The sequence below is a fragment of the Paraburkholderia silviterrae genome (assembly GCF_004353915.1).
Lineage (GTDB): Bacteria > Pseudomonadota > Gammaproteobacteria > Burkholderiales > Burkholderiaceae > Paraburkholderia > Paraburkholderia silviterrae.
In genome coordinates this window covers 1-56,792 of record NZ_SMRP01000033.1, presented here as the reverse complement: position 1 = coordinate 56,792, position 56,792 = coordinate 1, and the positions used below count along the sequence as shown (strand labels likewise).

Below are 56,792 nucleotides of genomic sequence, written 5' to 3'. Positions count from 1 at the left end.
GGCGCTCCGTACGAATCGATGCCGGACGCGTACTGGTAGACGCCGATCACATACAGTGTGGTCCGCTTCGAAAGGTAGTACTGCGCGCCCAGGTTGACCTGCTGATACTTCGCGCGCGGCGCGTCGGTGTACGTGTAGCCAAGACCCACATTGAACGCCGGCGTGAACTGATACTGAACGTTCGCCTCGTAGTTGTCGAAGACCGCCTGACCGAGATATGGCGTATTGAGCGTCTGTGCGACGTCCTCGAATCTGGACGGCCTTGCCGCCACCCTCGTTGCTCACATAGTTCACGCCGTCGTCGATCGTGCCGTACAGCGTGACGGAACTCTGTGCATGCGCACTCATGTAAAATGCCGTCATCAGGCCAGATACGACCGCAAATCTGAATTTCATCACGTCTCCAAATTTGAAATTATTCTCGTCACGCTGTGTTGGTGCGTAACTTTTTTAGCTTCGTCAACACAATTTCGCACCGGGTTATTAATATGAATTCCTAACTAAATAGAAAACATTCGTAACCCGTTGCGCGCTGCTTCCAACTCGTGGCTCGGTGCCTTCTGCTCCAGTCAGGCGATCGCGAGCCCCGTAAGCGCCTGCACCAACGCCACCCGTGTTTGCGCCCAGACCGCCCCCTTCCATTCGTCGTGGTCGCAATAGAACGCGTCGCGAATCTGGCGAAGGATGGCGTGCCGCTGCGCGGCCGGCGCATCCGGATGCCGGACCAGCCAGTGCCGTGCACGCAGGCGGTAGATCATCTCGTCGAAGGGCAAGGTTCCGAATTCGAGCGCGATCAGGCCGAGTGCCGTGTCCGTGCACTCGTCATAGGCGATCGAGGCGACCGGTCCCGATACAACCGGCGACTCCGATTCGTCATCGAACGGCGCAAACACGTCTGCGCCCCACCATGAGCGGGCGCGTGCGAGATCGGCGCTCACGTTGCGGCCCGCGTAGATCTTCTCGCCGTGGCCGCGCGGCCCAAGGCCCGTATGCGCGTCGATCCATGCGACATGTTTCATGCGGGCCGCGTGCGGGCGCAGGATCGTGCGCACTGTGCGGTTGTTCCAGGTGGGCGCGCGGCCGCCGTAGAACATGCCGCCCGGCAACGCGTACTGCCCGCTGCTCAGCGCGCGGTGATACGCGGGCATGCCATGGCCCTCGATGTACTCGCCGAGCGCCCGCTCGTTCTCCGGTGAAGGCGGCCACGCGTCGGGCAGCACGAGCGGTTCGATGTCCGCATAGGCGTCGTTTGCGGGCAACCGCGCGTCGAAGTCGATATGGTTGCGGTTCAAATCGACGTTGTCCTGGTTGGTGCGCTGCAGATGCGAGAACCCGTACGGATTGACCGCGTGGATCAGCAGCAGCGCAACGCCGGACTTGCCGAGCCGCGCCATCAGGTCGTCGTCGTGCAGCATCGCCACCTGGCAGCCGGAGCGCAGAAGCCCTCCGGCCCATGCGTGCCCGAACTCAGTATCAGCATGCGGTCAGCGTCGGCGGCGCCGAGCGAGGCAGTGTCGATCGACAATCGCTCGCCGAACGCACCGGTGTAATGCGGCAGCACGAACGTTCGCGTGGTGGCGCGGCGGCACGCGGCGGCATCGAGGAACTGCTGGCGCGCCTCGACGTAGCTGCCGGAAAAATGGGGGATAACGGAAGTGCGATTCATGGCATGGCTCAGATCTTCGAACAGGAGGGGATGCTGGATTCGGCGGCCGAATCCATGTTCTCGCCGGTGCGGTCCTTCAGGTACGGCAGCCCGAGCAGCGACACCAGCGCGGTCAAGATCAGATACCAGGCGGGCGCTAGCTTGTCGCCGCTCGCCTTCACGAGCCAGGTGCTGATGAACGGCGCGAAGCCGCCGAACACCGCCACGCCGATGCTGTAGACAAGCGACATGCCGGTTGCGCGCACGTCTTCGGGAAACATCTCGGGCAAGATCGTGATGCTCGGCACGGCCTGAATCGCGAGAATCACAGTTAGTACACCTATGATCGTGAACAGCACCGCCGGCGTGGGCGACGCCTTCAGCCAGGCGAACGCCGGGTAGATGAACAGCACGAGCGCCACGCGCCGAACAGAATGAGCGGCTTGCGTCCGATGCGGTCGGACCAGCGGCCGACCCACGGCGCAATGACGAGCGTCAGCGCACCAGTCAGCGCGGCGGCGGACAGTGCAAACGCCGGGCTCATCCCGAACTCGCGGATCGCGTAGGTCGGCATATAGAAGCTGACGACATATGAAGCGCCGGTGCCGCCCATCGCGCGGCTGCACGAAGCGCAGGTCGACTTCGCGATCACGCACATCGACCCGCAGGCGCTCGGCGAGGACTTCGTCTGCGTGCCGCTCGCGCCGGTGCAACTCGTGCTGGGCGTGCGCAACCGGCACCCATTGCGCAACCGGCGCAAGATTCGCGACTTCCTCGACGCGGAATGGGCGTTGCCCGGCGACGACGGCCCGACCTCGTCGACGCTGCGCCTGTTTGCGTCGCTCGGGCTGCCGGTGCCCACGCGCGTGATTCACGGCGATTCGATCACCGCGGCGCTCGCGCTCGTCGCGCAAATGGACGTGGTGGGCTTTTTCGTCGAGCCGCTCGCCGACGACATATTCAAGCGCGCGGGCATTCGCCGGCTCGATCTCGACGACGCGCTGCCGGTCATGCAGATTTGCGTGATCCAGCGCCGCGGCAGTCAACTCACACCCGCCGCGCTCCAGTTCATCGAGTGCGTGAAGGAAGCGCTGGTGGCACGCAGCTAGCGATCGGGCATGGACCTCCCGGGGGCTCAAGGCACGCCGCGCCGATGCGCCCACCCTCGCGGAGCATGATGCAATTGCATCATTGCCTGCGATGCCTGGACCCCGCACCATCTCTGCAACAGGATCCCGAATACGGGCAATAACACGCCAAACACCGCGGCAAACACCGCAATTCGATCCTTGTTGAACGACGAACACGAGACAAGCGGCAGACATAACAACGTCACACCATCGCGCTGAGCGATGTCCGGCCTCGTACCTGCAAAGCCGCCGCGTACGACGCCTTTCGTCTTATCTGGAGATGCACATGAAGATGCCGACTGCCCTCCTTGTCGCCTTCGTTCTCTCTTCGACAGCGTTGGCCGAGGACAATCCCGCATCACCCGCAGCCGCGGTGACTGCACAAACCGAAGCTGCACCCGCGACGACCGCCGCGCCCGCGCCCCAGGCTGCCGGCGGCAACAAAATCTGCCGCATGACGCACGGCTGGACCTGCCATCTGCACGACCAGAGCCTCGAGCCGGGTACGAACTGCCTGTGCGGCGATCACCACGGCGTCGTCGACGTTCAGTAACTCGACCTTCGAACGGCCACACCGCCACGCGCAAAGCCCGCCTGCCCCAGACGGCGGGCAACTCCCCCACATCAAGCCCAGCGAACATGAACTCTCCCCTGTCCACGCTGTTCCTGCACGGCGGCCCGGGACTCTCGTCGATCGCCGAACGCGATCTCTACGGACACACGCTGCCGATCCACTGGTGGGACCAACCGCGCTCGGTCGTGCTGTTCGCCCGGCCGTTTGGTGCGCTCGTTGAAGCGGCGGAAGACGAGATCCGCATGCTCGCCGACACTACGGGGGGGCCGATCGATCTGCTCGCGCATTCGTTCGGCGCACATCTCGCGCTGCGGCTCATCGCGCGCGTGCCTGCGCACGTCGGCAAGCTGTGGCTGCTCGCGCCCGTCTACGACATCGGCGACGCCTTCGTGCGGCTCGCCACGCGGCTGTTGACGCTCTCGCCTGCCTCCGAGCCGCTGCTCGCCGCGCTCGCGGAATTCAAGGCGACCAGCGACTACGCGCGTTTCGCGCGGCTTGCGGCTCAGGTCACAAGCTTTGCAAACCTCTTCGAGCTTTACTGGGGTGCGGGTGCAAACACGCGCCGGCGCTGGTATCTGGATCTGCTCGCACGCCAGAACCTGGTGGACCCCAGCGCGTTCGAGGTGATCGTGCGCGACTTCTGGGCCGATCCGCTGCCGCCTCTCGAGCCCGTGGCGGGCGTGCAAAAGGTGCAGCTCGTGTTTGGCCGCGAGGATCCGCTCATCGATCTGGACGCGGAGCGCCACACGTGGATGCAGCTCTTTCCGCGCGCGCAATACGTCGAGCTCGACACCGGCCACTTCGTGCATCTCGAAGCACCGGCTTCGCGCTGGTGGAAATCGATCTAGTGCCCCGCGCGCCTGAGCTGCTGCACGAGCTCGGCATTTGAATGCACGCCGGCACGCTCGTGTATTGCCTGCAGATGATTGCGAACCGTAGCGGGCGCGATGGCCAGCGACCGCGCGATTTCCTTGTGCGTGAGGCCCACGGTCACGAGCTTTGCAACTTCGAGTTCGCGAGGTGAAAGCGTATCCACCGGCACGCGCGCACGAGCGCGAACGAACACCGCGTCGCGCACCACTTCGGTGAAGAACAGCGCGGCTCGCCCCTGAAAGCTCGACCGACCACCGTTGCCCGCGAGCCGCGTGAGATTCGCCGGTAAAGCACGATGCGCGAGGGATGGCCATTCCTCGCGCAGCAGATTGCGGAAGTCTGGCTCGACGAACAGGAAATCGCCGCCCACATCGCAAACCGCCATCGACCACGCTGCATCGCCGCGGTGCGGCCTGTTCCGTTCCATCTGAAACACGAGGCTCGTCTGCAAGGCCTCCATCAGATGCGGAAACACGAGTTCGAGTGTCCTGCGCTGCGACTCGTTGAACGGTTTGTCCTCGTATGCGCCATACAGCGAGATGGCCTGCCGCAGGCCGTCCTCGCCGGATTTGCAGCCAATGATCAGCCCGTGCATATGGCGGTAGCGGTGCACGTAGTTCAAGAGGCCCGGACTGCGCTGGTGCGCATAGACCACGGAAAGGGGAAGGTTGGCCACGGTGCCGAGATGCGCGAGGCACCACGCGGCGGCGCAATCGTGTTCGCGAACGGCTTCGTAATCCTTGAGCGACTCGGGCGAGTCATTGTAGAGATAGGGCGCGTGATAGGCCACGCCGCGCGCGTCGTGGCGCGCCGTGCCCCAGCGTGCCGCGTCGAACGGCACGAGCGCCTTGAGCAGCTTGAGCGCATGCTCCTGAAAGGCATCGAAAGGCACTTCGCGTGCCGCGCCATGCAATGAAAGAAGAAAGCCACTGAGTTCGTTCATGGCTGCCTCCGCTTTCGAATCTTGCTTATTGGCCCCGGCTGAAAACGGAAAACAGTGGAATCGAATTTTTGGTTTGCTTTTTATTTTAATAGCACAGAATTCGTGGGTATCCAAGCGTGTTGGTATCTATCTGGATGTGCGATGGATTGAGCAGCGGTCGATGCGATTTATTCGTGCTGGGATCACGTTGGGGGCGTTCTGCAGATTTTTTAGTTTGTCTATTTAAAATGTGGTTGATTAAAAGATTGGTGGGTGTTCGGGATTGCTGGCTGCCTGGATAGGTGTGTTGGGGTTCCTGGCGCGTTGGTGTGCTTCGAGTGAGATCTACTGCCGTAGCGGGCGCGGCGCTTGGGGTGTTGGCCTTTCCTTGCTTTCATGTAGGTATATTTGTGTTGCCCCTGTGCGGGGCGGCACCTACTTTTCTTTGCAGCCGCAAAGAAAAGTAGGCAAAAGAAAGCGGCTCACACCGCCAGTGTGACGCCGTCCACCACTGCCCTGTCAATCGGAGCGGCTCCGGAGCATCTGTCACCCCGCACACTCCGCGTTAGTGACAAAGGACTCATCCTTCCCGCCGCGCGCTACGCGCGGGCGGAAAGGTCTGCAAGGAAAACCGAGCTTTCTGCCAGGCGAATAGCGGGAGTGACGCCGCCGAATAAGTTGGAATCCTACGAATGTGCGTGCGTCCCGTCGGTATTGGTTATGCCCCACGGCGCGCAGAGCGCCGCCGGATGGATGAGCCCTTTGTCACTCCGGGTGACGGCGAGTGATGACAGACGCCCCGGAGCCACTCCGATTAAAGGTTAGTGGTCCACTGCGTCACACTGGCGGTTTGAGCGGCTTTCTTTTGCCTACTTTTCTTTGCCGCTGCAAAGAAAAGTAGGTGCCGCCCCGCACAGGGGCAACGCATGCGGCCCGCCGCGAATACAAGGAAAGGCCAACGCACCCAAAGCCCCTCAAAATCTTCACCACACACTCAGGCTTCCAACTGCTCCAGCACCTTACCTTTCGTCTCGATACCAAGAAAATGCACCGTCACCGCAGCGAGAAACGGCACGGCGGCAAGAATATAAAACGCCACATCGAGATTACCGCCGATCATCGTCTTCGAAACAATAGTGGGCGCGAAGATCGCCGCCACTTTCAGCCACGCACCGCCCATACCACAACCGAACGCCCGAATGCTCGTAGGGTAAAGCTCAGGCGTATAAACATAGGCAGTAATGAACCCACATGCAAGCAACCCAAGCGACAGCGCACAGAACGTAGCCACCACATAAACCGACATACCATGGCAGATACCGGCCATCGCGAGCGACACAGCACACAGCACAAACGAGACGTTGATGATGGACTTGCGGCCCACCTTATCCACCAGCAACGCGCAGGTAAGCGAACCTAGCACACCAAGCACCGAAGCGGCCACCGCAAGGTTAAGCGCAAGTTGCAGCGGCGCATGATAGACATTGCGATAAATCGTAGGCAACCACGTAGAAAGCCCATACTGAATGAACCCGCAGGTCATCCACAACATAGCCACCGCAAGCGTGCGCTTGAGATACGCCGGCCCAAACAGATCCTTCACATGCCGCTTCGGATGGCGCTTCACGAGCGCATCGAAATCGCCAGCGTTGGTGACCGGATCAAGCGGCCCCTTCGCGGTGCGCTCGAACGCGCTCACGGCATCGGCGGCCTCCTGCAGGCGCTCGCGTTCGGCGAGCCAGCGCGGCGACTCCGGCACGAGCTTGCGCAACACGAAGAACAGCACGAGCGGCAGCGCACCAATGAAATACATGGCCTGCCAGCCAAAGCGCGGCACAATCCACGCCCCCAGCGCGTTCGAAGCCAGCAACCCAACCGGGAACACAATCTCATAGAGGAGAACGAAGCGCCCACGGCCATGAGCGCGGCTCACCTCGTTGATATACGTCGCGGCCACAGGCAACTCGCCACCCAGCCCAAAACCCTGCACCACACGCAGCGCGGCAAACACGAGGAAGGTCGGCGCGAAGCCGCAAGCAATGCTCGTCAGGCCGATGATGCCCGAGCTCCACGCAATCGCGCGCACGCGTCCGTGACGCTCGGCAAGCCACGGAAACAGGAAGGCGCCAAACAGCTGGCCGACCGAACCCGAGGCGATCAGAAAGCCGATCTCCCACGGCGTGAGATGCCACTTCTGGATGAGAATCGGCAATGTCGCGGCAATCGCGATCACGTCGAAACCGTCAAAGAAGGTGGCGAGTCCGATCAGGAGGCGCGCGCGCACCTGCATGGCGTTGGTCGGCAGCCGCTCGAGCCGCGCGATGATCGATCCGCGCGTGTGTGGCCCACTGAACGTCTCGGCGAGCGGGGCGTCGCCGCAATTGCCGATGGTGGTATCGAAAGTTCTCATGCCTGTGGTCCCGTCTCCGTGTTGTCTCGGGCCTTATGCGAGGGCCTTGCTCGTGTCCGTGAGCGCCGCGATGTCGACCGCGCGCCCCTGGCTCATCCATTTGCGCGCGAGCTTGAGCTCACGCGCCGAGTTGATCGCGATGACGCCCCGCAGATGCCCTTGTTCCACGAAGAAGAGCGTCGCGCGCTTTTCCTCGAGGCTGCCGCGCAGCGCCGGTGCGACGCCGGCCGGAATGTCGCCGAGAATCTGCAGGTTCACGTCGTACTGATCGGACCAGAACCACGGGATTTCCGCATAAGGCGTCTTCACGCCCAGCACGGCCTTGGCCACGGCAATGGCCTGATTCTGTGCATTGGCCCACGACTCCAGCCGCACGCGGCGCTTGAGCCATGCGTTCGGATGGTTCGCCACGTCGCCGCAGGCAAATACGCAGGCGTCCGAAGTTTCGCCGAACTCGTCCACGACAATGCCGTCTTCCACGGCGAGGCCCGCGGCCTCGGCAAGCGCCGTATGCGGCGCGAGACCGATGCCGGCCACGGCGAAATCGGCGTCGAGCGTGCTGCCGTCCGCGAAGGTCGCGCGCACGCCGCCTTGCTCGCAGTCTTCGAGCGAGACGAGCGCCGCGTTCAGCCGCACGTCCACGCCATTCGCGCGGTGCAATTCGAGCAAGAAGTCCGAGACGTCCTGCGGCAGCGAGCGCGCGCACAGACGCGCTGCGCCCTCCACCACGGTGGCTGCCACGCCGAGCTTGCGCGCGGTCGCCGCCACTTCAAGCCCGATCCAGCCGCCGCCCACCACCAGCACGCGCTGGCTGCTGCGCAGCCGCTCGCCCAGCGCCATCGCCTCGTCGAGCGTGCGCAGATAGGTCACGTGCGCGCTTTTCGCGATGTTCGCGGGCAGCTTGCGCGCCGCGCCGCCCGTGGCGATCACGAGGCGGTCGTACTTCACTTCGCGGCCCGAGCGCGTGGTGACGACGCGCGCCGCACGGTCGATGGCCGTCGCGCAGTCGGGTTGCCAGGCTTCGACATTCAGGGCTGCGAATTCATCCGGCTTGGCGATGCGCACCGTTTCAATATCGGCTTCGCCCGCCAAAACGGCCTTCGAGAGCGGCGGACGTTCGTAGGGCAGGTGCACTTCATCCGCGATCATCACGAGACGGCCCGTGTAGCCTTCCTTGCGCAGCGTCTTCACGACCCAGCCCGCGGCCTGGCCGCCGCCAATCACCACGACGGTGCGCGGCGCCTGCTCTGTGCTGTTCTCGATGCTGTGTTCCGTTGCGGCGCTCATTGCTTACGCTCCGTCATGAACTTGCCCTGCGGCGCTTGCGCGTTCTTCTGGCGGCGCGTGTTGCCGTCGAGGCCGCCGTCAATCGCCCACTCCGCGAACACGGTCGGGCCCGGCTCGAACTCGCGCGGCTGCCATTCCGGCGTGAGCACGTCTTCGTCGGCGTAATACTCGATCAAGCCGCCCGCCGGATTCTTGAAGTACCAGAAGTACGCCGAGGAAACCGGATGCCGGCCCGGGCCCAGCTGCGTGGTCCAGCCACAACGGCTGATATGCAGGCCACCGCCGAACACCTCGTGGATGTCGCGCACCGTGAATGCCACGTGGTTGAGGCCCTTCTTGCCGTCGGGCAGCGCGAGCAGGAACAGGTCGTGGTGGCCGCCGTGCGGCGCGCAGCGCATGAAGGCGCCACGATTCGGATAGCGGTCCGAAGTCTCGAAGCCGAGCAGCTCGTGATAGAACTTCTCCTGCTCCGCGAGGCAGTTTGTGAAGAACACCACGTGGCCCACCTCCACCGGTTGCGCGCGCTCATAGACAGGCGACGGCGTATCCACGCGCAGCGTCTGGCCCCACACGTTCGAGGGCGAGCCCTTCACGTCGATCTCGCGCCGGCGCGTGACTTCCAGGCGAATCGCCATGCCTGCGGGGTCGAAGCAACCCACCGCTTCCGGCTCGCTGTAATAGCCCGGCTGGTCCTTCAGGCGCTCACGCAGCGCGTCCAGTTCTTCGCGCGTGGCCACGCCCCACGTCACTTCGCGCAGCGTCGGGCCCGCTTCGAACGCGGCGGGCAACGTTGCGTCGTTCGCGTCGGCCACGAGCACGGTGCAACCGTTGAGCGTTTCAAAACGCGCACGCGTTTCGTCGTGCGAGGTCTCCGTCAAACCCCAGTCGGCAAAAAAGCGCCGGCAGGTTTCGAGGTCGGTCACGCCGTAGGTAATCTGTTCGATGCCAAGAATCGTCATTTGCCACTCCAAATTTTCGTCAGGCATTGGCCCACGGCAGCGGTGCGTCGTTCAAGCCCCAGTAGAGGCTCTTCTGCTGCATGTATTCGCGAATGCCGAGCCGCCCTTTCTCGCGGCCCATGCCGCTCTCCTTCCAGCCCGAGAACGGTGTGGAGATCGAGAACAGCTTGTACGTATTGATCCAGACCGTGCCCGCTTCGAGCCTGCGGGCCACGCGCCACGCGCGCTTGTAGTCGCGCGTCCAGATGCCGGCGGCAAGGCCGAACACGCTGTCGTTCGCTTGCTCGATCAGCGCGGCTTCGTCGTCGAAGGGCATGGCCACCAGCACCGGGCCGAAGATCTCTTCCTGGCAGATGCGCGCACTGTTCTGGAGTCCTTCCAGAATGGTCGGCTGATAGAAGAAGCCGTTCTCGCGCTCGTCGCCCACGGGGCGCTCGCCTCCGCACAGGAGGCGGCCGCCCTCTTCCAGCCCGATCGCCACGTAGCGCTCGACCGACTCGCGGTGCTTCGCCGTGATGAGCGGACCCATCTGCGTGTTCTCGCGCGACGGGTCGCCCACGCGCAGCTTGCGCGCGCCTTCCACGAGGCGCTTCATGAAGGTGTCGTAGATCGAACGCTGCGCAAAGAGGCGCGATCCGGCAATGCACGCCTCGCCCGACGAGCTAAAGATGCCGTACAGCACGCCGTTCACGGCGTGATCGAGATCCGCGTCTTCGAACACGATGATCGGCGACTTGCCGCCCAGTTCAAGCGACACGGGCATGAGCTTTTCCGCCGCGATGCGGGCGATACCGCGCCCCACTTCAGTGCCCCCCGTGAACGAGACCTTCTTCACGAGCGGATGGCGCACCAGCACGTCGCCGATCACCGAGCCCTTGCCGGGCAGCACGCTCAGGATGCCCTTGGGCACGCCCGCTTCCTCGCAGATGCGCGCTAGCGCGAGCGAGACGAGCGGCGTGACTTCGGCGGGCTTGAGCACGACCGCATTGCCGGCCGCGAGTGCGGGCGCGAGCTTCTGCGCGTCCGAGGCGATCGGCGAATTCCACGGCGTGATGGCCGCCACCACGCCAATCGGCTCGTGCACGCTCATCGTCAGGTAGTCGCCGCGCGGCGGCGTGAGCTCGTCGTCGAGCGTTTCGAGGCAGGCCGCGAAGTAGCGGAACGTGTTGGCGGCGCTTGCCACCAGCACGCGCGTCTCGCTGATGGGCTTGCCGTTGTCGCGGCACTGCAGTTGCGCGAGCGCTTCGTGCCGTTGCATGATGAGCTCCGCGATGCGGTAGAGCACGAGCGCGCGCAGATGCGGCTTCATGCCGGCCCATTCGCCCTGCTTCCAGGCCGCGTGCGCCTTCTCGACCGCCTCGCTGGCGTCTTCGGCGCTCGCCGTCGAGACCTCCATGTTCACCGACTGGTCGGCGGGATAAAGGCTCGCAAAAGGCGCGGCGCGTCCCTGGCGCCACTCGCCGCCAATCAGAATATCGCCGTTCGGAACGAGGCTCGTGTCGAATGCAGTCATGTCAGAGGTCTCTTTGTTTCAGTGCCGGCAGTGCCTATGCATATGCACTGCCGGCCATCGCTTCAAAATCGCTTCGTCAGATCACGCAGCGCGCGGCCCGGTTGCGCAGTGCGCGAATCGCGCTGTACGCCGTGAGCGCCGAGGTCTTCGGGTTATCGGGCAGCGGCTTGCCGCACATCTCCAGCGACATCTCGCCGAACATGCCGCGCGCGACGATGCGGTGGACGTTGCGCTCGACGGCCGGGTCGGCGATCAGGCGCACCTTCGTCTGGTCGAGGCCGAGGCCCGCCAGCGCGATGGTGGCCGCCACGTTCGCGTTCTTCGGAAAGAGCCGCGCCGCTTCGCGCGCACTGCCTTCGAAGATCACCCGCTCCTTCGTGAGCGTGCGCAGATCGCAGACCTTTTCCGCCGGCGTATCGAGCCAGCCGAGCGGCGGCTTGCGGCCCGTGTACAGCACTTCGTCGAGGCCGCCGAGCTTCGCCGCCGAAAGCGCGTCGATACCGCCAATCGCGCCGGAGAGCAGCGTGACCGTGGCGTCGCCTTCGTCGGCGGCGAGCGAGAGGCGCTCGAGCAGGTCGACGTCGGAGAGCGCGCCGATCGAGGCCACCGCGCAATCGGTGCCGCTTTGCAGGAGCGGCACGACGTGAGCGATGAGCGCCGCGTGGCCCGCGCATTCGAGCGCAAACTGCGGCTTGGTCGAAAGCGCGTGCACCGACGAGACCACTTCCACCGCGCCGTCCACCTGCTCACGCACGGCAGCGGCGTGTTGCTCGGGCACGATCACGTGCGAGACGTGCACGAGCGGGTCCGCCGCGACCGCGCGATACACGGTCTGCCCGATCGCGCCGAAGCCGATCATCGCGATGTCGATAGGTGCGTGGGGCATGGGGTCCGCCTGGTGGTTAGCCTGGTGGTTAGCCTGGCTGTTACGCATGTTGGGGCTCCTCTTTGCGCACCGGCGGGCCGGCGAATGCGGTCTCGAAGCTGCCCACGGATTTCATGTCCACTTCGAGCAGCACCGGGCCGTCGAACGCAATGCTTTCGCCGATCACGGCGTCCGCGTCGTCGAGCGACGAGAGGCGATAGTGCTTGAGGCCGAGGCTTGCGCAGAACTGCGAGAACTCCGGCTGATGCAGATCGACGAACATGCGGCGGCCGCCGTACTGCGCGTCCTGAATGTTGCGGATCACGCCATAGCACTGGTCGTTCATCAGCACGATCATGACGTTGGCCTTCTCCTGCACGGCCGTCGCGAGCTCGCCCACGTTGACCATCAGGCCGCCGTCGCCGACGAGGCACACGGTCTTCGCCGCCGCGTTCGCGAGCGCCGCGCCAATCGCCATCTGCATGCCCTGGCCGATGCCGCCGCCGAGCGCATGCACGCCCGCACGCGGCGAGAAGATCTTCAGGAGACGGTTGCCCCACGTGCTGTTCGAGATCGTGACGTCGCGCACCCAGTTGTAGTCGCGGCCCACGGCATGTTGCAGCGACTCCACGAGGCGGCGATACGGGCCGAGGCCCCTGGCCGTTTCCGACACGGCGATCTCGCGCGCCTCGGCCAGATCGGCGGCGAATTGCGGATCGACCTTGATGCGGTTTTCGAGGCGCGTGGCGAGTGCGTCGAGCACGCGCGCGGCGTCTCCGTGCACGAACAGCGCATTGCGATAACCGCGGTTGTCGGCGAGCGCGTCGGCGTCGACACGATAGAGCGGCTGCGGCAGCCCAAGCTTGTACTTGAGCGTTTCATTGCCGCGCAGGCGCGAGCCCACCACGAGCATCGCGTCGCAGGTCTTGTAGAAGCGCTCGACCGAGGGGCTCACGTTGAACGCGCCCAGCGTGGCCGGATGATCTTCGGGCAGCACGCCGCGGCCCTGCACGCTCGTCACCACGCCAAAGCCGAGCGCGACGAGACGCTCCACCGCCGCGCGCGCATGGCGCGTGCCGCCGCCGAGCCACAGCAGCGGACGCTTCGCCTTCGCGAGTTCGTTCGCGAGCTGCTCCACGCGCGCTTCGTCGTGCGTGAGGGTCGTGAGATGCGGCGCGCTCAGATCGACGGGCCAGTCGGTCAGCGCGGCCTGAATGTCGATGGGAATCTCCACGCTCACCGGGCCGCTCGGCGCGGTTTGCGCGACGCGCACCGCTTCGCGGATCGTCGGCAGCGCGGTCTCGACCGAGCGCACGCGGAACGCAGCCTTCGAGATCGACTGGAGCATCGACAGTTGATCGGGTGCCTCGTGAATATAGGCGAGGTCCTGATCGAGGTATTCGGTTTCGATCTGGCCGGTGATGTGCAGCAGCGCCGTGCCGGCCGTGAGGGCTTCGACCATCGCGCCCGCCGCGTTGCCCGCCGCCGTGCCCGTGCTCGTGAACGCCACGCCGAGACCGCCCGAGACGCGCGCGAGCCCGTCCGCCATGTTGACCGCGCCCGCTTCGCCGCGCGCGCCCACATAGCGGATATTGCCGCGCCGCCCGATGGCGTCGAGAATCGGCATGTTATGAATCGAGATCACGCCGAAAGCGGTTTGGACTCCGCATTGTTCGAGGAAGGCGGCGATCAGTTCGCCGACGGTGGTTTGATTAGACATGACGTGCAACGCCTCCAGATACATCGATATGACTGCCCGTCGTATAGGACGACAGGGACGTGGCCAGATAAAACAGTGCCTGTGCGGCTTCTTCGGGGCGGCCGAAGCGGCCGAGCGGAATGTGCTTCTTGCGTGCGAGCTCGCGTGTCCAGTCTTCCCAGCTCTGGCCAGCGCTCTGCGCTTGAGTGTCGTTTTCGTAGCGGCGGCGCCACTGGCCCGACTCCACGATGCCGATCAGGATCGAGTTCACGCGAATATGCTCGGGCGCGAGTTCCACCGCGAGCGACTTGATCAGGCTGAGCACGCCCGCGCGCGCCGACGAGGTCGCCACCATGTGCGGCTCGGGCTGCAGTGCGAGCAGCGAGTTCACGCAGACGATCGCGGCATTGCCCCCTTTCGCGGCGCTACGCAACATCGGCAGGAACGCGCGCGTCGGACGGATGATGCTGAAATACTTGAGGTCCAGTTCTTCGCGCCAGGCTTCGTCGGTGGTATCGGCGAAAGTCGAGACGCGGCCCTGGCCCGCGTTGTTCACGAGCATGTCGGCGCGGCCGAAGCGCTGTTCGACGGCGCCCGCAAAAGCCGCCACGTCGTCGGCGTCGAGCACGTCGCAGCGCACGGCAAGCAGTTGTGCCTGCGGATGGCGCTCGCGCAATTCGCGCTCCGCGCGTGCGAGGCGGTCGTTGTCGCGGCCGCAGATCGCGACCGAAGCGCCCGCGCGCAAAAAGAGTTCGGCGCTGGCGAGGCCGATGCCGGACGACCCGCCCGTCACCACCGCAACCTGACCGCTCAAGTCGAGTTCAATCATTTGATCCCCAATGCCTTCATGTAAGGCGATTTCCTGCCGGCTGCCTGCGCACCCGCTTGTTGCTTCGCTTGTTGCTTCGCTTGTTGCTGCGCTTGTTGCTGCATATCCGGCCTGAATTGCGGCCGATAATTCAAACGCTTCGAGAGTTCGTCGGCCGCATGGCGCACCTTGTCGATCAGGCCGCTGTCGAGCAGTTGCGCGTCGATGCCGGGGCGTGGAATGGTCGTCGTCACCACGGCGGCGATGCGGCCCGTGTCGTTGCGCACCGGCGCCGAGACCACCGAGATGCCGCGCTCGAACGACGATTCGCTCACGGCGTAGCCGCGCTCCGCGTCTTCGCGAATGCGTTCGTAAAGCGCCTCGACCGTTTCCGGCGTGGAGGGCGTATAGCGTTCGAGCCGCGGCTCCGGATAGAGCGCGCGCAATTCGTCGAGTGTGAAATCGCCCATCAGCACCTGGCCATGCGTCGTGGCGTGCGCGGGCAACCGCGTGCCGACGTTCACCTTCACCGAGCTGAAAATGGGCGCGTGGCTCTGCGCCTTGGCGACGAACACAATGTCGCGTCCGTCACGGATCACGATGTGCGTGGTCAGGCCGGTTGCGTCGCGCAGCGCCTCGATCAGCGGCAGGCCGAGATCGGTCAGCTCGAGCGAGCTCAGATATTCGAAGCCGAGGCGCAGCACGGCCACGCCCAGGCGGTAGTTGCGGTCGCGGTCGGCGCGCTCGAGAAAGCCGAGCGATTCGAGCGTCTGCAACAGACGAAACACCGTGGTGCGCGGAATGCCGAGGCGCCGCGACAATTCGGGCGCGTCGAGCACCGGCTCGCGCGGCGAGAATTCGGTCAGAATGCGCAGGCCCCGTTCCAGACCTGGCACGCGATAGCTCGTGTCGTTGCGGTCTGCGTCGGCGTCGGGGGACGCGCTGGCGACGTCGGGTGTCATTCCTTAAGCTCCGTAGTACTTAGTATGCAGAACAGAAAGCATCGATCAGCGCGTTGTATGCATCGGGCTGTTCAATGTAGCCTGCGTGACCCGCGTGCGGCACGGTCTGGAACGGCGCCTGCGCGATGTGCGCAAGCCGCTCGCATGCCGCAGGCATGGTGATCGTGTCTTCGGCGCCCACGGCGACGGCCATCGGCACCTTGCCCACGCAGCGCGCGAGCTCGGCAGCGAGATCGGCATTCGCGAGCAAATGCGTGGCCTGCGCATAGCCGTGCGGCACGACACGCGACATGTTCCAGCGCACCCAGGCGCGCGAGTCGGCGCTGGCGTGCGGCGAAAGCATGTTCGCGCTGCGCTTTTCCGCCAGGCCTTGCGGGCCGAGTTCGGCCAGCATCGCGAGGCGCGCATTGCGCTTTTCTTCGCGCACTGCAGGATCGGCGGCGCCGTAGCCAGCGGCGGGCGAGATCAGCAGCAAGCCGCTCACCCGCGCCGGCTGGGCGGCAGCGAATGCACCCGCGATGATCGCGCCAAGCGAATGCCCCACCAGCAAGCAGCGCTCGATGCCGAGCGCGTTGAGCCAGTCGGCCAGCACGCGCGCATAGTCGGCGGCAACGGGCGACGCGCTCGCGACCGGCGTGGAAGCACCGTAACCGGGCGCGTCCCACGCGAGCACGCGGCGCGCACTGCGCAGTGCCTCGAACTGCTGCACCCACGAAGCCGCTCCGGAACCAATGCCATGCAGCAGCACGAGCGGTAGTGCCTCATTACCGCTCTCGCCGGCTGCCTCGCGATAGCTCACGCGCGCCTCGCCGGCCCGGGCCTCGCGCAGCGCAAAGCGCGCGAGACGCGTTTCGAGCGCGGCGGCTGATGAGGCGGCGGTGTCGATCGCTTCGTTCATGACTGGGTGGTCCGTTGCGGAGTCGTGGGTGGCTGGCTTGACTGCGTTGCTTTACTTCGCTTCGCGCTTGATCTTCGCGAGCGGCGAATCCGGCGGGTAAGTCGGCGTGACGGGCTTGGAAGATCCGAGCATCACGCACATCAGCGCGTCTTCCTCGCCGATGTTGATTTCCGTGCGGTACACGCCCGGCGGCACCGAGATCAGGTCACGCTCGCCAAGCACGGCTTCCCACGTTTCGCCGTCTTTCTCGCAGACAACTTTCATCTTGCCGCGCAGCACGAAGAAGATTTCCTCGACATCCATATGGATGTGGCTCGGGCCGATGTTGCCGGCCGGGATCACCATGGTCGAGAACGTGAAGCCGCCCGCGGGCACGGTGTTCGTGTCCTTCGCGACGCCGGTGCCGCCCGTGCCCACGTAGCGCATCTGCGCGCGGCGGTACTTCGGGTCGTAGTCGGCCTGAAACTTCAGCGCGTCCCAGTCGTAGCGGCGCGTTTCGTAGCGCGCCACGCGGCTGTTCATCCAGTCGTCAAAGCTCGCGTCGGCGGGACGGTCCCACGACTTGCACTCGATATCGGCATCGGCCATCGTTTTCTCCTTGGGTTCCTGAGAACTCATGTTCAATTCCACGAAATCAATTCATCACGAAGCCGCCGTTCACCGGCAGCAGTTGTCCGGTCACGAAGCGCGCCGCGTCGGACAAGAGGAACAACACCGGGCCAGAGACGTCCTCGGGAACCTGGGCACGGCGCAATGCGCGCCCTTCGAGGTAATACGCGTGGCGTTCGGCGGGCACGTAGGCCGTGGCCTCCACTTCAGTGAGACCCGGCGCGATGGCGTTGACAGTGATGCCGCCCGCGCCGAATTCGCGTGCGAGCGAATGCGTCATCGCAATCACAGCGCCCTTGCTGGCTACGTAGGCGAGCAGCCTCGGCGCACCCCATAGTGCGGTGTCCGAAGCGATATTGACGATGGCGCCACGGCCCGACTCGCGCAGCCAGCGCTGCGCCGCCGCGCACATGAGCCAGGTGCCGCGCACGTTCACGTCCATCACGGCGTCCCATGTGGCCACGCTGATCTCCTGCGCGAGCTTGCCGCCCGAGTTCGTGATGGCCGCGTTGTTGATGAGCGCATCCACGCCGCCCATGCGTTGCGCGGCGCCATCGACGAATGCCGAAATGCTCTCGGGCTGAGCGAGATCGAGCGGCGCGAACGCCACGTCGTGGCCCTCGGCTGCCAGCGACTTCGCCAGCGCCTCGCCCGCTTCGTGCAGTACGTCGCCGAAGGTGACGCGTGCGCCGACCGTGGCCAGCGCGCTCACGAACGCCGCGCCCAGTCCACGCGCGCCGCCCGTGACGATCACGCGACGGCCGGCAAGCGTTGCCTGCGCCACAAGCTGGGCGTCATGCATGGCTGTGCCCTGCGGCTTGCGCGGCTTCGCCCTGCTGGGCGCGCAGCGCATCGAGCTCGGCGAAGTGCTGCTGGGCGCGCTGGCGCAGCATGCGGCGCACGCGCGTCATGCCCACGTCGTGCTGATAGAGGAACTCGTGATCGCGCGCATTCGGCGCCATGCTTTCCAGCACGTAGCGGTCTTGCTCGAGCACGTCCCAATGCAGGCCTTCGAGGCGGTTGCGGTACATGAAGCGCCACGCGTCGCGCTGCCAGCCCTGCACCTTGCGGGTGCGCCAGAAGTAGACCTGGCAGTTGTCACCGTCTACAGGCACTGCGAAGCCGATGATGCCGAAGTTGCCGCCCGGGCCGAACTTCTTCTTGTACGGAATCGCGAGGCGCATCCACAGACAGCCGGTTTCGCCCAGCTCGACCCAGTCGAAGTTCACGTCGCGCTGGCCGACCTTCTCGAACATCAGGCCGCTCTCGGTCTTGCGCACACGCATGTCGGCCTGCTTGTCGCCTTCGGCCATCGAGTGCGAGGTCGCGTGCAGATAGGCGCCGTGCATCGGGTCCATCACGTTGTCGATGGCGTACTGGTAATTGCACTTCCAGTTCGACATGCACAGGAAGCTCGCATATTCGTCGCCCACGAGCTCCTCGGGCAATTGCAGCGGCGCCGGTTCCTTGTGCGCCTCGTCGCCGAACCAGAGGAAAACCGCGCCGGCGTGCTCTTGCGCCGGATACGACTTCACGCACTTCGTGCCTTCGAGCGGGCAGGCCGAAACGGCAGGCACGTTCTGCACAGTGCCGCTGCCGTCGACTTCGATGCCGTGATACCAGCACGCCACGCGGTTGCCGAGATTCCAGCCGAGCGACAGGCGTGCGCCGCGGTGCGGGCAGCGGTCTTCGAGCGCGTGGACCTGGCCGTCCTGATCGCGCCACAGCACGATCTGCTCGCCAAGGCGTGTGATGCCGATGGGCGCGTTGCCCACTTGCCAGCTCGGCGCAACGGGATACCAGTAGTTCTTGATGCCACGGTCGAGGTAGGCGCGAATCGGGTCGGCGCTGCCGGTGGCTTGAGGCGTGGGGGACGTCATGTGGGGTCTCCGTGTTCAGTGTTTCCGTGATTCCGGACGCCGGCTCATTCGGCGAGCAGACGGAATTCGGCGCTCAGGCGCTCGGCGTTCCAGGCCGTGCCTTCCGGCGTGCGAAAGCCGATGCGGTTCAAGCCCGCCACCACTTCGTCGAGCTCGGTGGCGCCGGCTTCGAACACCTGTTCGAGCGCGTCGCCGAAATCGTTCTCGTATTGCGTGGGCTCGGCCTTGCGCGTTTGCCAGACCAGGTTTTCGGTCTGGCCCGGCTGCTCGATCACGCCCTTGCCGGCCACGTTGTTCGGTTGCGGCGCGAGCCAGGGCTTGAGCAACGGATTGAAATTCACGGGGACTTCTCGCATGTCATTCCACCTTGATCTGGATTTCTTCACCAGCGAGTCGCACCGCGTACGTCTTCAGATCGCGGCCGCCAGGCTCCTTGAGACACTTCCCGGTTGGGATATGAAACACGGCTTCGTGCAGCGGGCATTCGACGGTGTCGCCATCGACGAAGCCTTGCGTCAGCAACGCGTATGCATGAGGGCAGACGTTTTCGAGTGCGTAGAGCTCGTCGCCCACCTTGTAGATGCCGATTTCCGTGCCGTCGAGCTTGAACTCGAGCGGCGCGTCTTCGGACAGATCGCCGGCATGCCCGGCGCAGCGCCATTCTTCAGCCATTTCTCACCTTTCCCGATCAACTGTGTTCCATATAAGGAACATTAGTTTATGTATGGTCATTATAGGAACGTTCTGGCGGGGAGAAAATAAAAATCCACTGCCCCTGGGGAAAACACCGAGCGCATCTTTGAAAGGGACATGAACAACGCCATCAGGCGTGCCGACCAGGTTGCCAAAACGCTTACGGTGCAGGGACTTACGCGCGTTTCGAGCAAACCGCCGCGCGTGCGTACCTGGGGGAACTACCGTCCAAAAAAAGTATTTTGGCGTCGCGCGAGAGTCACTATACTTCCCAAAACGTTCCATACGCAGCACGTTTAACCATATATGGAACACAAAACCTGGAACGCGAGCCTCCGTTAGAAGCGCGCCGCGCAACGCCGAGGGGTTGGGTCTGCCGGACGATCACACCGGCTTTTCGTCATACGATCAGGAGTCCAAAGTTGAAACACTTCATTGCCGCGGGGTTGACGGGAATCTGCGCCGTCTCGTCTGCATGGGCGCAAAGCAGCGTCACGCTATATGGCAGTCTGGATGCGGGCGTGGCCTACATCAGCAACGTGGGCGGCCATTCGAAGTGGATGGAGGAGCAGGGCAATACGCAACCCGACCGTTGGGGCCTGCGCGGCCAGGAAGATCTGGGCGGCGGCCTCAAGGCGATCTTCACGCTCGAAAACGGTTTTTACACCAATACGGGCGCAATGGCGGTGGCCAATACGCTGTTTAACCGCCAGGCGTACGTGGGCCTCGCGTCGGACCAGTTCGGCACGCTCACGCTCGGCCATCAGACGCCGTTTTCATTCGACGTGCTCGACCCGTTCAGCACGGCGTATCTCGCGGGTAGCTGGTATGCCTTCCATCCGGGCAATATCGACGAGCTCGCGGACACGGGCGTCGTGCCCTACAACAACTCGGTAAAGTACCGCTCGCCCACCTGGTATGGCTTCACGGCGGGCGCGATACTCGGCTTCGGCAATACCACGAACTTTTCGACTGGCCGCACGATGGGCTTTTCGCTCAGTTATGCGAACGGTCCGTTCAAGGCCGGCGCCACCTGGTCGAACGAGCACGACCGCACGGTGTCGATGGTAACCACGGGCATCACCACGTTCCAGGGCCAGCCCGCGGCCACCTATCTGGCCGACAAGGTGGAGAACATGGGCATTGGCGCGTCGTATTCGTTTGGCAAAGTGCTTTTGCACGGTCTGTACACGCGCACCAAGCTGGAGTCCAACGGACATTCCAACACGTTCCAGAGCTATGATGCCGGCGCGAACTACCAGGTCACGGCGTTCAACAGCGTGGTGGGCGGCGCGGCTACATCGACGCTCGCGGGCCGCCGCTGGAGCCAGGTGATGATCGGCGACGTGTACTCGCTTTCGAAGCGCACGCAGGTCTATGTGAACGCGCTATACGAGCACGCTAACTCGAGCGCGCAGGCGGCGTTCTTCACGGCGGGCGTGTCAAGCGGACGTAATCAGGCCATCGTGCTTACTGGGATTCATCACTCGTTCTGAGTGAGTGATTTGGGGTGGGGGCTTGCGCGGTTCCCTGGGATTGGTGGGGGCTTTGGCCTTTCCTTGATTTCATGTAGGTATATGAGTGTTGCCCCTGTGCGGGGCGGCACCTACTTTTCTTTGCAGCCGCAAAGAAAAGTAGGCAAAAGAAAGCGGCTCAAACCGCCAGTGTGACGCAGTCCCCCACTGCCCTGTCAATCGGAGCGGCTCCGGGGCATCCGTCTCCTCGCACACTCCGCGTAAGTGACAAAGGGCTCATCCTTCCCGCCAAGCGCTACGCGCGGGCGGAAGGGTCTGCAAGGAAAACCTGGCGTGCTGCCCGCGAATGCGCGGTAGTACTGCCGAGCAAATACACGGGAGTCCTACGAAAACGCGTGCGCCCCACCGGTTTGGGTTATGCCCCACGGCGCGCGGAGCGCCGCCGGATGGATGAGCCCTTTGTCACTCCGGGTAACGACGCGTGGTGACAGACGCCCCGGAGCCGCTCCGATCTAAGTCGAGTGGTGTACTGCGTCACACTGGCGGTTTGAGCGGCTTTCTTTTGCCTACTTTTCTTTGCCGCTGCAAAGAAAAGTAGGTGCCGCCCCGCACAGGGGCAACGCTAATATACCGACATGAAAACAAGGAAAGGCCAACCCAAACAAACCACAACAACAACCCACACCGCGCCTCAAGGCGCACCCCAGACCATCTCACGACACCTGACACCACATCAGAGCAAGTGCGAACTACGGCTCTTCGCGGCAGGCGCTAGCGCAGCTTGAACAGCAGTAGGATCACCCACCGCGGGCCGATAATTGAGCCGCATCGACAAATCGAGCGCCGCGCCACACACGGTGGCCACGAGCGGCCCGCGCTCGCCCTCCCCGATATCCGAGCGCGGCACCGTCGCCGTAAGCGCGGCCACAATACGGCCCGACTGATCCCGCACCGGCGCGCTCACCACCGAAATGCCGGTCTCGAACGACGCTTCGCTCACCGCATAGCCCTGCTGCGCGAACTCGCGCACGCGCGCATAGAGATCGGCCACGGTCGCGGGCGTGCGCTCCGTATAGCGTTCGAGCTGCTTCTCAGGATAGAGCGCGCGCAATTCGGCAAGCATGAGATCACCCATCAACACCTGGCCGTGCACGGTGGCGTGCGCAGGCAAGCGCGTGCCCACATGGACCTTCACGGAGCTGAACATCGGCTCGCGCGTCTGCGCCTTCGCCACGAACACCACGTCGCGCTCGTCGCGAATCAGCAGATGGGTGCTCAGGCCGGTTGCGTCGCGCAGGCGCTCCAGCACCGGCGTGCCGAAGTCGGTGAGCTCGAGCGAGCTGAGGTACTCGAAGCCCAGGCGCAGCACCGCCACGCTCAGCCGGTACTGGCGGTCGCCGTTGGCGCGTTCGATGAAGCCGAGCCCTTCGAGCGTCTGCAAAAGCCGAAACGTGGTCGTGCGCGGTATGCCGATGCGCCGCGAAAGCTCGGGCGCGCCCAGCACGGGCTCGCGCGCCGAGAATTCGGCGAGGATGCGCAGGCCCCGCTCGAGGCCCGGCACGAGATAGGTGGACGTGCCCGCGCTTTCCTCGTCTGCACTGGCGCTCGCCTCACCGGAGTCGGTGTCGGGGTGCGTCTCCTCGGGTGGCAGCGCGGCGCGCTTGCCCGGCCCCGCGCTGCGGCGCGTGGTGCCTGTCGTGTTTTTTGTGGCCATTGTTGGCTTCAATCGGCTTGAGTCGGCGTGAAATTCGGCTTGGATCGGGTAGTCCCCGTCGGTCATGGGGGCAATGATAGCGCGAAGCGCGGCATCCACCCTCAGCACCCTCGCCGGCCTGGTCCACCCGCGCCGCGCCGTCAGGTCCTGAACACCGCCACTGCCGCGCTCAGGCGCCGCGCCTGATCCTCCAGCGACGCAGCCGCCGCGGCCGCCTGCTCGACGAGCGCCGCATTCTGCTGCGTGACCTGGTCCATTTGCGCAACCGCGAGATTGACCTGGTCGATGCCGGTGCTCTGCTCCTTCGCCGCTGAGGCGATCTCGTCCATGATCGTGCTCACGCGCGCAATCGCGCCGACGATCTCCTCCATCGTCGTGCCCGAGCGCTCGACGAGGCCCGCGCCGGTTTGAACGCGCGAGGTCGAGGTGTCGATGAGCGCCTTGATCTCCTTGGCCGCCGCGCCGCTGCGCTGCGCGAGCGAGCGCACTTCGCCCGCGACCACGGCGAAGCCGCGCCCCTCCTCGCCCGCGCGCGCCGCTTCCACGGCGGCGTTCAGCGCAAGAATGTTGGTCTGGAACGCGATGCCCTCGATCACGCCGACGATCTCGGCAATGCGCCGCGAGTCGTCGACGATGTGCTGCATCGTGCCCACTACCTCGCGCGCGAGCTCGCCGCCGCGCGCCGCGAGACCCGAAGCGCCGTGCGCGAGCGAGCTGGCTTCCTGCGCGTTGCCGGCCGTCTGCTTGACCGTGGAGGTGAGCTGCTCGATGCTCGCCGCCGTCTCTTCGAGCGAGGCCGCCTGTTCCTCGGTGCGTTGCGAAAGATCCGTGTTGCCGGTGGCAATCTCGCTCACGCCGGTGTCGATCGACTGCGCGCCGTCACGCACGGTGCCCACCATGTTGATGAGCGCCTCCTGCATGCGCTGCAGCGCCGCGGAAAGCCGCCCCATCTCGTTGCGCGACGCGAGCGCGACCGCCGCGCCCAGATCGCCCGAAGCAATCCGCTCGCACTGTTCGACCGCCGCGCTCACGGGATGCACGATCGCGCGTATGAGCGCCACGCGAGCAAGCCACGCGAACACGAGCGCGAGCACCATGCCCACGCCCACCGCAATGCTCACGGCCCGGAAGCGCGCCTGCGCCTCGCGATAGCGCTGCGCGCCGCGCTCGATCTGGCGTTGCTCCAGCACGAGCATGGCCTTTTCGAAGCCGTTGTAGAGCGCAGGCAGCTTGTGCGCCTGCAGTTCCTGGAATGCGTTGCGCTCGCCCGCCTTGAGCGCGGCCAGCGCGGGATCGACGCCCTCGTGCAGGAAGGTGTTGCGCTTGTCCTGCATCTGGGCGATCAGGGGGCGGTCTTCGTCGTCGCCCGAGACGATCGAGAGATAGTGATCGAGACGCTCGTTCGAGATCTTCAGGTATTGGTCGAAGCGCTTGAGCACGGCCTGGGCGCCGTCCTGGTCGCCGAGATCGACGAGCGATGCGTAAGTGGCGAGCGCGAGCCGCAGGCGCAGCAACTGGCCCGCGCTGCCTTCGAGATCGGCGACGGCCGGCGTGTCGACCGTGTACATGTCCTGCATGGCGTCGTTGCCCGCGCGCATCGACAGCAAGCCTGCCGCCGCGCCAATCACGAGCACCACGCCGAAGAAAGCGACCATCAGGGTCAGACTCGCGCGTATCGAAAGCTTGTGAAGCATGCTGGTCTCCCGGGACACAAGCGGAATCGATGGCGTATCGACGTCATGTCGATGGCCACGCGCTGGCGTCTCCTTTGCGGTATTCCCGATTCATACCGGGTCAACGGCAGGACGGCGCCAAAACTTTAGGCGTTTGCTTAAACAAGCCCCGCTCGTGAAGTCATGATTGACGCAACGCTCGACAATGGGCTGAGTCGGCGGCGATCGAGGCCATTGCAGGGACGGCCGCTGGCCCCCGTGCTCGCGGGACGCAAGGCCCCCGGGCGCCGCCTGCACTACAATCCTCCACTTGCGCCCGTTTTGTGCTTCATTTTCGCGCCGCATTCGCGCGGGCCGCCTCCACAACGAACTCCGCCTGACCCCCATGCGCCTCCTCCACACCTCAGACTGGCATCTGGGCCAGAACTTCATGGGCAAGAGCCGCCAGGCCGAGCATCAGCAGCTCATCGACTGGCTCGTGGCCCAGCTCGACGCGCACGCCGTCGATGCCGTCCTGATCGCCGGCGACATCTTCGACACCGGCACGCCGCCCAGCTACGCGCGCGAGCTCTATAGCCAGCTCGTCGTGAGACTGCACGCGGCCGGCGTGGCGCTGCTGCTGCTAGGCGGCAATCACGACTCGGTGGCGACGCTGCGCGAAAGCAGCGCGTTGGTGGAGCAGCTTTGCGCACGCGTCGTTCCGGCCGCCGATGCGCCTGAGCATCAGGTGCGCGTGTTGCCGCTGCGTTCGAACCGCAACGCGAATGGCGAAGCGAACCAAAGCGGCGGCGCGGGCGCGGCGCCCGGTTGCGTGGTCTGCGCCGTGCCCTTCATTCGCGCGCGCGACGTCATGCAAAGCGAATACGGCCAGAGCGCCGAGCAAAAGCAGCAATCGCTGCAACTCGCGATCCAGGCCTACTATCAGGCCGTCCATGCTGCGGCGGAAGATCAGCGCAGAACGTTGAGCGCGCAACTAGGCCGCAACGTGCCGCTCATCGCCACGGGCCATCTCACCACGGTGGGCGCGAGCGCGAGCGAATCGGTGCGCGAGATCTACGTGGGCGCGCTCGACGCGTTCCCCACCAGTGCGTTCCCGAGCGTGGACTATCTCGCGCTCGGGCATATCCACAGGCCCCAGAAGGTGGGTGGCCTCGAGCATATCCGCTATAGCGGCTCGCCCATCGCGCTGAGCTTCGACGAAGCCACCCAGCAAAAAGAGGTCTTGCTCGTCGATCTGGGCGAAGCGGGCCTCGAGGCCGTGACGCCCCTGCCGGTGCCGGTGTTTCAGCCGCTCGTCGCGCTCAAGGGCAACCTGAAATCGCTGCCCGACGCGTTCGCGCAAGCCGCGCGCGATGCCACACCGGAGCGGCCCGTCTGGCTCGAAGTGACGGTGGCCGAAGACGACTATCTGGCCGACCTCCCCGCGCGCATCCAGACGATGACCGAGGGCCTGCCGCTCGAAGTGCTGCGCATTCGCCGCGAGCGCGGCACTGCCGTGGCGCAGCTATCGGGCGACGCGGGCGTCACGCTCGACGAGCTCGATCCGCTCGACGTGTTCGCGCGCCGTCTCGCACACGAAACCCTCGATGACGACGTGCGCGATGCCCTCACCGAGCGCTACAAGCGCGTGCTCGCCGCCACCGTGGAGGGCGAAGCATGAAGATCCGCAGCCTGCGCCTGAAGAACCTGAACTCGCTCAAGGGCGAGTGGCATATCGACTTCACGAAGCCGCCGTTCGCCGAGAACGGCCTGTTCGCCATCACCGGGCCCACGGGGGCCGGCAAGTCCACGCTGCTCGACGCGATCTGCCTCGCGCTCTATCACGAGACGCCGCGCCTGAAGACGGTTTCCGCGTCGGCGAACGAGATCATGACGCGCCATACCGCCGACTGTCTCGCGGAAGTGGTCTTCGAAGTGAAGGGCGCAGTCTATCGCGCATTCTGGAGCCAGCGCCGTGCGCGCGACAAGGCCGACGGCGCGTTGCAGGCGCCGCGCGTGGAACTGGCGAGCGTGGCACCCGAAGGCGGCGGCGATACGATCCTCACGACGCATATCAACGAGAAGCTCAAGCGCGTGACGGAAATCACGCGGCTCGATTTCCCGCGCTTCACGCGCTCGATGCTGCTTGCGCAGGGCGGCTTCGCGGCGTTTCTCAACGCCACCGCGAACGACCGCGCGGAATTGCTCGAAGAGCTCACCGGCACCGAGATCTACGGCGAAATCTCGCGCAAGGTCTTCGAGCGCGCCGGTGAGGCGCGCGAAGCGCTCAAGCAGTTGCGCGCCAGGGCGGAGGGCATGGAGCTGCTGAGCGCCGGGCAGCGCGAGGCGATGGAGCTGGAGATCGGCACGCTCACGGGCCAGCTCAACGCGCTCGCCACACAGACGAAAACGCTGCAAGCTCAGCGCCAATGGCGCCGCGACCTGGCGCAGACCGAAGCCGACGCGCAGTCGGCGCAAGTGCGCCTTGCCGCGGCAACCGGCGCGCTGGAAGCCGCCGCGCCCGAGCTCGCGCGCCTCGCGGCAAGCGAGCCTGCAGAAACACTGCGCCCGGCGTATCAAACCGTGCAGCAGACGGAAGCGGCCTGCCGGCAATCCGGCGCGGACCTCGCTGCATTGCGCCGTGACCGCACGGAGCGACTCGCCGCGCAGCGGCGCGAGTACGGCTCGACCGCCGCGCTAGCCGCAGGGATCGCGCGCGAAGCGCTGGCGCAACTCGCGAAGCTCGAGGATCAAAAGCGGCAACTCGATGACTTTTGCAGTGCCAATCAAAATCTCGCGCAGCTCGGCGAGCGGATTGGTGCGTGGCGTCAGCAGTTCGAGCAGCGCCGCCGCACGCAGGCCGATTTAGCCGCACGCGAGAAGCAGCGCGCCGATCTGGCGCAGCAGGAGAACGAACGGCGCGCGCAACGCGAACGGCACGCCGCGACGCTCGCCGAAGCGCAACGCGCTAAAGCCGAATCCGACGCGGGCCTGCAAACGCTGCAATCCGCACAGGAGCAGCGCCTCGCCGGCCAGACGCTCGTGCAACTGCGCAACGCCTGGCAAGCCGGCCAAACGGCGTTCAGCCGCTGGCAGCAACTGGAAACGGTGGCCGTGCGACGCCGCACGCTCGCCGAAGAAGAGCGTGTGCTCGCGGCCAATCTGGCGCGCGTGGAGCAAGACATCGGCGCGCAGGACGAAGCGCTCAAGTCGCTGCAGCAGGAACACGCGCAATGTCAGGCCCGCACGCACGACAAGCAAAAGTTGCTCGAACAGGAACAGGTCATTCGCAGCCTCGCGCAACACCGCGAGCAGTTGCGGCCCGGCGAGGCATGCCCGCTCTGCGGCGCGCACGAGCATCCCGCCATCGAGGCATATCGCGCGCTCGACGTCTCGGCCACGCAAGCCGCGCTGCAAGCGGTCCGCGCCGAATTGCAGGCGTTGGAGCAACGTGTGCGCGGGGCCGCGGAGGCGTTGTCGGCGCTACGCGCCACGCAGGGTCAGCAGCGTGCACAGCTCGAACGGCTCGCCGCGCGCGCCGCCCAGGGCCGCGCAGAATGGGATGCGCTTGTCGCGGCGCTGCCATCGCAATCGGCCATCGATGAAACCGGCTGGCAACGTGCCGAGGCGCTCGAAGCGGCGCGCGAAGCTGCCGCGCAGACCGCGCAGCAGGTCAAGCAGCATCTGGACGCCGCCGAAGAGGCGGAGCAAGCGCTCGCACGGGCACGCGAGGCGAACGGCCGTTGCTCGGACGCGCTGCAAGCCGCGCGTGCTCAGGCCGCATTGCTGGAGCAGTCGCTCGATGGCATGCAGGAGCGGCTTGCCGAGATCGCCCGTGAGCGCGACACGCTGCAAGCCGCCCTCGAACATGAGGCAGCGGCCTTGCTCGAATCGGTGCGCGCAGGCGGCTACGCACTCGACGCCGTACCCGAGGACAGCGCCGCATGGCTGCAGGCGCGCGACACGCAATGGCGCACGTGGCAAGACACGCAACGCCGCCTGCAAACGCTCGAGCAGGCGCTCGTGCGCCAGCGCGGGCAAGGTGACGCCGCACAGGCGCAGATGCAGGCGTGGCGCGAGCGTTGCAGGGGCATCGGCATCGAAACTTCGAAGTCAGTACCAGCTGACCCGGCGCGCGGCCACCAGATAGCCTCTCTGTTCGACGATATCGATCACGATGACGAAGGCAGCGAACCCGCCTCGCCGGAAGCCTTCGAAGCCGGTGTCGCGCGCGCCGAGGCGCTGACACACGAACTGGCCACGCTCGACGGCCAGCTCACGCATCTCGAGCGCACGCTCGCGCAACAGCGCACCGCGCTCGACGAAGCCACGCAAACGTGGCAAGCGGCGCTCACCAGCAGCCCCTTCGCCGATCAGGCCGCCTTCCTCGCCGCGCTCTTGCCCGCCGAGACGCGCAAGCAGCTCCAGACGCTCAAGCAGCAGCGCGAGCAGGAACAGCAGACGGCGAGCGCACTGCTGCAAGGCGTGCGCGAAAAACTCGTGCGCCTGCAGGAGCAAGCACTGACCGGGGCGACCCTCGACACACTCGAAGCCCAGCTCGAAACGCTGGAGAAAGAAAGCGCCGCGCTCAACGAGCGGCTCGGCCACCAGCGCGGGCTGCTCACGCGCGACGCGCAGCAGCGCGAGAGCCAGCGCGCCTTGTTCGAGCAGATCGAAACGCAAACCCACGATGCCGATCTCTGGCAACGGCTCGACGCGCTGATCGGCTCCGCGAAGGGCGACAAATTCCGCCGCTTCGCGCAAGGCCTCACGCTCGACCATCTGCTTGCGCTCGCGAACCGTCACCTCGACCGCCTGCACGCGCGCTATCGCCTGCGCCGCAAATCGACGGGCGAGCTCGAACTGGAGATCGTCGACGGCTGGCAAGCGGACGCCACGCGCGACACGCGCACGCTCTCGGGCGGCGAGAGCTTCCTCGTGAGCCTCGCGCTGGCGCTCGCGCTTTCGGATCTGGTGAGCCACAAGACCTCGATCGATTCGCTATTCCTCGACGAGGGCTTCGGCACGCTCGATGGCGATACGCTGGAAATCGCGCTCGATGCGCTCGACACGCTCAACGCGAGCGGCAAGATGATTGGCGTGATCAGCCACGTCGACAGTCTCAAGGAACGCATCGCCACGCAAATCCGCGTGGAAAAGGGTGGCGGGATCGGTCATTCGCGGCTGGTGATCTAGCGGCGCTGGGCGCGCGGCGCATAGCGTGTCGGGCGTGGTGCCCCCAGCGCAGCCGCCGCCTGCGTATCAGCCCTGCTCCGCCTTGCGCGCGGCAATCTCGAGCATCTGCTCGCCAAGGTCGTCCCGGCCGCGCGCCACGAGCGCGTCGCCCGCGCCGTGTATGTCGCGCGCTTCCTTGTTCTGGCTGAGCTTGCGCTTGCCCACGAGGCGTGTGATCTCGATCTCCAGTCCGACGATCGCCTTGAGCATGGTGTCGAGATAGTCCTGGGGCGCGTCGCCCATCTTCCAGGGCTTGGGCTCGTTCGCCTCGTGCGTGCGCGTGAGGCGGGCCACCACGCCGCGCACGAATTTTTCGTCGTCGCGGATACGGATGCGCCCATGCGCATGCACGACCACATAATTCCAGGTGGGCACCTGGCGGTGGGTTTCGTGCTTGCTCGGATACCAGGTGGGCGAAATATAGGCGTCGCCGGCGCGGAAGATGGCGAGCACTTCGTCGCCGTCGGCCACGTCCTGCCAGAGCGGATTCGCGCGCGCGACGTGGGCGTGCAGCGTGCCCAGTGCGCCGTCATTGGCAAGGAGTTCGAATGGAATGTGATTGGCGTCCAGCCCGCTTGCACCGTGCGTGACGAGCGTGCCGAACGGATGCTGCACGATGAGCGCGTGCAGGACTTCGGTGTTGGACTCGTCGAAATGGGCTGGGACGTACATGGCGGCTCCGCGGTTGGGCGGCGCTAATGGCTTTAGGGCCGCGCGCCTGTGACAATGATCCCGCTATTGTCGCGCCAAAGCGGCGCGGGCTGTAGAGCCAGCGTCGGGGCTTGGCGGGGAACCAGCGGGCGGCGCCTCGAGCGGCGCCGCTTGCCATGCTCAACGCGGGGCCACCTCCCCCGCCAGCTCCACCACCACTTGCGGCAGCGCACGAAACGGTGCGAGCGCATCTTCGCTCGCGCTCGCAGCGGTAATCAGACGCCAGTCGCGCTCGATGGGCGTCCAGTGCTGCTGACGCGCGCGGCCGAGCTTGTCGGCGTCCGCCAGCACGATGAGCTGCGCCGCGCGGCGGATCATGCAGTCCTTGAGCGAGGCCTGCGGCGCGCTCGCTTCGCACAGGCCGAAGCCCGCGACCACGCCATCGGCGCCCAAAAAGGCCTTGTCCACGCTCACGCGCGTGAGCAGCAACTCGGCCAGCGGCCCGATCGTGCTCATGCTCGATCTGCGCAAGTCGCCGCCGAGCAGCGTGACGTGCACGCCCGGCGCATTCGCGAGCGTCGTCACGGCCAGCAGATTATTGGTGAGCACATGCAGGTCGTTGCGCACGGCCAGGTGACGCGCCAGCGCCGCGCAGGTCGTGCCGCCGTCGAGCATGACCGTGTCGCCGTCGTGCACGTGAGCGGCGGCCGCGAGCGCAATGGTCTCCTTCTGCTCGCGCTGCGCCGCCTTGCGCTCTTCGAGCGAGGCCTCGGGCTCGTGCACGCCCACCAGCGCCGTCGCGCCGCCATAGGTGCGCACGAGCCGGCGCTGCTTGTGCAGCACCGCCAGATCGCGGCGGATGGTGGCCTCCGATACGCCCAGCGCCTCCGTCAACTGCTCGACGTTGGCCTCGCGCGTCTGCACGAGGTCGAGAATGACACGTTGGCGCTCGGATGCTTTCATTGCAAAGGGGGCAGCGGCATGGACAGGCGGGCGCCGGCTCGCATGCGTGCGGCGCCCGAGAATTCGGCGATCTTACACGAACGCGCCCGCCTGACCGCGAAGCCGCATGCGAGCGCCGCCGCGCAGCCGGCGGGAAGCAAGTGGGAAGCGCCGCCCGGGTTCGTCGATGGCGTGGCGCACGCACGCGCCTCGGCGCAATGACTCCGGGGAGCGCCCTGCGTGCGGCACGCGGCGCGGAACGGGCCAGCTACAACGCGGGAACGCCCCGCCGCGCGGCAGCCACGGGCACACCAGGGCCGCCCTGCCCGTCGAGCTGGCCACGCTCGAGCATCGCGAACAGCCTGGTCACGCGCTGGCGTTGCGTGGCCACGAGGTCGTAAGTCTGCTCGAGCACGCGCAAGCGCTTCTTCCAGTAATCGGCGTCGATCCCGCGCGGCGAATGAGCGCCTTGCGCGCGGGTCACGTATTGGACCATGCGCTCGACGTGGTCGAGTTCGGTGTCCGCAAGGCTGGCCGGCAGCAGGCTGCCGGCGTTCGGTCTCTGTGGCTGCTGTTTGGAGCGCATTTTTTTGCCTGTGGTCGTAGGGTTCCGGCGCCCGGGAAGAGCCGTCCGGAGCATCGTCGCCGCGGGTCGATCTGTCCCCCGGACCCGCTTCGCGATGCGCGAGGTGTTCCCCGGCCGCCCCTCGTTCGGCAAAGTCCCGAACGCGGCCGATCGCCCTCGTTACCCTATGACAATACCCGGGCTTGTCCGGCAGGCTTGACCGTGCGTCTCAGTTTCGCGCCCCAACCCTGGCCCAGCCACACCCTCACCGCGCAAAGTACATATCGTGCAGCGCCTCCACCTCCACCTCCCTCGCGCGCGCCGCGAACGTGACCTTGCCGCCCTGCATGAGATAGACCTGGTCGGCCAGACGCAGCGCCATATGGGTGTTCTGCTCGACCAGCACGATCGTGCGGCCGGCCGCCTTCAGCCGCTCGAGAATCGCGAACACTTCCTGCACCATCACGGGCGCGAGCCCGAGCGAGGGCTCGTCGATCAACATCAGTTGCGGCGCGGACATGAGCCCGCGTCCGAGCGCGAGCATTTGCGCCTGGCCGCCCGAGAGCGTGCCCGCCGGCAGCGCGCGGCGCTCCTTGAGCAGCGGAAAGAGCGCGTAGACCTCTTCGAGCTGCCGGGCGGCCCCGGCGCGGCGCGTCTTCGCGAACGCGCCCAGCAAGAGGTTCTCCTCGATCGACATGTCACGGAAGATCATGCGGCCCTCGGGCACCATCGCAATGCCGCGCTGCGCCATGTCCCACGTCGGCACGCCTGCGAGCGGCGTTCCTTCGAAGGCGATCTGGCCGCGCTCGAGCGGCACGAGCCCCATGATGGCGCGCAGCAGCGTGGTCTTGCCCGCGCCGTTCGGGCCCACGATGGTGGTCACCTCGCCGCTCGCCACGTTCAGCGTCACGTCCCACAGCACGTTGATCGCGCCATAGCCCGCGCGCACGTTGTTGATCTCAAGCATGGGCCGCCTCCCCCGTATAGCTGCGCACCACTTCCGGATCGCGGAACACCTCGGCCGGCGGCCCATCGGCGATCAGCTTGCCGAAGTTGAGCACGGCCACGCGGCGGCACAGGCTCATCACCGTTTCGATATCGTGCTCGATGATCAGGATGCCTACGTTATAGCGCTCGTGCACGTCGATGAGCGTCTTCATGAAGCGCCGCTTGGTTGCGGTCTCGAGGCCGCCCAGCACTTCGTCTAGCAGGAGCAGCCTGGGTCCCGTCGCCAGCGCCTTCGCCACTTCGAGCGCCTTGAGCTCCGTGAGCGCCAGCTCGGTGGCCGCGTTGCGCTGCGCCTTGCCGGCGAGCCCCAGAAACTCGAGGATTTCGTCGATGCGGGCTTCGTCCACGCGGCCCGCGCCGAAGCGCTGCGAGACCACGAGGTTCTCGCGCACCGTGAGTTCGTGCATCGGTTGCGGCACCTGGAAGGTGCGCCCGATGCCCAGACGCGCGCGCCGGTACAGCGGCGTCTTGAGCAGGTCCACGCCCTCGAAGCGGATCGACCCGCTGGTGGGACGCACGAGCCCCGAGACTGCATTGAAGAGCGTGGTCTTGCCCGCGCCGTTCGGACCGACGAGGCCCACCACGTCGTGCGTGCCAAGCGCGAGCGAGACGCCGCTCACCGCCGTGATGCCGCCAAAGCGGATCGACACGTCCTGCAACTGCAGTTCGGCGTTCGACTCAGCCTGCTGCATAGACACCTCGCCGGGTACGTTTGAGGCGCAGCGCGGTCAGGCCCGCGGGACTCACGATGATCATCGCCACGAGCAGCATGCCTAGCACGATCTGATGGCCGGTAGGCAAGAGGCTCTTGAGCACCAGCTGATCGATCAGATACACCGATACCGCGCCCACCAGCGGTCCGAGTATGGTGCGATAGCCGCCGCAGATCGCCGCGATGATGGGCACCACGGCCCAGCTCGCGTTGAACGCGTAGTCGGGTTCGAGAAAGTTGATGTAGTGCGCGTTGAAGGCGCCCACGAGGCCCGTCATGAGCGCGGAGAGCATCAGCATCGCAAGCTTGAGGATGACGCTGTTCACGCCCACCACGCGTGTGGCGTCCTCCGACTCGTGCATCGCGCGCAGCGCGAGCCCTACGTGCGAGCCACGCAGCTTTGCATAGACCGCGGCGAAAATAATGACCATCGTGAGGATCACCAGGTAACCACCGCTCTTGCTGCCGAAGTCGAATCCCGCCACCTTCGGCAGTGAGGGAATGCTGGAAAGGCCGCTCGCACCGCCCGTGAGACCCGACCATTCGGTCGCGACAATGCGGAAGATCTGCGCATAGGCGAGAATCGCCAGCGCGAAGTACGGCCCCTTCAGGCGCAGCGCGGGCGCCATGGCGAACGAGGCGAGCGCCGCGCCCACGCCGCCCGCGGCGATCGCGGGAAACACGGGCCAGCCCGCCTTCAGCGTGAGCAGCGCGGAAATGTACGAGCCCACGCCGAAGAACGCGCTGTGCCCGAAGCTCACCATGCCGCCCAGGTTGCCGAGCAGAGCCCACGCGAGCGCGATGCCCGCGATCGTGAGCGAGGCCACGGCGAGGCTCATCAGATAGAGGTTCTGGCCGAGCGCGAGCGGCACGGCCACATAGAGCACGGCCAGCGTGACGGCCAGCGCCGCCAGACGCGAGGCGGGCCGTGCGCAACGGCCCGCTTGCGGATTGAAAAGCGTCGTCATCGGCCTTACCCCCTTCGCTTCGCCACGCCGAACAGGCCGTTGGGCAGCACATACAGCACGATCAGGAACAGCAGCATGCCGGCAAGCTCCTGCAATGCGGAGCTCGCGAGCGTGACGGTCAGCGCCTCGGTAATGCCCAGCAGCATCGCGCCCGCCAGCACGCCCGGAATCGAGCCCACGCCCGCAAGCACGGTGATGATGAACGCCTTCACGGTGAGCGCCTCGCCTATCGAGGGCTGCACGGCGCTCGACGCGTAGATCGACACGCCCGCGCACGAGGCCAGCACGCCCGCCACGATGAACGAGACCAGCTCGGTCTTGCGCGGGTCGATGCCCATGAGGCGCGCGGCGTCGCGGTTGCTCGAGATCGCGCGCACGGCGCGCCCGTACCACGAACGCGAGAGCCACCACCAGAGCGCCAGCATCAACACGACGCTGATGCCGAACGACAGCACTTCGCTGCGCATGGAAAGCAGATTGCCGAGCATCACGCTGTCTTGCAGCCAGGCGTTGCCGGTCGAGCGCACGTCGGCGCCCCAGCCCAGCAATACGCCGTTGGTCAGCACGATGCCGATGCCGTAGGTGAGGATCAGCGAGTTCAGCTCGCGGTCGCTCTTGATGCGGCTCACCAGATACCACGCGGCCGCGGCCGCCACGCAAACCACCGGAATGGCCACGGGAATCGCGAACACGGGGTTCAGGCCCAGGCGCGTCTCGAACGTATAGGCGATATAGGCCGCCAGCAGCACGAGCTCGCCATGGGCGAGGTTGATGATGCGCATCGAGCCGAACACGAGCGCGAGCCCGAGCGCGACGAGTGCATACGCACCGCCCACGAGCACGCCCGAATACAGCGATTGCAATACGAGTTCGGTCATCGCGACCTCCTCTTCCAGAACGACGATTTCGGCGCAAGCAACACATGCGATGAACGCGGCGCACTCACCATGGCAGCGCCGGATAGTTGAGCTTGCCCGTGGCGCGCTCCTTCGGCCACACGAGCACGATACGGTCGCCCTGGATCTGCGCCATGTTGTTGGCGAACGCCGGGTTGTCGCCATTGGCCGCGAAGCTCACCTTCCCGATCAGCGTGTCGTGCGGCTTCGCGCGCAGCTCGGCGGCAATGCCGTCTTTCTTGAGCGTGCCGGCGTCGGCGGCGCGCGCCATTGCGTTGAAGAGCAGCATCGACTGCACGAACGCGAACTCGGCCACGTAGTCGGGCTCTTTCTTGAACGCGGCCACATAGGCGTCGACGAACGCCTTGCCTTCGGCACTGCCGAACTGCGCCGGATGCGGCAGCATCGCGCAACCGATCACGTTGTTCACGAGGTCCGGAAACTCGGCGGCCATCTTCGGCGTGGCAAGCGCCCATACCCCCATCACCGCCTTCAGTTGCGGCTTGAGGACCTTCGCCGCGCGCAGGATGCCGATATAGTCGTTCTCGTAGCCGATCATCAGCATGACTTCGGGCTTGTCCTGCAGGCGGATCTTGTTGACGAGCGGCTTGAAGTCCGTCATCGTCGGCTCGAACGCGTGCACGGTCACCTTCACGCCCTGCGCGCGCAGCTTCGTGGAGACGTCGTTGCTCAGGTCGGTGGTGGCCTGCTTCGTCGAGACGACGATCGACACCGACTTCACGCCCATGGCATCGAGCTGCCCCAACACAGCCTTCGAGTAGCCCGATGCGGGGCCGATGCGGAAAAAGCGCTTGAGGCCGCGCGAGGTCATTGCGCTGTCGACGGCGCCCGAGGTGATGTAGACAAGGCCTGCCTTGTCGGCCGCCTCCGAGGCCGGGCTCACGGAGTTCGAGCCGTAGCCGCCGGTAATCGCGAGCACGCCCTGCGAAGCGAGATTCTCCACGGCGGACACGGCCTTGGCCGGTTGCGCTTCGTCGTCGATCACGGTGAGCGCGACCTTGTGCTTGCCATTGCCGCGATTGAACATGTCGGTGGCAACCTTGATGCCTTCGAGCTGCGCGTTGCCCGCGCGCGCCATCGATCCCGTGAGCGGCAGCTCGACGCCCACCGGCAGCACGTCCGCGAATGCGGACGGTGTGGCCGCCAGCAGTGTGAGCGCACAGGCGCCAAGGTTGATGATCGCGCGCGCGAACACGCGCCGTTTGCTGCAATCGGCACTGCGAGAAGTGCTGCGGGACATCGAGTCCTCCAAACCGTCTTTTATGGTGTTGTCGTGCGCGCCCTGGCTCGATGGCGAGGGCGTGCTTCGTGCAACTCGCACGCCGCGCGTCTGCATGCGCGCTTGGCGTGGTGAGGATTTCAGGCGCTATCTGAATCGCGGAGGCTCACCACGGCACGCCAGGATAGGCGGGCTTCGCGGTGGCATATTGCGCAGGCCAGACCAGCGCGAGCTTGCCGTTCGCGGCGAACTGGCCCATGTGCGCGACGTAGTGCGGGTTGTCGCCGCGCGCATCGAAGCTCACCTTGCCGAGGAACGTGTCGTCGCGCTGGGTGGCGCGCAAGGTGTCGGCAAGCCCGCCCTTGTCGAGCGTGCCGGCCTTCTGTGCGCTCGCAATGGCGTCAAAGAGCAGTTGCGCGTAGACGAACGAAGTCTGCGACTGGTAGTTCGAGACGGTCTTGAAGAGCCGCTCATAGGTGTCCGAGAAGTCGCGCTGGTCGGCCGAGCGGTAATCGGCCGGCGACGAGAGCACCGTCGCGCCGTACACGTTCGGCACGAGATCGGGGAACGACTGCGCCATCTTCGGGCTCGCGAACGCCCACGGCGCGGCAATCGCCTTGAGGTCGGGCTTGAGCACGCGCGAGGCGCGCAGGATGCCCACGTAGTCGTTCTCGTAGCCGAGCATGGCCATGGCGTCGGGCTTGTCCTGCAGCTTCACCTTGTTGATGAGCGGCTTGAAGTCGCTGATCGAGGGATCGTAGGCATGCAGGAAGGTCTTCACGCCCCTGGCCTTGAGCGCGGCGTCCAGCTGGCGCGCGAGGTCGCTGGTTGCGTCCTTCGTCGAATAGAGGATGGCCACCGACTTCACGCCAAGCGTCTCGAAGAGGCCCGCCATGCCCAACGTATAACCGGGCGTGTTGCTCACGCGAAAGAAGTTCTTGAGGCCGCGCGTGACCATGTCGTCGCTGGTGCCGCCCGAGGTGACGTAGACGAGCCCCGCCTTGCTCGCGGCCTCGGAGGCCGGGCCCGCGCAGTTCGAATTCGCCGCGCCCGCGATGGCCACCACGTGCTGCGAGGCGAGCTGCTCGACGGCCGCGACGGCCTTCGCGGGATTCGACTCGTCATCGACGGCGACGAGCGTGATCTTGTCTTGCGGATGGCGCCGGTTGAACAGATCGGCGGCCACTTGTATGCCGCGGTACATCTCCGTGCCGGCCTGCGCGAGCGGTCCGGTCAGCGGCAACTCGACGCCCACCTTCCATTCGGTTGAGTGGGCTTGCGCGGGTGCCAGCAGGCCGCTTAGCGCGGCGGCCAGCGCCGCCGTCGAGGCGCCGCCGCCGGCGAGACGGCGCAGCGTTCGCACGGCACGGCGCGCTTGCACGGCGCGCGGCTTGAATCGGGTCATGTCTCCTCCGTTGCCTCGAGGGCCTTTTGTATGAGGGCTTACCGCCGCGTTTTAGTTCGCATTTCGAATCATTCGATAGCGGCGCCGGCGACCGACGGCCCGGACCAACGGCCGGACGCGCCGCGCCCAGTGGCTGCGAAGCGCCTGCTGCAATGGGTTTGCCGCTATGGAACAGGTGCCAGTGTGGGCGAGCGCCAGCAAGCCAACAATTTGTTTTCGGAGAAGCCGGCGTTCGGCTCGGTGGAAGTCGGCAATTGCACCTAGGTGTGGGGCGGGCTTCAAGCCTGCCTGTCCGGCGGCCTCGGCGGCTACGGGAAAACCCTCAAGGCAATACGGCACACACCCCTCATTCGCGAAGTGTCGGAGATTAATTGCATATGCAACTAGCCAGCTGATATCTCCGTTAAGCGCACACCAGGCCATTTCGGATCCGGCAATGAATTGTTGCGCAGGACGGTGGCACAACCCGTATGCCTTGGCACAGCCCTGGCGTATACCCCGAAGTTATGGGCGTGGCGCGCGATTTTTGTATTCGAATCAACGAAACAAGGCCTTAAACGCGGGGCCAATCGATGCAGCGGAGATTTTTTCAGGTTGCCTCGTCTTGACCGCGATCCTAGAATCGGGACGGATTTGGGCCGCGCTCGCGCGCCGCCCGTCAGAAGAAAATGGGGTGAGACATGACGACGGCACCGGTTGACGCCTCACGGGCCGGGAGCGCGGACTATGCCAGGACTACGCCAAACAAAGGGGAGAAACGAATGGACGACATGCTGACCGCTTCGGCGCAAACCGTGCTCGCCGACCTCTGCACACCGCAATTCGTGCGCGGCGTGGAAGCGGCGCACGACCGCCGTGCGGGCCGCGAGCTCTGGCGGCAACTCGAAGCACGGGGATTTCTGGACGCGCTCGTGCCCGAGGCGCAGGGCGGCGCGGACTTGCCGCTCGCCGAGGCCGCAGGCGTGCTGTTTGCGTTCGGCCAGCACGCCTTGCCGCTGCCCGCCGCGCACACGATGATCGCGCGTCATCTGCTCGCCGCGGCGGGAGTAGAGGCGCCGCGCGGGCCGGTCGCGCTGGCGATCGCCGACTCCACGCAACGCATGGCCTTCGTGCCTTACGGGCAGGTGGCCGACGCGGTCGTGGTCGAAACGTCGGCGGGAACGTTTCTCGTCTCGCTCGACACGGCCTGCGTGGAAAAGCATGGCGAGGCGCTGGACGCCACCGTGAGCTTCGACACGCGCACGGCGCACGCGCTGCCCGCGCGCGGCATCGCCGAGCTGGGCGCACTCGTGACCGCGGCCACCATGGCGGGCGCGATGCAGCGTGTGCTCGACATGACGACCGGCTATGTGAACGAGCGCCAGCAGACCGGCAGCTCGCCCGCCAAATCCCATGCCGTGCAGCAGCAACTGAGCGTGATGGCCGAGCACGTCGCGGCCACGCGCATGGCCGCGCAGCTCGGCTGCGCGGCGCATCGCAGCGGCCGGCAGCGTCTCGCGAGCGCGATTGCCAAGGCGCGCGCGAGCCGCACGGCGCCGCTCGTCGCGAACGGCGCGCATGGCCTCGTGGGCGCCATGGGCGTCACCGCCGGGTTCGATCTGCAGCTCTATACGCGGCGGCTGCATGCGCAGCGCCTGCAATATGGTTCGGAATCCTTCTGGGATGAGATCGTGGGCACGCACGCGCTCGATCACTGGAATGGCGTTGCTGAAGGCGTGGTCGGCATTTTCGACGCGCTCGATGAGGCGGCCATGCCGCCCCGCACCAACACCTGGACACACTGAGCACTCACTGAAACCGCTCCGCGAACACGCCGCAGGCATGCACCTCAGGGGGCGTGCGCCACGCATCAACCACCGGCGTGGCACGCGTGCGGCCGGTTGATCGTGAGGATCTGGATGCCGTCGCGGTACTCGATCAGCAATTCATCGCTCATGTGCTCTCCTTTAGTGTGAGCGTCCCGAGGGTCCGCTCAGCGCGGCTGCATGCGGATCGCGCCGTCGAGGCGGATCGTTTCGCCGTTGAGCATGGGGTTCTCGAGAATGTGCAGCGCGAGCGAGGCGAACTCGTCGGCGACGCCCAGGCGCGGCGGGAACGGCACCATCTTGCCGAGCGAATCGCGGATCTCTTCGGGCAGGCGCGCGAGCAGCGGCGTGTCGAACAGGCCCGGCGCGATGGTGCACACGCGGATGCCCTTGCTCGCGAGATCGCGCGCGGCCACGAGCGTCATGCCCACCACGCCCGCCTTCGACGACGCATACGGCACCTGGCCGATTTGCCCTTCGTAGGCGGCCACCGATGCGGTTAGCACGCACGCGCCGCGCTCGCCGCCCGCGTTGGGCGGGTTGCGCGCCATGGCCGCCGCCGCGAGCCGCAGCGCGTTGAAGGTGCCGATGAGATTCACGCGCACCACCTCTTCATAGGCTTGCAGCGAGCCGGGCGAGCCGTCTTTCTCGATCAGGCGCACTGCGCCTCCACGGCCCGCGCAGTGCACGAGCACGCGCAGCGTGCCGCGCTGCGTGGCCGCGTCGAACACGGCCGTCATGTCCGCTTCGCTGGTGACGTCGGCGGGCACGAAGCTCGCCGCCGGTCCGAGTTCATCGGCCACCGCCGCGCCGCGCGAGCGAGGCGCAGCCTCAAGACCCGCTCTCGCGTGCACGTCACACTCGATCTGAAGCGCGCAGAGGACGTGGCGCGCGCACTCGACTTGATCGCCGATGCCGATGCGCTCATCGAAGGCTTTCGCCCCGGCGTGATGGAGCGCCTCGGGCTTGGCCCGGCCGTGTGCCGCGCGCGACGGCCCGCGCTCGTGTACGGCCGCATGACGGGCTGGGGCCAGACGGGGCCGCTCGCGCACACCGCCGGCCACGACATCAACTACATCGCGATCTCCGGCGCGCTGCACGCCGTGGGCACGGCGGGCGGCGACCCCGTGGTGCCGCTCAATCTGGTGGGCGACTTCGGCGGCGGCGGCATGGTGCTCGCGTTCGGCGTGATCGCGGCCCTCTTGCGCGCGCGCACGAGCGGTGAAGGCTGCGTGGTGGACGCCGCGATGACCGACGGTGCGGCCATGCTGATGAGCATGATGTACGGCTTTCGCGCGGCGGGGCACTGGTGCGACGCGCGCGGCACCAACCTGCTCGACGGCGGCGCGCCGTTCTATCGCACCTATCGCTGCGCGGACGGCGGCTGGATTGCCGTGGGCTGCATTGAGCCGCAGTTTTACGCGGCGTTCATGAAGGGCATCGGCGCGGACGATCTGCTCGAGCTGCCGCAACGCGACAAGGCGCATTGGCCATTGATTGCCGGGCGGATCGAGCAAGCCGTGGCCATGCGCACGCGCGACGAATGGATCGCCCTGTTCGAAGGCAGCGACGCCTGCGTCTCCCCGGTGCTGGGGCTCGCCGAGGCGCCGCACCATCCGCACAACGTCGCGCGCGGGGCCTTCGCGCAAGAGCGCGGCGCGTGGCTGCCGCAATGTGCACCGCGCTTTAGCGCCTTCGATTGAACTACGATTGAACTTCGATTGAATCGTGCGTCGCGGCTGACGCACGCGGTGCAGCCTGGCGCAGCATGTCGTTTCAGCCTGCGGCCGCCAGGTGGGCCTGCGGCTCGCCCGCCAGCCGGATCTTGCCGCTCTGAACCAGTTGCGCGAGCGGCGCGGGCCGGCCCAGCAAAAAGCCCTGCACTTCGTCGCAGCCTTCGCTCGCGAGCAAATCGAGCTGGTCCTGCGTTTCGATGCCTTCGGCCAGCACGGGAATCCCAAGGCTCTTGCCGAGCGCGAGCACGGCGCGAATGATGGCCGTTGCCTGCCGGTTCGACTGAGCCTCGCTCACGAACGACTGGTCGAGCTTGATCTTGTCGAACGGGAACGAGCGCAAGGTATCGAGCGACGAATACCCGGTGCCGAAGTCGTCGAGCGCGAGGCTCACGCCAAGCGCCTTGATGCGCTGGAGCACTTCGAGCGAGCGCTGGCGATCGGCGAAAATCGTCGATTCGGTCAGCTCGAGCTCGAGCCGCGCGGGCGGCAGGCCGGTTTCGGCGAGCGCCGCGCTCACCAGCGCGGGCAAATCGGCATGCACGAACTGCACGGGCGAAAGATTCACGGCAACCTTGCACGGCGGCATCCAGGTTGCCGCGCGCGTGCAGGCCTCGCGCAGCACCCACGCGCCAATCTGGAGAATCAGGCCGTTCTCCTCCGCAAGCGGTATGAACACGGCCGGCGAGACGAAGCCAAGGCGCGGATGCTCCCAGCGCAGCAGCGCCTCATAGCCGCAAATCTCGCCGCTCGGGATCGAGGTCTGCACCTGATAATGGACGCTCAGCTGTCCGCGCACGAGCGCCTCGCGCAGATCGGCCGCGAGTGTGCGGCGCGCCCGCGCCAGCTCGTCCATCTTCGGCTCGTAGAAGCACACCGAGCGCGTGAGGTCGGCCTTCGCGCGGTACATCGCGAGGTCCGCGTTGTTGACGAGCACGGTCTTAGTGGTGGCATCGTCGGGGTAGATCGCCACGCCCAGGCTCGCGCCCGATAGCACCTCCCAGTCGTCGTAGCGGATCGGCCGGAACAATGCCGTTTCGAGCCGCAGCAGGAAGTCGTCGAGCGCTTCGCGCCGCGCGAAGCGCAGGATGGCCACGAATTCGTCGCCGCCCACGCGCGCGACGAATTCATCCTCGCTCACGAGGCTCGCGAAGCGGCGCGCGAGAATGCGCAGCACCTCGTCGCCGGCATGATGGCCGCGCAGGTCGTTGACGTCCTTGAAGCGGTTCAGGTCGATGCCGATCAGCGCGAGCTTGCCGCCCTCGGCCGCCGCGCGCTCCATCTCCGCCTCGATCCGCTCGTTGAAGGCCGCGCGGTTGGGCATGCCGGTGAGCATGTCGGAGAGCGCCATGCTGCGCAGATGCTCGAGCGATTCGGCGCGCACGCTGTCGTCGAGCAAATAGCTCACGAGGCCCGCGCCCACGATGACGAAGGCCATGCAGGCCACCGAAAGCGCGAGCGCCTGCAGCGCGGCGGGATCGGAGAAATGCCCCGACACGGCCATCGGCTCGACCTGGAATGCGCTCATGCCCGTGAAATGCAGCGATTGGATCGCGATCGCAAACAAGCTGGCCACGGCGGCGACCGAGCCGCCCGCCCGCCGCGCGGCGCGATCGAGCGCGAGCGCGCCCAGGCCGACCGAGAGCGCAATCGAGGCGATCAGGTACGGCCGGCTCCATATGACGAGGCCTTCGACGTGGTAGGCCGCCATGCCGGTGTAATGCATGAGCGCGATGGCCAGACCGACAAGCGCGCCGCCCAGCGCGGGCGCGGCGCGCGTGAGGCCGCTGCACGCCACGGCGAAGCCAATCAGGCTGCCGGCCAGTGCGATGAGCAGCGAGACGAAGGTGAGCAAGGGATCGAAGCTCACGGGCACGCCGGGGTCGAAGCCGAGCATCGCCACGAAATGCGTGCACCAGATCGCGACGGCCGACGCGGTGGCCGCGAGAAACTGCCAGCCTGCACGCTGCACGCCGCGCGTGGCGAACGCGCGCCGCACGAGGCGCGCGGTGACCCACGAGCCAGTGCCGCAGATCAGCAGGGCCACGATGACAAGCCAGATATTGTGCTTGTAGACGATGCAGCCCAGCACGGTCATCACGGAAAGACCTCCTTTGCGCGTGGATTTAATGATTGCAATGCGGATTCAAAGCGGCCCGACGAAAACACGGCGTATGGCGTTTTGCGACGGTTTCGGAATGGCGCGGCGTCGATGCTCGAGGCGGGCGAATCAAGACGAACCGGTCCGGCGCCATGCGCACGCGGCCCGCGCGCTAGTCTACGGCACACATGTGTCGCGACTTTATATAACCCTTTTTAGTCGACGTATTTGCAAACGTTTAGCGTGATTATTCAGACGATTAACCGCGATTTGTTTGCGGCCTATCGTCTGATATTCGGCAATGACGTTTTGGGAGGAGCCCCGGTATCTGGAGGACGACACCTGGATCTGGCGTGGCGCGCTTTGGGGATGGATCGGTTCGAGCGCTCGTGGCGCTGCGCGGCCACACAGACAGGCGAACGGCGCTCTGCCCATGGGAGGCGCTAGCGATTCGCGCCGAAGGTGCACGTGTCTGGCCGCAATCGTGCGCCCGTGCGCCTACCAGAGGCTATCGAGCAGCATGTGGGCAGCGGAATATGCGCCGGAGAAGATGAGCAGGCACGCGAGAACCATGCCGAAATCCATATACAGATGGATGTGGCGCTCGATATGCGTGGCGAGCAAACTGTCTGGATCGACCGGAATCGATTTGACTGCGTGAGAATGGTTAGTGTTGAACATGGTGAATCCTGATCGCGAGCGAACTCGCGCTACGGCATCAATGTGGGTTATGCATTTCATGAGCCGTGCCGCTTCCCTCGAACATGCTGTGAGTCACGGCGAGCGCGCCGAATGACATGAGGATGCCGGCGAAGATCGCACCCGTCAGGGCAAACTTGTTGTCGTGTCCTTCGGCGACAGCGCCAGTCTCGTCGCGCGAGCGCAAAGCGCCTGTCCCGCTGGCGTGCGGCGGCTCATCCCCAGCGAGCAAATGAGCGCGGGCACGAATGGACGAAATTTCAATCAGTGAAAGGGGGCTCACGGTGGTCTCTGTCAATATCGGCTGAACAGGTTTCAGGATAGACAGGCGAACCGGCTCGCGGAATCAGACGAATTCGAGATGCAACTCGCCGCGCGTCCGCGTCAAGCCTTACCTGGGGCCTCCCGACATGGGGGGCACGGTTTCCATGCATGAGTCTGCCGCACGTATCGCTGCGCCGACGACGGCTGGACTACCGTAGGCAGTGTCGGGCCAGCGCTGCACTTCAACGCCTGCGGCCGGCCCACGGTAGTCACGATACGATCGCTCAGAACATCATTCGACTTCGGCGATGGGTTCACGCAAATTTCGATCGGCAAGCGCCTGCGTGGAGGTCGACCGGGAACCGCGGCCAGACTGTCCAACCGCACCCACCGTGGACGCCGGCTTCAGCCTGCAACCGACGTAGTAGACCAGCGACGTCAGCGAGAGCCCAACGATCCACGAGATATCCGCTCCTCCGAGCCGTTTGGCGACTTCACCCGTATAGAGGTCCGTTGCCATAAACGGCAGTTGCACGACAATGCCAACGAGGTATGAAAAAACGGCCGTCGTATTAAAGCGCCCATACACGCCGCCATCCTGGCGAAAGAACGAATCGACGTCGTAATCGCAATGACAAACGATGTAATAGTCCACCAGATTGATCGAGGTCCAGGGCACGAGGACATAAAGAAGAATGATAATAAAGTTCGTATATCCAGCCAAAAAGTCCTTTTGCCCGAATATCGAAATCGTCATGGCAATCGCCCCCAGAACGATTGCCGTGACTGCCCGCGCGCGCGCCTTCCCTGACCAAAACGGAAAGAGTGTTTGCAAGACGGTGATTGCGGAAAGCGCGCCGCAATAGAGTTCCATGGCGTTACTTGCGGCAATGCCCAGAGTCAGCACGACAATCACCAATACGCTCACGCCTTTCGTCAATTCAGTCAGGCCGGTCACGACATTGCCATCGGAAGTCGCGAGGCCAACCAGGCAGCCGAGCAGCATCGGCAGAACGGAACCGAGCACGCATCCAAAGTAGCTGGACCAAAACGCGGTCCGCGGCCCGGTGTCCGGCGGCAGATAGCGCGAATAGTCGGAGACGTACGGCGCGTAGGCAATCTGCCAGAGCGCGGCCACCGACATGGATCCGAGAAACCCGGAGAGGCTCAGGCTGCCCCGCGTGAACGTATCGCCCGGCAAGCCATGCACGAAAATGATCCAGACGAATGCCAGCGCGAGCACACCGCCTGAGACCCAGCTCAGCAGCCGCGCATAGGCATGGATCAGGCTATAGCCGTAGATCGAACCCAGCAGGCTGACCAGCCCGATCAAGACAATGCTCGGATTCAAAGGCACGGACGGATTGAGGCTGTGTAATGCTTGCCCGCCAAATACACAATTCGACGCGAAAAATCCCACGTACATGATGACGACAAGCGCGACGACCAGCAGGGATCCAAATGATCCGAACTGCCCTCGCGTTTGAATCATTTGCGGCACGCCGAGTTGCGGCCCCTGCGCGGAGTGCAGCGCCATGAACACGGCGCCCACCAGGCTTCCCGTCACGATCGCGAGCGTTGCCCACCAGAATGGCTGCTTGAAAACCGTTGTCGCGATGGACCCGGTTACGATGGTCAGCATCATGATGTTCGAGCCGAACCATATGGTGAACAGATCTTTGGCGGTACCGTGCCTTTGTGAAAGCGGAATGCGTTGTATGGTGCTGTCTTCTACTGTTGCGAGGCCTTCTTCACGACTCATCTCGTCTCCTTATGTTCCGACCTTTCGAATCCATGCCATCCGGAATTCAACGAAATCGATCGAATTGATGCTGGGTATCTCGACCAGATTTCAGATATTTCCGAAGTGATAATGTCGGCTATTGGAAATGAATTTGAAAGCAGATTTTTGCTTTCCAATGACCATCATTTGGCAATGTCGACCCTCGGCTTTTCGAGGGCGGCCTGACTGGAGATCGCAGTCGGGCAAGCAGATCTGGCAGGAGGTGAAGGGAGTCGTGCCGGCAAGGCAGATGCGGCGTACCAGAAGATCCGATGCAGACAAAAATGGCGAGATCACGCATCGCGTGATCTCGCCATTGCACGAATAGCCTTTATTTAGTCCTGCTGCGCGATCATTGCCGCGGTGGCGTCCACCGCCTTGCGCATCTTGTCGACGAGTTCATCGATCTGCCCATGCGTCATCACCAAAGGCGGCGCAACAATCAGCCGGCCGTTCGTCGAGCGCACCACGGCGCCCGCATCGAACGCCACGCTGCGGCTGTGCCATGTCAGGTCCGCTTCATTCTCGTAGCGCTCACGCGTCGTCTTGTTCCTGGCGAACTGGATGGCCGCAACGGCTCCCGTGCCCTGAATTTCGCCGATGAGGGGATGGTCGGCGAACGCTTCCCGCAGCAGCTTCTGAAGATACGGACCCGTGTCGGTCCTGGTGCGCTCGACCAGTTGCTCGCCTTGAAGCACGTCGAGGTTCGCCAGCGCCACCGCGGCCGCAACGGGATGGCCCGAATAAGTCAGGCCATGCGCGAAGACACCACCCTTCTCGACCAGCGTCTCGCCAATGCGGCGGCTCATGATGAGCCCGCCCATGGGCACGTAACCCGACGTCAGGCCCTTCGCCACGCAAACGAGATCCGGCGTGAAGCCAAAGTAACGATGCGCGAACCACTCGCCGGTTCGGCCGAAGCCGCCAATCACCTCGTCGGCGCAGAGCAGCACGTCGTATTGCCGGCAGATGCGCTCGATTTCCTGCCAGTAGCCCGGCGGCGGGAAGATCATGCCGCCGGCGCCCTGGAACGGCTCCGCAACGAACGCGCCGACGTTCTCGGCGCCAAGCTCCAGAATCTTGCGCTCGAGCGATCGCGCCGCCTTCAGGCCGAACTCCTCGGGCGTCAGGTCGCCGCCGTTGGCGAACCAGTAGGGCTCGTCGACGTGCGTAATGTTGGGAATCGGCAGATCCCCCATTTCGTGCATGAAGCTCATGCCACCGAGCGACGCGCTGCCGACCGTCGAGCCGTGATAGCCATTCACGCGGCCAATCAGCACTTTCTTCGTCGGCTTGCCCATGATGTCCCAGAAGCGGCGGACCGTGCGGATCAAGACCTCGTTGGATTCAGAGCCCGAATTCGTGTAGACGACGTGGCTGAACGGTTCGCCCAGCAGGCCGAACAGGCGCTCGGACAGTTCAATGACCGAAGGGTGCGTGGTATGAAAGAACATGTTGTAGTACGACAGTTCCTTCATCTGGCGCGAAGCCGCCTCCACGAGCTCCGCGCGTCCGTAGCCGACGTTCGTGCACCAGAGACCAGACATGCCATCGATATAGCGATTGCCATCCGAATCCCATAGGTAGCTACCTTCGCCGCGAACCATCACACGGGGACCTTCCGCATTCAGCGCCTTCTGATCCACGAATGCGTGGATGTGATGCGCGGCATCGGAGCGCTGGAAGTCGCGGGTCGTACGGTGACCGGGTGTGGGAGCATTCATAAAGTCTCCTAATAATGTAGTGAAGTTTGCGCGAAGCACGAGCAGGCACTAGCACGCGCGAGCAATTGACGATTCGAGAATGAGCGGCCCCAAGCGGTTCATCGCAAGGGGCGCTCTGCCGATATCAGCGAAATTGAAACCACGTGGTTTTCAATTGGCTGTATTTATCGAACGAGTGCAAGGACAAATCCCTGCCGAAACCCGATTGCTTGCCGCCGCCAAAGGGCACGGTCACATCGAGGGCATCGACGGTATTGACGGACACCGTGCCGGCCTTCAGCGCACGCGCCACGCGATGGGCGCGATTGAAGTCGTCAGTCCAGATCGAGGCGGCAAGGCCGTAGACGCTGTCGTTGGCCAGGCTCAAAGCCTCGTCCTCGGTGTCAAAAGCGCTGATGGCGAGAACGGGACCAAACACCTCATCGCGCGCGAGCCGCATGTCTTGACGCACATTCGCGAACACCGTGGGCTCGACGAAGTTCTCCGAGCCGTTCACGCTCAGGCGCTTGCCCCCCGTCACCAGGCGCGCGCCATCGCGCTGCGCTTGCTCCACGGCGCTCATGATCTGTGAAGTCTGCTGCGCGTCGACGATCGCGCCTGCGCGGCTCGCCGGATCGAGCGGATCGCCCGGCATCCAGTCACGCGCCTTTTTCATCAGGCGTTCGATGAACTCGTCCTGAATGGAACGCTGCACGTAGAGACGCGAGTTTGCCGAGCACACTTCGCCCTGATTGAAGAAGATGCCGAATGCGGCTTTTTCCGCGGCAAGGTCGAGATCGCGACAGTCGTCAAAGATGAGATTCGGACTCTTGCCACCGCATTCGAGCCATACCTGCTTGAGGTTGGACTCGGACGAATACCGCATGAAGTATTTGCCAACCTGAGTGGACCCCGTAAAAACCAGGCAATCGACATCGGGATGCAGGCCCAACGCGCGTCCGGCAATCTCACCCAGACCCGGAACGACATTGAGCACGCCTTCGGGCACACCGGCTTCGAGCGCCAGCTCGGCCAGACGCAGCGCGGAAAACGGCGACTGCTCCGCAGGCTTCAGAACCACGCTATTGCCCGCGGCCAGCGCCGGCGCGAGCTTCCATGCTGCCATGTCGAGCGGAAAATTCCACGGCACAACCGCTGCGACCACACCGAGCGCCTCGCGCGTGATAGTCGCCAGCGCGTTCGATGCAGTGGGCGCAACCTGATCGTAGAGCTTGTCGAGCGCTTCGCCATACCACGCGAATACGTGGGCCGCGCCCGGCACGTCGATGTTATAGGCGTCCATGACCGGCTTGCCCATATTCAGCGAGTCGAGCAGCGCAAGTTCCTCGCGGTTGGCCAGCATCAGCTCCGAGAGCCGCTGCAAGACCTTCTTGCGCTCACCCGGCGCCATGCGTACCCATGGCCCCTTTTCGAACGCCTGACGCGCGGCTCGCACGGCCAGATCGACGTCCGCCTCATTACATGCCGCGACGCGTCCCAGCCGCTGATTCGTGGCCGGATTGATCGAGTCGAATGTCGCGCCCGAAGCGGCATCTACGCGGCGTCCGTTGATCACTGCCTTTTCGATGAAAACCTGCTCGGCAGCTCGCCGCTGCCAGTACCCGAGGTCGAACATGCTGTGCTCCGCGTGGGGCCGCTGCTGCGGCCCGGTTGCTTATTGAATGGAGACGATGGTGCGGTATTTCACGCGAAAGGAAAATTATTAAAAATATTCTCGCGCGATATGATAAAACTTTGCAGCCCCGCCCCACTGCGGCGCCTTTCCCAGGGTAAGGTTACGCACACAAAACACAGGACAAATATTCCGCGCGGCCCAGGGGCCGGCGGCCGGATATCAGAGGGACACGTGGCTTTTTATACCTTGCGACAACTCAAGTACCTCGTCACCACGGTGGAAGCCGGCAGCGTGGCGGAGGCGTCGCGACAGCTCCATATTGCTCCACCGTCTATTTCGAGCGCCATCAAGGGGCTGGAAGAGAGTTTCGGCGTGAAGCTTTTCATCCGCCATCACGCCCAGGGCGTGTCGCTCACGCCCGGCGGCATGCGCTTCTATCGCAAGGCGCAGGAGTTGTTGCGCGTGGCGCGCGAGTTCGAGCAAAACGCGCTCGCCGACAACGACGTGGTGACGGGCCAGATCGACATCGGCTGCTTCGAGACCGTGGCCCCACTGTATTTACCGCAATTGATTGCGGGTTTTCGCGAGCTTTATCCGGGCGTCAACATCCGGCTTCGCGACGGCGAGCAACAGGATCTCGTGCAGGGATTGACGGCCGGGACCATCGATGTGGCGTTCCTCTACGATCACGAGCTCGACGGCACCATCGAAGCCGAGCCGCTCATGCCGGCGCAAAAGCCGTATGTGCTGCTGCCGGAAAATCATCGGTTCGCACGGCAGTCGCAAGTCTCGCTGCACGATCTCAGCGTGGAACCCATGATTCTGCTCGACGTGCAGCCGAGCCGGACTTATTTCGTCAGTCTTTTCCACGATCTGGGCCTGACACCCAATATCGTCTTCGGGTCCCCTTCGATCGAAATGGTGCGAGGCATGGTCGGTCAAGGATTCGGCTTTTCACTCCTCGTGACACGCCCGAATTCGGAATGCACCTACGATGGAAAAAGGGTGGTAACGATCGACATCTCCGAGTCGGTTACGCCTTCGGGGCTCGTGAGCGCGCGGCTCAAGCGCGGACAACTGACGAAGCCCGCGCAGCTGTTCGTCGACTTCTGCCGGGAGCAGCTCACGCATCTGCACGCATCGAAATAGCCACGCGCCCCGCTCGCCATGCGTCGACGCATGATGAGCGGGGCGCATCGATGAAGATCGCTTTGCGTTCAGAGTGGATGCTTCACACGCGTTGCGAGCCGCTCGAGCATCGCGTCGCAATCGGCGAGTTGCTCCTCGCTGACGAACTCGTCCGGCTTGTGCCCCTGATCCATGCTGCCGGGTCCGCACACGACCGTCGGTATGCCCGCCTGCTCGAAAAGACCGCCTTCTGTTCCGAATGCGACGGTGCCGAATTCGGAAGAGCCGCTGATCGCCGCCAACAGCCGGGCCGCTTCACTTTCGCGCGGCGTTGCCAGTCCCGGGTAAGCGCCCAGTGGCTGGAAGCTAATGTCCGTTTCGGGCTTCACCGTACGCATGGCGGGGAGCAGTTCCGTCTGGGCGTACCGTTGCAGCTCATCTGTCACCTCCTGTGCATCGAAGCCGGGCAATGTGCGCACCTCAAAATCGAACTCGCACTCCGCCGGCACGATGTTCAGCGCCCTGCCGCCCTTGATCATGCCCGTTTGAACCGTCGAAAAAGGCGGATCGAAGCGCTGGTCATGACGCTCGGGGCGCGCGAGCTGCGCGCCGATTTCATCGAGCCGGCCAATCAGGCGGGCCGCATACTGGATCGCATTCACCCCATACGGCGCGTACGCTGAATGGCATGCGGCGCCCTTTACCGAGCATCGCATCGCGAGCTTCCCTTTGTGCCCGAGCACGGGCTTCAGCTCAGTTGGCTCGCCGATCAGACACAGAACGGGCTTGTGCGGACGCTTTGCAAGCTCCGCGAGCATCGGGCGCACACCGAGGCATCCGACCTCCTCATCATACGAAAACGCCAGATGGATCGGCACATGCGGATCCGCCTCGATAAACGCGGGCACCGCTGCCAGGACCGAGGCAATAAAGCCCTTCATGTCCGCCGTCCCGCGGCCGTAGAGGCGCCCGTCACGCGCAGTCAACCGGAAGGGCTCGACCGTCCAGGCTTGCCCGTCGACCGGCACGACATCCGTGTGCCCGGAAAGCACCACGCCGCCGCGCCCGCCCGGGCCGATTGTGGCAAAGAGATTGGCCTTCGTCCGTTCCGCGTTGTAGATGAGTTCACTGCGGACTCCGAACCCAGCCAGATAGTGCTCGATAAACGCAATCAACTCGAGGTTCGAGTCGCGGCTGACCGTCTGGAAACCCACCAGCCGTTCGAGCAGCATGCGGCTGGACATGTCACGCATCGCCTGGCACTCCGTAGCTCGGCGCCAGGGTGGGGTTCAGCGCTCGCGTCAGGTAATCCTGCATCTGCGGACGATAAGCCTGCCAAAGCGCGTCGAGCGCCCCGATCGGATCTTCGTCCGCCCAGTCGACGCGCAAATCGGCGACGGGCCACGTGTGATCGCCAACGATCTTCAATGCGGCCGAATGCACGGGCCCGGCTTCCCCACCCGCCTCGGTCGCAGCATGCATCGCCGCGAGCAGGCGATCCGCCAACATACCCGATGCGTTCTCGAAGGCCCGCACCATGGCCGTGGTGACTTCGATGCTCGCGAGCATATTGCCCGCGGCCACGCATTGCTCCCCCGCCAGGGCGTGATGAACGCCCAGCGCCTCCTTGCCGGTGAAAAATGCCGTGCGGCCCTGTGCGTCGATTGTCGTCACCTGCCGATACTCGCTCCAGCCGTTCGCGTTGAGGGCACGCTCGACGGCTGCCGCGGGCTCCAGCTGGTCGTGCTCCAGCAGGTCGAGCACCTGCGGACCCAGTGCCGGCAGCGTGACGTTCTGCGTGGCCACCACTCCGACCCCCGCCCGCGCCCACGGGCAACGCGCGCCCACCGCGATACTTGAGGAGCTGATGGCAATGCCAAGCTGCCCGGTCTCAGGGCAACGTCCGACGATCGAAAATGTCATGGCCTGCTCCTTATGCCTGTGCCTGCGTCCAGCCGTCCGGAACCACCGCGATGACGTCGATTTCCATCAGCCATTGCGGCTGCCCCAGTGCCGACACCACAAGACCGGTCGAGATGGGGAAAACCCCCTTGAGCCACTTGCCGACTTCCTGATAGACCGGCTCGCGATAGCGCGGGTCGATCAGATACGTGGTCGTCTTGACGATGTGAGAGAGATCGCTGCCGGCTTCCTCGAGCAGTTGCTTGACGTTCTTCATGGCCTGCTCTGCCTGTGCACGCGGATCGCCCAGGCCGACCAGGCGTCCTTCGAAGTCGGTCCCAACCTGACCGCGCACGTAGACCGTGTTGCCGGCCCGCACGGCCTGGCAAAGATCGTTGTCCAGCGACTGATTCGGATAGGTATCCTTGGTATTGAACATGCGGATACGGGTATGAGTCGGCATCAAATTACTCCCAATGCGTTGGTGTTCTGGATCTGCGAATCGACGTTCGCGTATTCGGTGTTGGCGAGATGCGCTTCGGCCTTGCGCTGCGCGGCATCGCGATACTCGAGATAGCTGCTCTGGGTGGCAATATGGCCGGCGACATGCTTCGCGTCGTGCCAGACACCCCAAATGAACGACGACCCACGCCGGGACAGCCACGGCAGGCCCACGAAATAAACGCCCGGCTCTGCCGAGACGCCGCGCTGATGCCTCGGCTTGCCCTTTTCGTCGAATGCATTCACCTGCAGCCAGCCGTAGTCGTTGGCGTAGCCCGTGGCCCAAACGATCGACGTCACGCCCGCTGCCGCCAGATCCAGTTCGAGAAGGGGATGTGCCACGCAATCCGGATCCGGCACGATCTCGCGTGCGGCCGGCTCTTCCGGCAGATCCAGACCATTGCGAGCAATATAGGCGTCTGCCGCATCGAGCAACGACAGATAGTTAGCGTCTCCGTTTGCAAGGTTCGTCACGAGATCTGCTTCAAAAGTCACGACGTCATCGGCAAACGCCCTGGTGAGGCCAACGAGCGTCATGCCCTGATGCGCGAGCTTTCGAAAGTTGACCGTATGCCCCCCTCTGGCGCCGCTGACCGCGATGGTGACGTGTTCCCTGCCCGGCACGACGGTCTCGGTATCCCAAAGCCCAAGCACACCGAGCCACCAGCAGAAGTCGCGGTTCCGATACGTGCGCGGCGGACGATCGTGAGGGCCAACGGAGAGATACACCTTCTTGCCCGCGCGCATCAGCTCTTCGGCGATCTGCACGCCCGATGAGCCGGCGCCCACGACCAGCACGGCGCCGTCCGGCAATTGCGCAGGGTTGCGATAGTCGGCCGAGTGAATCTGCACGAAACGATCGGACTTGGGCGCAATCGGCGGAATGACCGGCCGCTGGAATGGCCCCGTGGCCACCACGACGCGGCGTGCTTCGATCACCCCACCGCTCGTTTCAACAGTAAAGCCACAACGGCCAGCATTGCGCGTGACTCTCGTCACTTCCACGCCGCTGCGAATGGGCGCGCGGAACTTCTTCGCGTAGGCCTCGAAGTAGTCGGCCACGCGCTCCTTGGGCGCGAAAGCGTCAGGATCGAGGTCATCGAATTCCATGCCGGGAAAACGGTCGTGCCACGCGGGACCGTTCGCGACGAGCGAATCCCAGCGGCCGGTCCGCCACCGTTCCGCGATGCGGTCCCGCTCGAGAACCAGATGCGGCACGCCAAGCTTGCCCAGGTGTTCGCTCATGGCAACGCCGGCTTGCCCGGCGCCGACAACGAGCGTGTCAACGGTTTCGATACTCATTGCTCTTTCCTCGTGCGAGGTTAGCTAGTGGTTGGTGTTGTTCATATTCTCTTCAGAGTCCAGGAATTACGAAATTATGATTTTTGTGTTCCTTGGCTAGCAAAAACCTCTTGGTGCTGCGTGCATAGGAAAAATCTCCGCAACCAGTAAAGAAACTATTTTTTTCCGCCTCTTTGCACCGTGCTACGCTTGATCCGTCGTTCGAAGCGCAATGCCTGCAAACCGGCCAAACGCCCGCCAGGACTGCCTTTGAGGGGTGGGCTCGCTGGCCCGTCGGGCGCGGCACGGCTATCGGATGCCGTTCCATCGACTGGATGAGAAAGGCGGCATGGACGAGATCGGCGACCTTCCGGGAAGGCAGTGCATCGCGAAGATCGAGACGATAGCGCTGGTCATGTGCCGTAGCGGGAGACACACCGGCCGGCCGCGTAGCGCCGCCGCATGAGGCTAAAAGAATCGAATTTATGCAGCGACAGGATTCATACAGATTAATTCGTCATCCTTACAATAATATAAAACTCCATTAAAAAAATCCAGTGCTTCCGGATTTTCATTGATCGCCAATGATGCTCGCTTCTACTTCTTTGCCCATAGAGGAAATAACATGAGTGCCCATTGCAAGCGCCATTACCTTCGTCCGACCATCGCAGCTGTCTCACTCGCAACGGTGGCAACCTTGGGGTCGTTCAATACGATTCCCGCGCAGGCGGCCGATACCCAGTTGAACGTCTACAACTGGTCCGACTACATCGGCAAGGACACCATTCCCGACTTCGAGAAGCAGTCCGGCATCAAGGTCAAATACGACAACTACGACAGCGACGACACGCTGCAGGCCAAGCTGCTCGCGGGCAGTTCCGGCTACGACATCGTGGTGCCCACTTCGAACTATATGTCGCGACAGATTCCAGCCGGCGTGTATCAAAAGCTCGACAAGTCGAAACTCCCCAACCTTGCGAACCTCGATCCGGCCATCATGAAGGTCATTGCGCAGTTCGACCCCGGCAATCAGTACGGTGCCCCCTACGCCTATGGCACGGACGGCATCGGGTACAACCAGCAGGCCGTGCAGAAGGAGCTTGGGCCGAATGCGCCGGTAGACAGTTGGGCACTCATCTTCGATCCGAACAACCTTTCGAAACTCAAGAGCTGCGGCGTTTCATTCCTCGACCAGGCAACCGACGTGTTCGCCGCAACGTTGCAGTACATGCACAAGGACCCGAACAGTACCAGCCCGGCCGATTACCAGGCAGCGTATGAAGTGCTGAAGAAAGTCCGCCCGTACATCACGCAGTTCAATTCGTCGGGCTATATCAACGATCTCGCGAACAGCGATATCTGTGTAGCGTTCGGATGGTCGGGCGACGTCGGCATCGCGCATCGCCGGGCTCAGGATGCCAAACGTAGTTACGACATCAAATTCTCGAATGCCAAAGAGGGTGGCCTGATCTGGTTCGACGTCATGGGCATTCCCAAGGATGCCCCGCACCCCGAGGCCGCACTGGCCTGGATCAACTACATCGAAGATCCGAAAGTCAACGCCGGCATCACCAACGACGTCTTCTATCCCACTCCAAACAAAGCGGCGCGTTCCTTTGTGACCGCCTCGGTCTCCAACGACCCGGGTGTCTACCCGCCCGAGGACGTGCTCTTCAAGATGACGCTGATTAAGGCGCTGCCCGCCGACATCCAGAGACTCGAAAACCGCCTGTGGGCACAGCTCAAAACCGGGCATTGAATCGCGTGACTGCGGCCCGCTGACCGGACTGCTACCGGCCGCGCTCTGACCCTTCCCTTTGCGAAACATACGTTCCACCTCGCGGCGCGTAGGGCAGCGTACGCCCGCAGCAGGTGGAACTCGTAGCACGACAAACATGGAGACAACGCAAATGCCCACCACCCATATTCAGGAGACGCAAGTTCCTTCACGTGATGCGTTCATCCGCATCGAAAACGTCGTCAAGAAGTTCGGCGACAGTGTCGCTGTCAACAACGTGAGCCTGAACATCGCGAAGAACGAGCTCTTCGCGCTGCTCGGCAGCTCG

Annotated in this window: 49 protein-coding genes and 3 pseudogenes (1 of these 52 running past the window's edge); 11 read left to right on the top strand and 41 right to left on the bottom strand. The window is 64.7% G+C overall.

What is annotated here, in order from left to right:
• The 4 genes and pseudogenes from EYW47_RS35145 to EYW47_RS41140 form a co-directional block, all read right to left on the bottom strand.
• Window positions 1–272, bottom strand: partial view of a porin gene (locus EYW47_RS35145; protein WP_133199410.1) — the 5' portion only. Its footprint begins 178 nt before the window's first position; the window shows 272 of its 450 coding nt (coding positions 1–272); the start codon lies at window positions 270–272; its stop codon lies beyond the left edge, outside the window.
• A gap of 297 nt (window positions 273–569) precedes the next feature.
• Window positions 570–1,666: pseudogene (locus EYW47_RS35140) on the bottom strand (M14 family metallopeptidase).
• A gap of 8 nt (window positions 1,667–1,674) precedes the next feature.
• Window positions 1,675–2,058 (bottom strand): MFS transporter, encoded by a 384-nt coding sequence (locus tag EYW47_RS41145; protein WP_165976767.1) that lies wholly within the window; start codon window positions 2,056–2,058, stop codon window positions 1,675–1,677.
• A complete protein-coding gene (locus tag EYW47_RS41140) occupies window positions 2,025–2,258 on the bottom strand; it encodes an MFS transporter (protein WP_165976766.1) in 234 nt (77 codons plus the stop codon). The genes EYW47_RS41145 and EYW47_RS41140 overlap by 34 nt, the downstream gene beginning before the upstream one ends.
• On the opposite strand from EYW47_RS41140, the gene EYW47_RS35130 reads away from it, so the two are divergent.
• The 3 genes from EYW47_RS35130 to EYW47_RS35125 all read left to right on the top strand — a co-directional run bounded on the left by EYW47_RS35130 (window position 2,248) and on the right by EYW47_RS35125 (window position 4,197).
• Window positions 2,248–2,754 carry a LysR substrate-binding domain-containing protein gene (locus EYW47_RS35130; protein ID WP_240764050.1) on the top strand — a complete coding sequence of 169 codons (507 nt, stop codon included), beginning with the start codon at window positions 2,248–2,250 and terminating at the stop codon, window positions 2,752–2,754. The genes EYW47_RS41140 and EYW47_RS35130 overlap by 11 nt on opposite strands.
• Window positions 2,755–3,061: 307 nt before the next feature.
• A complete protein-coding gene (locus EYW47_RS41135) occupies window positions 3,062–3,328 on the top strand; it encodes a hypothetical protein (RefSeq protein ID WP_165976765.1) in 267 nt (88 codons plus the stop codon).
• Window positions 3,329–3,414: 86 nt separating this feature from the next.
• A complete protein-coding gene (locus EYW47_RS35125) occupies window positions 3,415–4,197 on the top strand; it encodes an alpha/beta fold hydrolase (RefSeq protein ID WP_165976764.1) in 783 nt (260 codons plus the stop codon).
• Here EYW47_RS35125 and EYW47_RS35120 read toward each other — a convergent pair.
• From EYW47_RS35120 to EYW47_RS35050, 15 genes are all read right to left on the bottom strand, one after another.
• Window positions 4,194–5,165, bottom strand: coding sequence for a helix-turn-helix transcriptional regulator (locus EYW47_RS35120; RefSeq protein ID WP_133199407.1), 972 nt, complete (start codon window positions 5,163–5,165; stop codon window positions 4,194–4,196). The genes EYW47_RS35125 and EYW47_RS35120 overlap by 4 nt on opposite strands.
• A gap of 973 nt (window positions 5,166–6,138) precedes the next feature.
• Window positions 6,139–7,554 (bottom strand): MFS transporter, encoded by a 1,416-nt coding sequence (locus EYW47_RS35115; RefSeq protein ID WP_133199406.1) that lies wholly within the window; start codon window positions 7,552–7,554, stop codon window positions 6,139–6,141.
• Between the two features lie 33 nt (window positions 7,555–7,587).
• Window positions 7,588–8,841: an NAD(P)/FAD-dependent oxidoreductase gene (locus EYW47_RS35110; protein WP_133199405.1), complete on the bottom strand. Its 1,254-nt coding sequence runs from the start codon at window positions 8,839–8,841 to the stop codon at window positions 7,588–7,590.
• Entirely contained in the window at window positions 8,838–9,800 is a 963-nt protein-coding gene (locus tag EYW47_RS35105) for a VOC family protein (RefSeq protein ID WP_133199404.1), read from the bottom strand. Before EYW47_RS35105 ends, EYW47_RS35110 begins: the two co-directional genes overlap by 4 nt.
• A gap of 19 nt (window positions 9,801–9,819) precedes the next feature.
• Window positions 9,820–11,313 (bottom strand): aldehyde dehydrogenase, encoded by a 1,494-nt coding sequence (locus tag EYW47_RS35100; RefSeq protein ID WP_133199403.1) that lies wholly within the window; start codon window positions 11,311–11,313, stop codon window positions 9,820–9,822.
• Between the two features lie 76 nt (window positions 11,314–11,389).
• The gene (locus tag EYW47_RS35095) at window positions 11,390–12,247 is read right to left on the bottom strand and encodes an aspartate dehydrogenase (protein WP_377785331.1); all 858 of its coding nucleotides are present in this window, start codon (window positions 12,245–12,247) and stop codon (window positions 11,390–11,392) included.
• Entirely contained in the window at window positions 12,240–13,898 is a 1,659-nt protein-coding gene (locus EYW47_RS35090) for a thiamine pyrophosphate-binding protein (protein WP_133199401.1), read from the bottom strand. Before EYW47_RS35090 ends, EYW47_RS35095 begins: the two co-directional genes overlap by 8 nt.
• Complete coding sequence (locus tag EYW47_RS35085; RefSeq protein WP_133199400.1) at window positions 13,891–14,706, bottom strand: SDR family oxidoreductase; 816 nt, start codon at window positions 14,704–14,706, stop codon at window positions 13,891–13,893. The genes EYW47_RS35090 and EYW47_RS35085 overlap by 8 nt, the downstream gene beginning before the upstream one ends.
• On the bottom strand, window positions 14,703–15,647 hold the full coding sequence (locus tag EYW47_RS35080) for an IclR family transcriptional regulator (protein ID WP_133199399.1): 945 nt from the start codon (window positions 15,645–15,647) through the stop codon (window positions 14,703–14,705). The genes EYW47_RS35085 and EYW47_RS35080 overlap by 4 nt, the downstream gene beginning before the upstream one ends.
• A 19-nt stretch (window positions 15,648–15,666) precedes the next feature.
• Window positions 15,667–16,545, bottom strand: coding sequence for an alpha/beta fold hydrolase (locus EYW47_RS35075; RefSeq protein ID WP_133199398.1), 879 nt, complete (start codon window positions 16,543–16,545; stop codon window positions 15,667–15,669).
• 51 nt (window positions 16,546–16,596) lie between these two features.
• Window positions 16,597–17,133, bottom strand: coding sequence for a cupin domain-containing protein (locus EYW47_RS35070; protein WP_133199422.1), 537 nt, complete (start codon window positions 17,131–17,133; stop codon window positions 16,597–16,599).
• A 46-nt stretch (window positions 17,134–17,179) separates the two neighbouring features.
• Window positions 17,180–17,956 (bottom strand): SDR family oxidoreductase, encoded by a 777-nt coding sequence (locus tag EYW47_RS35065; RefSeq protein WP_133199397.1) that lies wholly within the window; start codon window positions 17,954–17,956, stop codon window positions 17,180–17,182.
• Window positions 17,949–19,034 (bottom strand): aromatic ring-hydroxylating dioxygenase subunit alpha, encoded by a 1,086-nt coding sequence (locus tag EYW47_RS35060; protein ID WP_133199396.1) that lies wholly within the window; start codon window positions 19,032–19,034, stop codon window positions 17,949–17,951. Before EYW47_RS35060 ends, EYW47_RS35065 begins: the two co-directional genes overlap by 8 nt.
• A gap of 44 nt (window positions 19,035–19,078) precedes the next feature.
• Complete coding sequence (locus EYW47_RS35055; protein ID WP_133199395.1) at window positions 19,079–19,390, bottom strand: recombinase-like helix-turn-helix domain-containing protein; 312 nt, start codon at window positions 19,388–19,390, stop codon at window positions 19,079–19,081.
• Window position 19,391: 1 nt separating this feature from the next.
• Window positions 19,392–19,706, bottom strand: coding sequence for a non-heme iron oxygenase ferredoxin subunit (locus EYW47_RS35050; protein WP_028223474.1), 315 nt, complete (start codon window positions 19,704–19,706; stop codon window positions 19,392–19,394).
• 443 nt (window positions 19,707–20,149) lie between these two features.
• On the opposite strand from EYW47_RS35050, the gene EYW47_RS35045 reads away from it, so the two are divergent.
• Entirely contained in the window at window positions 20,150–21,223 is a 1,074-nt protein-coding gene (locus EYW47_RS35045; protein WP_133199394.1) for a porin, read from the top strand.
• A 712-nt stretch (window positions 21,224–21,935) separates the two neighbouring features.
• Here EYW47_RS35045 and EYW47_RS35040 read toward each other — a convergent pair.
• A complete protein-coding gene (locus EYW47_RS35040; protein WP_133199393.1) occupies window positions 21,936–22,916 on the bottom strand; it encodes an IclR family transcriptional regulator in 981 nt (326 codons plus the stop codon).
• A gap of 140 nt (window positions 22,917–23,056) precedes the next feature.
• Window positions 23,057–24,610, bottom strand: coding sequence for a methyl-accepting chemotaxis protein (locus EYW47_RS35035; protein WP_133199392.1), 1,554 nt, complete (start codon window positions 24,608–24,610; stop codon window positions 23,057–23,059).
• Between the two features lie 364 nt (window positions 24,611–24,974).
• Here EYW47_RS35035 and sbcD point away from each other — a divergent pair, with 364 nt between their 5' ends.
• Both sbcD and EYW47_RS35025 read left to right on the top strand, forming a co-directional pair.
• A complete protein-coding gene (gene sbcD / locus EYW47_RS35030) occupies window positions 24,975–26,249 on the top strand; it encodes an exonuclease subunit SbcD (RefSeq protein WP_133199391.1) in 1,275 nt (424 codons plus the stop codon).
• Window positions 26,246–29,764, top strand: a complete 3,519-nt coding sequence (locus tag EYW47_RS35025) for an AAA family ATPase (protein ID WP_133199390.1) — start codon at window positions 26,246–26,248, stop codon at window positions 29,762–29,764. The genes sbcD and EYW47_RS35025 overlap by 4 nt, the downstream gene beginning before the upstream one ends.
• 66 nt (window positions 29,765–29,830) lie before the next feature.
• Here EYW47_RS35025 and EYW47_RS35020 read toward each other — a convergent pair whose 3' ends face one another.
• The 9 genes from EYW47_RS35020 to EYW47_RS34980 all read right to left on the bottom strand — a co-directional run bounded on the left by EYW47_RS35020 (window position 29,831) and on the right by EYW47_RS34980 (window position 38,190).
• On the bottom strand, window positions 29,831–30,475 hold the full coding sequence (locus EYW47_RS35020; protein WP_133199389.1) for an FMN-binding negative transcriptional regulator: 645 nt from the start codon (window positions 30,473–30,475) through the stop codon (window positions 29,831–29,833).
• Window positions 30,476–30,634: 159 nt separating this feature from the next.
• On the bottom strand, window positions 30,635–31,417 hold the full coding sequence (locus EYW47_RS35015; protein ID WP_133199388.1) for a DeoR/GlpR family DNA-binding transcription regulator: 783 nt from the start codon (window positions 31,415–31,417) through the stop codon (window positions 30,635–30,637).
• A 247-nt stretch (window positions 31,418–31,664) separates the two neighbouring features.
• A complete protein-coding gene (locus EYW47_RS35010; protein ID WP_205710208.1) occupies window positions 31,665–31,982 on the bottom strand; it encodes a hypothetical protein in 318 nt (105 codons plus the stop codon).
• A gap of 244 nt (window positions 31,983–32,226) precedes the next feature.
• A complete protein-coding gene (locus tag EYW47_RS35005; RefSeq protein ID WP_133199387.1) occupies window positions 32,227–32,928 on the bottom strand; it encodes an ABC transporter ATP-binding protein in 702 nt (233 codons plus the stop codon).
• Window positions 32,921–33,661, bottom strand: a complete 741-nt coding sequence (locus EYW47_RS35000) for an ABC transporter ATP-binding protein (RefSeq protein ID WP_133199386.1) — start codon at window positions 33,659–33,661, stop codon at window positions 32,921–32,923. Before EYW47_RS35000 ends, EYW47_RS35005 begins: the two co-directional genes overlap by 8 nt.
• Window positions 33,648–34,649 (bottom strand): branched-chain amino acid ABC transporter permease, encoded by a 1,002-nt coding sequence (locus EYW47_RS34995; RefSeq protein ID WP_133199385.1) that lies wholly within the window; start codon window positions 34,647–34,649, stop codon window positions 33,648–33,650. The genes EYW47_RS35000 and EYW47_RS34995 overlap by 14 nt, the downstream gene beginning before the upstream one ends.
• A gap of 5 nt (window positions 34,650–34,654) precedes the next feature.
• Complete coding sequence (locus EYW47_RS34990; RefSeq protein WP_133199384.1) at window positions 34,655–35,527, bottom strand: branched-chain amino acid ABC transporter permease; 873 nt, start codon at window positions 35,525–35,527, stop codon at window positions 34,655–34,657.
• A 64-nt stretch (window positions 35,528–35,591) separates the two neighbouring features.
• Entirely contained in the window at window positions 35,592–36,806 is a 1,215-nt protein-coding gene (locus EYW47_RS34985) for an ABC transporter substrate-binding protein (RefSeq protein WP_133199383.1), read from the bottom strand.
• A 145-nt stretch (window positions 36,807–36,951) separates the two neighbouring features.
• Window positions 36,952–38,190 (bottom strand): ABC transporter substrate-binding protein, encoded by a 1,239-nt coding sequence (locus tag EYW47_RS34980; protein ID WP_133199382.1) that lies wholly within the window; start codon window positions 38,188–38,190, stop codon window positions 36,952–36,954.
• 761 nt (window positions 38,191–38,951) lie between these two features.
• Here EYW47_RS34980 and EYW47_RS34975 point away from each other — a divergent pair.
• Window positions 38,952–39,974 (top strand): acyl-CoA dehydrogenase family protein, encoded by a 1,023-nt coding sequence (locus EYW47_RS34975; RefSeq protein WP_165976763.1) that lies wholly within the window; start codon window positions 38,952–38,954, stop codon window positions 39,972–39,974.
• A 188-nt stretch (window positions 39,975–40,162) separates the two neighbouring features.
• Here EYW47_RS34975 and EYW47_RS34970 read toward each other — a convergent pair whose 3' ends face one another.
• Window positions 40,163–40,849 carry an SDR family oxidoreductase gene (locus tag EYW47_RS34970; protein ID WP_240764049.1) on the bottom strand — a complete coding sequence of 229 codons (687 nt, stop codon included), beginning with the start codon at window positions 40,847–40,849 and terminating at the stop codon, window positions 40,163–40,165.
• Here EYW47_RS34970 and EYW47_RS34965 point away from each other — a divergent pair.
• Window positions 40,820–41,686 (top strand): annotated as a pseudogene (locus tag EYW47_RS34965) (CaiB/BaiF CoA transferase family protein); the annotation flags it as partial. The gene EYW47_RS34970 and the pseudogene EYW47_RS34965 overlap by 30 nt on opposite strands.
• An 85-nt stretch (window positions 41,687–41,771) precedes the next feature.
• Here EYW47_RS34965 and EYW47_RS34960 read toward each other — a convergent pair.
• The 6 genes from EYW47_RS34960 to EYW47_RS34935 all read right to left on the bottom strand — a co-directional run bounded on the left by EYW47_RS34960 (window position 41,772) and on the right by EYW47_RS34935 (window position 49,914).
• The gene (locus EYW47_RS34960) at window positions 41,772–43,826 is read right to left on the bottom strand and encodes a putative bifunctional diguanylate cyclase/phosphodiesterase (RefSeq protein WP_240764051.1); all 2,055 of its coding nucleotides are present in this window, start codon (window positions 43,824–43,826) and stop codon (window positions 41,772–41,774) included.
• A 501-nt stretch (window positions 43,827–44,327) separates the two neighbouring features.
• A complete protein-coding gene (locus EYW47_RS34955) occupies window positions 44,328–44,510 on the bottom strand; it encodes a hypothetical protein (RefSeq protein ID WP_133199378.1) in 183 nt (60 codons plus the stop codon).
• A gap of 37 nt (window positions 44,511–44,547) precedes the next feature.
• Window positions 44,548–44,811 (bottom strand): hypothetical protein, encoded by a 264-nt coding sequence (locus EYW47_RS34950; RefSeq protein ID WP_133199377.1) that lies wholly within the window; start codon window positions 44,809–44,811, stop codon window positions 44,548–44,550.
• Window positions 44,812–45,084: 273 nt separating this feature from the next.
• Window positions 45,085–46,554, bottom strand: a complete 1,470-nt coding sequence (locus tag EYW47_RS34945; RefSeq protein WP_133199376.1) for a purine-cytosine permease family protein — start codon at window positions 46,552–46,554, stop codon at window positions 45,085–45,087.
• Between the two features lie 356 nt (window positions 46,555–46,910).
• Complete coding sequence (locus EYW47_RS34940; protein WP_133199375.1) at window positions 46,911–48,299, bottom strand: aspartate aminotransferase family protein; 1,389 nt, start codon at window positions 48,297–48,299, stop codon at window positions 46,911–46,913.
• A gap of 124 nt (window positions 48,300–48,423) precedes the next feature.
• On the bottom strand, window positions 48,424–49,914 hold the full coding sequence (locus EYW47_RS34935; protein WP_133199374.1) for an aldehyde dehydrogenase: 1,491 nt from the start codon (window positions 49,912–49,914) through the stop codon (window positions 48,424–48,426).
• Between the two features lie 231 nt (window positions 49,915–50,145).
• On the opposite strand from EYW47_RS34935, the gene EYW47_RS34930 reads away from it, so the two are divergent.
• Window positions 50,146–51,063 (top strand): LysR family transcriptional regulator, encoded by a 918-nt coding sequence (locus tag EYW47_RS34930; protein WP_133199420.1) that lies wholly within the window; start codon window positions 50,146–50,148, stop codon window positions 51,061–51,063.
• Between the two features lie 68 nt (window positions 51,064–51,131).
• On the opposite strand, the gene argE is transcribed toward EYW47_RS34930, so the two are convergent.
• From argE to EYW47_RS34910, 4 genes are read right to left on the bottom strand one after another with little or no spacing between them, the layout of a single operon-like run.
• Entirely contained in the window at window positions 51,132–52,295 is a 1,164-nt protein-coding gene (gene argE / locus EYW47_RS34925; RefSeq protein WP_133199373.1) for an acetylornithine deacetylase, read from the bottom strand.
• Window positions 52,288–52,965 carry a DUF1028 domain-containing protein gene (locus EYW47_RS34920; RefSeq protein WP_133199372.1) on the bottom strand — a complete coding sequence of 226 codons (678 nt, stop codon included), beginning with the start codon at window positions 52,963–52,965 and terminating at the stop codon, window positions 52,288–52,290. The genes argE and EYW47_RS34920 overlap by 8 nt, the downstream gene beginning before the upstream one ends.
• A gap of 10 nt (window positions 52,966–52,975) precedes the next feature.
• A complete protein-coding gene (locus tag EYW47_RS34915; RefSeq protein ID WP_028222958.1) occupies window positions 52,976–53,407 on the bottom strand; it encodes a RidA family protein in 432 nt (143 codons plus the stop codon).
• On the bottom strand, window positions 53,407–54,747 hold the full coding sequence (locus tag EYW47_RS34910) for a flavin-containing monooxygenase (RefSeq protein ID WP_133199371.1): 1,341 nt from the start codon (window positions 54,745–54,747) through the stop codon (window positions 53,407–53,409). The genes EYW47_RS34915 and EYW47_RS34910 overlap by 1 nt, the downstream gene beginning before the upstream one ends.
• 604 nt (window positions 54,748–55,351) lie before the next feature.
• Between EYW47_RS34910 and EYW47_RS34905 the strand changes: the two genes are divergently transcribed.
• Window positions 55,352–56,485: a polyamine ABC transporter substrate-binding protein gene (locus tag EYW47_RS34905; RefSeq protein WP_133199370.1), complete on the top strand. Its 1,134-nt coding sequence runs from the start codon at window positions 55,352–55,354 to the stop codon at window positions 56,483–56,485.
• 136 nt (window positions 56,486–56,621) lie between these two features.
• Window positions 56,622–56,792 (top strand): annotated as a pseudogene (locus EYW47_RS42750) (polyamine ABC transporter ATP-binding protein); the annotation flags it as partial.

What these genes read in the sequence shown, in the direction of transcription:
- EYW47_RS35085 (WP_133199400.1), bottom strand. Translation starts at nt 14,706, where the DNA reads ATGATTGAACTCGACTTGAGCGGTCAGGTTGCGGTGGTGACGGGCGGG.
- EYW47_RS35015 (WP_133199388.1), bottom strand. Translation starts at nt 31,417, where the DNA reads ATGAAAGCATCCGAGCGCCAACGTGTCATTCTCGACCTCGTGCAGACG.
- EYW47_RS34920 (WP_133199372.1), bottom strand. Translation starts at nt 52,965, where the DNA reads ATGACATTTTCGATCGTCGGACGTTGCCCTGAGACCGGGCAGCTTGGC.
- EYW47_RS34980 (WP_133199382.1), bottom strand. Translation starts at nt 38,190, where the DNA reads ATGACCCGATTCAAGCCGCGCGCCGTGCAAGCGCGCCGTGCCGTGCGA.
- EYW47_RS34995 (WP_133199385.1), bottom strand. Translation starts at nt 34,649, where the DNA reads ATGACGACGCTTTTCAATCCGCAAGCGGGCCGTTGCGCACGGCCCGCC.
- EYW47_RS35070 (WP_133199422.1), bottom strand. Translation starts at nt 17,133, where the DNA reads ATGGCCGATGCCGATATCGAGTGCAAGTCGTGGGACCGTCCCGCCGAC.
- EYW47_RS34945 (WP_133199376.1), bottom strand. Translation starts at nt 46,554, where the DNA reads ATGAGTCGTGAAGAAGGCCTCGCAACAGTAGAAGACAGCACCATACAA.
- EYW47_RS34940 (WP_133199375.1), bottom strand. Translation starts at nt 48,299, where the DNA reads ATGAATGCTCCCACACCCGGTCACCGTACGACCCGCGACTTCCAGCGC.
- EYW47_RS35080 (WP_133199399.1), bottom strand. Translation starts at nt 15,647, where the DNA reads ATGACACCCGACGTCGCCAGCGCGTCCCCCGACGCCGACGCAGACCGC.
- EYW47_RS34985 (WP_133199383.1), bottom strand. Translation starts at nt 36,806, where the DNA reads ATGTCCCGCAGCACTTCTCGCAGTGCCGATTGCAGCAAACGGCGCGTG.
- EYW47_RS35020 (WP_133199389.1), bottom strand. Translation starts at nt 30,475, where the DNA reads ATGTACGTCCCAGCCCATTTCGACGAGTCCAACACCGAAGTCCTGCAC.
- EYW47_RS34990 (WP_133199384.1), bottom strand. Translation starts at nt 35,527, where the DNA reads ATGACCGAACTCGTATTGCAATCGCTGTATTCGGGCGTGCTCGTGGGC.
- EYW47_RS35095 (WP_377785331.1), bottom strand. Translation starts at nt 12,247, where the DNA reads ATGCGTAACAGCCAGGCTAACCACCAGGCTAACCACCAGGCGGACCCC.
- EYW47_RS34935 (WP_133199374.1), bottom strand. Translation starts at nt 49,914, where the DNA reads ATGTTCGACCTCGGGTACTGGCAGCGGCGAGCTGCCGAGCAGGTTTTC.
- EYW47_RS35005 (WP_133199387.1), bottom strand. Translation starts at nt 32,928, where the DNA reads ATGCTTGAGATCAACAACGTGCGCGCGGGCTATGGCGCGATCAACGTG.
- EYW47_RS35040 (WP_133199393.1), bottom strand. Translation starts at nt 22,916, where the DNA reads ATGGCCACAAAAAACACGACAGGCACCACGCGCCGCAGCGCGGGGCCG.
- EYW47_RS41140 (WP_165976766.1), bottom strand. Translation starts at nt 2,258, where the DNA reads ATGGGCGGCACCGGCGCTTCATATGTCGTCAGCTTCTATATGCCGACC.
- EYW47_RS34960 (WP_240764051.1), bottom strand. Translation starts at nt 43,826, where the DNA reads ATGACCGTGCTGGGCTGCATCGTCTACAAGCACAATATCTGGCTTGTC.
- EYW47_RS34955 (WP_133199378.1), bottom strand. Translation starts at nt 44,510, where the DNA reads ATGTTCAACACTAACCATTCTCACGCAGTCAAATCGATTCCGGTCGAT.
- sbcD (WP_133199391.1), top strand. Translation starts at nt 24,975, where the DNA reads ATGCGCCTCCTCCACACCTCAGACTGGCATCTGGGCCAGAACTTCATG.
- EYW47_RS35125 (WP_165976764.1), top strand. Translation starts at nt 3,415, where the DNA reads ATGAACTCTCCCCTGTCCACGCTGTTCCTGCACGGCGGCCCGGGACTC.
- EYW47_RS35025 (WP_133199390.1), top strand. Translation starts at nt 26,246, where the DNA reads ATGAAGATCCGCAGCCTGCGCCTGAAGAACCTGAACTCGCTCAAGGGC.
- EYW47_RS35105 (WP_133199404.1), bottom strand. Translation starts at nt 9,800, where the DNA reads ATGACGATTCTTGGCATCGAACAGATTACCTACGGCGTGACCGACCTC.
- EYW47_RS35110 (WP_133199405.1), bottom strand. Translation starts at nt 8,841, where the DNA reads ATGAGCGCCGCAACGGAACACAGCATCGAGAACAGCACAGAGCAGGCG.
- EYW47_RS35120 (WP_133199407.1), bottom strand. Translation starts at nt 5,165, where the DNA reads ATGAACGAACTCAGTGGCTTTCTTCTTTCATTGCATGGCGCGGCACGC.
- EYW47_RS34905 (WP_133199370.1), top strand. Translation starts at nt 55,352, where the DNA reads ATGAGTGCCCATTGCAAGCGCCATTACCTTCGTCCGACCATCGCAGCT.
- EYW47_RS35050 (WP_028223474.1), bottom strand. Translation starts at nt 19,706, where the DNA reads ATGGCTGAAGAATGGCGCTGCGCCGGGCATGCCGGCGATCTGTCCGAA.
- EYW47_RS34975 (WP_165976763.1), top strand. Translation starts at nt 38,952, where the DNA reads ATGGACGACATGCTGACCGCTTCGGCGCAAACCGTGCTCGCCGACCTC.
- EYW47_RS35055 (WP_133199395.1), bottom strand. Translation starts at nt 19,390, where the DNA reads ATGCGAGAAGTCCCCGTGAATTTCAATCCGTTGCTCAAGCCCTGGCTC.
- EYW47_RS35010 (WP_205710208.1), bottom strand. Translation starts at nt 31,982, where the DNA reads ATGCGCTCCAAACAGCAGCCACAGAGACCGAACGCCGGCAGCCTGCTG.
- EYW47_RS35090 (WP_133199401.1), bottom strand. Translation starts at nt 13,898, where the DNA reads ATGTCTAATCAAACCACCGTCGGCGAACTGATCGCCGCCTTCCTCGAA.
- argE (WP_133199373.1), bottom strand. Translation starts at nt 52,295, where the DNA reads ATGCGTGACATGTCCAGCCGCATGCTGCTCGAACGGCTGGTGGGTTTC.
- EYW47_RS35075 (WP_133199398.1), bottom strand. Translation starts at nt 16,545, where the DNA reads ATGAACGAAGCGATCGACACCGCCGCCTCATCAGCCGCCGCGCTCGAA.
- EYW47_RS35100 (WP_133199403.1), bottom strand. Translation starts at nt 11,313, where the DNA reads ATGACTGCATTCGACACGAGCCTCGTTCCGAACGGCGATATTCTGATT.
- EYW47_RS35000 (WP_133199386.1), bottom strand. Translation starts at nt 33,661, where the DNA reads ATGCAGCAGGCTGAGTCGAACGCCGAACTGCAGTTGCAGGACGTGTCG.
- EYW47_RS35035 (WP_133199392.1), bottom strand. Translation starts at nt 24,610, where the DNA reads ATGCTTCACAAGCTTTCGATACGCGCGAGTCTGACCCTGATGGTCGCT.
- EYW47_RS34915 (WP_028222958.1), bottom strand. Translation starts at nt 53,407, where the DNA reads ATGCCGACTCATACCCGTATCCGCATGTTCAATACCAAGGATACCTAT.
- EYW47_RS35115 (WP_133199406.1), bottom strand. Translation starts at nt 7,554, where the DNA reads ATGAGAACTTTCGATACCACCATCGGCAATTGCGGCGACGCCCCGCTC.
- EYW47_RS34910 (WP_133199371.1), bottom strand. Translation starts at nt 54,747, where the DNA reads ATGAGTATCGAAACCGTTGACACGCTCGTTGTCGGCGCCGGGCAAGCC.
- EYW47_RS35065 (WP_133199397.1), bottom strand. Translation starts at nt 17,956, where the DNA reads ATGCATGACGCCCAGCTTGTGGCGCAGGCAACGCTTGCCGGCCGTCGC.
- EYW47_RS41135 (WP_165976765.1), top strand. Translation starts at nt 3,062, where the DNA reads ATGAAGATGCCGACTGCCCTCCTTGTCGCCTTCGTTCTCTCTTCGACA.
- EYW47_RS35060 (WP_133199396.1), bottom strand. Translation starts at nt 19,034, where the DNA reads ATGACGTCCCCCACGCCTCAAGCCACCGGCAGCGCCGACCCGATTCGC.